Origin of the sequence: Enterovirga sp. (assembly GCF_035325185.1) — a bacterium.
GTDB lineage: Bacteria > Pseudomonadota > Alphaproteobacteria > Rhizobiales > Beijerinckiaceae > Enterovirga.
Window position 1 is genome coordinate 63,789 of sequence record NZ_DAOLAJ010000002.1, and the last position, 45,929, is coordinate 109,717.

The 45,929-nt window shown below is 66.1% G+C and carries 43 protein-coding genes, 1 tRNA gene and 2 pseudogenes; 15 read left to right on the forward strand and 31 right to left on the reverse strand.

Features of this window, described 5'->3' with window-relative positions; genetic code table 11:
- From PKD06_RS00755 to PKD06_RS00780, 6 genes and pseudogenes are all read right to left on the reverse strand, one after another.
- Positions 1–344: pseudogene (locus PKD06_RS00755) on the reverse strand (lipase family protein); the annotation flags it as partial.
- Positions 345–358: 14 nt separating this feature from the next.
- Complete coding sequence (locus PKD06_RS00760) at positions 359–1,957, reverse strand: hypothetical protein (RefSeq protein WP_324376749.1); 1,599 nt, start codon at positions 1,955–1,957, stop codon at positions 359–361.
- Complete coding sequence (locus tag PKD06_RS00765; protein ID WP_324376751.1) at positions 1,954–3,291, reverse strand: hypothetical protein; 1,338 nt, start codon at positions 3,289–3,291, stop codon at positions 1,954–1,956. The genes PKD06_RS00760 and PKD06_RS00765 overlap by 4 nt, the downstream gene beginning before the upstream one ends.
- Before the next feature lie 6 nt (positions 3,292–3,297).
- A complete protein-coding gene (locus PKD06_RS00770) occupies positions 3,298–4,395 on the reverse strand; it encodes a serine protease (protein WP_324376753.1) in 1,098 nt (365 codons plus the stop codon).
- Between the two features lie 8 nt (positions 4,396–4,403).
- Positions 4,404–5,582 carry a serine protease gene (locus PKD06_RS00775; protein WP_324376755.1) on the reverse strand — a complete coding sequence of 393 codons (1,179 nt, stop codon included), beginning with the start codon at positions 5,580–5,582 and terminating at the stop codon, positions 4,404–4,406.
- Positions 5,583–5,738: 156 nt separating this feature from the next.
- A complete protein-coding gene (locus tag PKD06_RS00780) occupies positions 5,739–6,485 on the reverse strand; it encodes a hypothetical protein (RefSeq protein WP_324376757.1) in 747 nt (248 codons plus the stop codon).
- A gap of 278 nt (positions 6,486–6,763) precedes the next feature.
- Between PKD06_RS00780 and PKD06_RS00785 the strand changes: the two genes are divergently transcribed.
- Positions 6,764–7,333, forward strand: coding sequence for a hypothetical protein (locus tag PKD06_RS00785; RefSeq protein WP_324376759.1), 570 nt, complete (start codon positions 6,764–6,766; stop codon positions 7,331–7,333).
- 353 nt (positions 7,334–7,686) lie between these two features.
- Here the strand turns inward: PKD06_RS00785 and PKD06_RS00790 are convergent, their stop codons facing one another.
- Complete coding sequence (locus tag PKD06_RS00790; protein WP_324376761.1) at positions 7,687–9,957, reverse strand: glycosyltransferase; 2,271 nt, start codon at positions 9,955–9,957, stop codon at positions 7,687–7,689.
- Positions 9,958–11,102: 1,145 nt separating this feature from the next.
- Between PKD06_RS00790 and PKD06_RS00795 the strand changes: the two genes are divergently transcribed.
- From PKD06_RS00795 to PKD06_RS00810, 4 genes are all read left to right on the forward strand, one after another.
- Positions 11,103–11,570 carry a hypothetical protein gene (locus tag PKD06_RS00795; protein ID WP_324376763.1) on the forward strand — a complete coding sequence of 156 codons (468 nt, stop codon included), beginning with the start codon at positions 11,103–11,105 and terminating at the stop codon, positions 11,568–11,570.
- Between the two features lie 125 nt (positions 11,571–11,695).
- The gene (locus PKD06_RS00800) at positions 11,696–12,679 is read left to right on the forward strand and encodes a LysR family transcriptional regulator (protein WP_324376764.1); all 984 of its coding nucleotides are present in this window, start codon (positions 11,696–11,698) and stop codon (positions 12,677–12,679) included.
- 221 nt (positions 12,680–12,900) lie between these two features.
- Positions 12,901–14,301, forward strand: coding sequence for an aspartate ammonia-lyase (locus tag PKD06_RS00805; RefSeq protein WP_324376766.1), 1,401 nt, complete (start codon positions 12,901–12,903; stop codon positions 14,299–14,301).
- Positions 14,302–14,312: 11 nt separating this feature from the next.
- Positions 14,313–15,668, forward strand: coding sequence for an MFS transporter (locus PKD06_RS00810; RefSeq protein WP_324376768.1), 1,356 nt, complete (start codon positions 14,313–14,315; stop codon positions 15,666–15,668).
- 147 nt (positions 15,669–15,815) lie between these two features.
- Here the strand turns inward: PKD06_RS00810 and msrA are convergent, their stop codons facing one another.
- The 3 genes from msrA to msrB are packed head-to-tail and all read right to left on the reverse strand — an operon-like array spanning position 15,816 to position 18,827.
- Positions 15,816–16,508: a peptide-methionine (S)-S-oxide reductase MsrA gene (msrA, locus tag PKD06_RS00815; protein WP_324376770.1), complete on the reverse strand. Its 693-nt coding sequence runs from the start codon at positions 16,506–16,508 to the stop codon at positions 15,816–15,818.
- A gap of 17 nt (positions 16,509–16,525) precedes the next feature.
- Positions 16,526–18,334 (reverse strand): cytochrome c biogenesis protein CcdA, encoded by a 1,809-nt coding sequence (locus tag PKD06_RS00820; RefSeq protein WP_324376772.1) that lies wholly within the window; start codon positions 18,332–18,334, stop codon positions 16,526–16,528.
- A gap of 7 nt (positions 18,335–18,341) precedes the next feature.
- A complete protein-coding gene (msrB, locus tag PKD06_RS00825) occupies positions 18,342–18,827 on the reverse strand; it encodes a peptide-methionine (R)-S-oxide reductase MsrB (protein ID WP_324376774.1) in 486 nt (161 codons plus the stop codon).
- 257 nt (positions 18,828–19,084) lie between these two features.
- Between msrB and PKD06_RS00830 the strand changes: the two genes are divergently transcribed.
- Both PKD06_RS00830 and PKD06_RS00835 read left to right on the forward strand, forming a co-directional pair.
- On the forward strand, positions 19,085–19,618 hold the full coding sequence (locus PKD06_RS00830) for a sigma-70 family RNA polymerase sigma factor (RefSeq protein WP_324376777.1): 534 nt from the start codon (positions 19,085–19,087) through the stop codon (positions 19,616–19,618).
- Positions 19,615–20,391, forward strand: a complete 777-nt coding sequence (locus PKD06_RS00835) for an anti-sigma factor (protein ID WP_324376779.1) — start codon at positions 19,615–19,617, stop codon at positions 20,389–20,391. Before PKD06_RS00830 ends, PKD06_RS00835 begins: the two co-directional genes overlap by 4 nt.
- Positions 20,392–20,530: 139 nt before the next feature.
- On the opposite strand, the pseudogene PKD06_RS00840 reads toward PKD06_RS00835, so the two are convergent.
- The 3 genes and pseudogenes from PKD06_RS00840 to PKD06_RS00850 all read right to left on the reverse strand — a co-directional run.
- Positions 20,531–20,677, reverse strand: a pseudogene (locus tag PKD06_RS00840) (quinolinate synthase NadA); the annotation flags it as partial.
- Between the two features lie 55 nt (positions 20,678–20,732).
- Complete coding sequence (locus PKD06_RS00845; protein WP_324376781.1) at positions 20,733–21,644, reverse strand: hypothetical protein; 912 nt, start codon at positions 21,642–21,644, stop codon at positions 20,733–20,735.
- Positions 21,645–21,925: 281 nt separating this feature from the next.
- Positions 21,926–22,930 (reverse strand): helix-turn-helix domain-containing protein, encoded by a 1,005-nt coding sequence (locus PKD06_RS00850; RefSeq protein ID WP_324376783.1) that lies wholly within the window; start codon positions 22,928–22,930, stop codon positions 21,926–21,928.
- A 416-nt stretch (positions 22,931–23,346) separates the two neighbouring features.
- On the opposite strand from PKD06_RS00850, the gene PKD06_RS00855 reads away from it, so the two are divergent.
- The 5 genes from PKD06_RS00855 (at position 23,347) to PKD06_RS00875 (ending at position 27,622) form a co-directional block, all read left to right on the forward strand.
- Positions 23,347–24,774: a DUF1254 domain-containing protein gene (locus PKD06_RS00855; protein WP_324376785.1), complete on the forward strand. Its 1,428-nt coding sequence runs from the start codon at positions 23,347–23,349 to the stop codon at positions 24,772–24,774.
- A 169-nt stretch (positions 24,775–24,943) separates the two neighbouring features.
- A complete protein-coding gene (locus PKD06_RS00860; RefSeq protein WP_324376787.1) occupies positions 24,944–25,171 on the forward strand; it encodes a hypothetical protein in 228 nt (75 codons plus the stop codon).
- Positions 25,172–25,319: 148 nt separating this feature from the next.
- Positions 25,320–26,426, forward strand: a complete 1,107-nt coding sequence (locus tag PKD06_RS00865) for an alpha/beta hydrolase (RefSeq protein WP_324376789.1) — start codon at positions 25,320–25,322, stop codon at positions 26,424–26,426.
- Positions 26,427–26,658: 232 nt separating this feature from the next.
- Complete coding sequence (locus PKD06_RS00870) at positions 26,659–27,117, forward strand: DUF2721 domain-containing protein (protein ID WP_324376791.1); 459 nt, start codon at positions 26,659–26,661, stop codon at positions 27,115–27,117.
- A 73-nt stretch (positions 27,118–27,190) separates the two neighbouring features.
- Positions 27,191–27,622, forward strand: coding sequence for a hypothetical protein (locus PKD06_RS00875; protein ID WP_324376793.1), 432 nt, complete (start codon positions 27,191–27,193; stop codon positions 27,620–27,622).
- A 72-nt stretch (positions 27,623–27,694) separates the two neighbouring features.
- On the opposite strand, the gene PKD06_RS00880 is transcribed toward PKD06_RS00875, so the two are convergent.
- The 5 genes from PKD06_RS00880 to PKD06_RS00900 form a co-directional block, all read right to left on the reverse strand.
- Positions 27,695–29,314: an outer membrane beta-barrel protein gene (locus PKD06_RS00880; protein ID WP_324376796.1), complete on the reverse strand. Its 1,620-nt coding sequence runs from the start codon at positions 29,312–29,314 to the stop codon at positions 27,695–27,697.
- 241 nt (positions 29,315–29,555) lie between these two features.
- The gene (locus PKD06_RS00885; protein ID WP_324376798.1) at positions 29,556–30,095 is read right to left on the reverse strand and encodes an HdeA/HdeB family chaperone; all 540 of its coding nucleotides are present in this window, start codon (positions 30,093–30,095) and stop codon (positions 29,556–29,558) included.
- Positions 30,096–30,170: 75 nt separating this feature from the next.
- Entirely contained in the window at positions 30,171–30,920 is a 750-nt protein-coding gene (locus PKD06_RS00890) for an outer membrane beta-barrel protein (RefSeq protein WP_324376800.1), read from the reverse strand.
- A 153-nt stretch (positions 30,921–31,073) separates the two neighbouring features.
- On the reverse strand, positions 31,074–32,210 hold the full coding sequence (locus PKD06_RS00895) for an AraC family transcriptional regulator ligand-binding domain-containing protein (RefSeq protein WP_324376802.1): 1,137 nt from the start codon (positions 32,208–32,210) through the stop codon (positions 31,074–31,076).
- Between the two features lie 663 nt (positions 32,211–32,873).
- A tRNA-Arg gene (locus PKD06_RS00900) sits at positions 32,874–32,950 on the reverse strand.
- A gap of 151 nt (positions 32,951–33,101) precedes the next feature.
- Between PKD06_RS00900 and PKD06_RS00905 the strand changes: the two genes are divergently transcribed.
- Positions 33,102–33,623, forward strand: a complete 522-nt coding sequence (locus tag PKD06_RS00905; protein WP_324376805.1) for a DedA family protein — start codon at positions 33,102–33,104, stop codon at positions 33,621–33,623.
- 100 nt (positions 33,624–33,723) lie between these two features.
- On the opposite strand, the gene PKD06_RS00910 is transcribed toward PKD06_RS00905, so the two are convergent.
- The 3 genes from PKD06_RS00910 to PKD06_RS00920 form a co-directional block, all read right to left on the reverse strand.
- Positions 33,724–34,125: a hypothetical protein gene (locus tag PKD06_RS00910; protein WP_324376808.1), complete on the reverse strand. Its 402-nt coding sequence runs from the start codon at positions 34,123–34,125 to the stop codon at positions 33,724–33,726.
- A gap of 50 nt (positions 34,126–34,175) precedes the next feature.
- The gene (locus PKD06_RS00915; RefSeq protein WP_324376810.1) at positions 34,176–34,550 is read right to left on the reverse strand and encodes a hypothetical protein; all 375 of its coding nucleotides are present in this window, start codon (positions 34,548–34,550) and stop codon (positions 34,176–34,178) included.
- Positions 34,551–34,669: 119 nt separating this feature from the next.
- Positions 34,670–35,275: a YidB family protein gene (locus PKD06_RS00920; RefSeq protein ID WP_324376812.1), complete on the reverse strand. Its 606-nt coding sequence runs from the start codon at positions 35,273–35,275 to the stop codon at positions 34,670–34,672.
- Between the two features lie 149 nt (positions 35,276–35,424).
- On the opposite strand from PKD06_RS00920, the gene PKD06_RS00925 reads away from it, so the two are divergent.
- Positions 35,425–36,291 (forward strand): C40 family peptidase, encoded by an 867-nt coding sequence (locus tag PKD06_RS00925; protein ID WP_324376814.1) that lies wholly within the window; start codon positions 35,425–35,427, stop codon positions 36,289–36,291.
- On the opposite strand, the gene PKD06_RS00930 is transcribed toward PKD06_RS00925, so the two are convergent.
- The 9 genes from PKD06_RS00930 to PKD06_RS00970 form a co-directional block, all read right to left on the reverse strand.
- Positions 36,288–37,247: a glyoxylate/hydroxypyruvate reductase A gene (locus PKD06_RS00930; RefSeq protein ID WP_324376815.1), complete on the reverse strand. Its 960-nt coding sequence runs from the start codon at positions 37,245–37,247 to the stop codon at positions 36,288–36,290. The two genes, PKD06_RS00925 and PKD06_RS00930, sit on opposite strands and share 4 nt — an antisense overlap.
- The gene (gene deoA, locus PKD06_RS00935) at positions 37,244–38,560 is read right to left on the reverse strand and encodes a thymidine phosphorylase (protein ID WP_324376819.1); all 1,317 of its coding nucleotides are present in this window, start codon (positions 38,558–38,560) and stop codon (positions 37,244–37,246) included. Before deoA ends, PKD06_RS00930 begins: the two co-directional genes overlap by 4 nt.
- 33 nt (positions 38,561–38,593) lie before the next feature.
- Positions 38,594–39,418, reverse strand: a complete 825-nt coding sequence (locus tag PKD06_RS00940) for an NAD(P)-dependent oxidoreductase (protein ID WP_324376820.1) — start codon at positions 39,416–39,418, stop codon at positions 38,594–38,596.
- Complete coding sequence (locus PKD06_RS00945) at positions 39,408–40,241, reverse strand: purine-nucleoside phosphorylase (protein ID WP_324376822.1); 834 nt, start codon at positions 40,239–40,241, stop codon at positions 39,408–39,410. Before PKD06_RS00945 ends, PKD06_RS00940 begins: the two co-directional genes overlap by 11 nt.
- A 5-nt stretch (positions 40,242–40,246) precedes the next feature.
- Positions 40,247–40,705, reverse strand: a complete 459-nt coding sequence (locus PKD06_RS00950; RefSeq protein ID WP_324376824.1) for a cytidine deaminase — start codon at positions 40,703–40,705, stop codon at positions 40,247–40,249.
- Positions 40,706–40,732: 27 nt separating this feature from the next.
- A complete protein-coding gene (locus tag PKD06_RS00955; protein WP_324376826.1) occupies positions 40,733–41,470 on the reverse strand; it encodes a hypothetical protein in 738 nt (245 codons plus the stop codon).
- Between the two features lie 154 nt (positions 41,471–41,624).
- Entirely contained in the window at positions 41,625–41,753 is a 129-nt protein-coding gene (locus tag PKD06_RS00960; protein WP_324376828.1) for an ABC transporter, read from the reverse strand.
- Between the two features lie 236 nt (positions 41,754–41,989).
- Positions 41,990–42,574 (reverse strand): protein-S-isoprenylcysteine O-methyltransferase, encoded by a 585-nt coding sequence (locus PKD06_RS00965; protein ID WP_324376830.1) that lies wholly within the window; start codon positions 42,572–42,574, stop codon positions 41,990–41,992.
- A 29-nt stretch (positions 42,575–42,603) separates the two neighbouring features.
- Positions 42,604–43,830 (reverse strand): hypothetical protein, encoded by a 1,227-nt coding sequence (locus tag PKD06_RS00970; protein ID WP_324376832.1) that lies wholly within the window; start codon positions 43,828–43,830, stop codon positions 42,604–42,606.
- A gap of 243 nt (positions 43,831–44,073) precedes the next feature.
- Between PKD06_RS00970 and PKD06_RS00975 the strand changes: the two genes are divergently transcribed.
- Positions 44,074–44,577, forward strand: a complete 504-nt coding sequence (locus tag PKD06_RS00975) for a L,D-transpeptidase (protein ID WP_324376834.1) — start codon at positions 44,074–44,076, stop codon at positions 44,575–44,577.
- 174 nt (positions 44,578–44,751) lie between these two features.
- Here PKD06_RS00975 and PKD06_RS00980 read toward each other — a convergent pair whose 3' ends face one another.
- Positions 44,752–45,540, reverse strand: coding sequence for an outer membrane protein (locus PKD06_RS00980; protein WP_324376836.1), 789 nt, complete (start codon positions 45,538–45,540; stop codon positions 44,752–44,754).
- Positions 45,541–45,929 lie beyond the last annotated feature (389 nt).

Sequence of the window (45,929 nt, forward strand, 5' to 3'; positions counted from 1 at the left end):
GCCTCGCGCCGGCCGAGCGAGAAATCGGTGATCCAGTTCATGAGGCTGAGCGGGTCCGTCCCGGCGAAAGCGAGGATCGTGGCCTCGCCCGTCGCGGCCAGCACGCCCCTGGTCCTCGGCATGGGCAGCGTGCTGCCGGAGGGCTCGCGCAGGCAGCGCACCTCGCGCAGGCCCCACAGGCTGCCGATCCGCTCGATCTTGTCGGGAAACCGCGTCTCGTAGGCGAGCTGGGACATCCAGGCCATGCTGCGGGCGGTGCCGATCGAGAACTCGCCTGCGGGATCGAACGCCGCGAAGGCGTCCTTGCGATATTGGTCCTCCGGCAGCTCGACCAGAATGCTCATCTGCAGGCTCCTCGTCAGCCGCCGAGATCCATCCAGACCTCGATGGTCCCGGACGGCGGCTTGGTCGGAAAATTGGTGAGGGCGAGCAGCCGGACATTCCGGCCGGGGAGGGCGGAGCGCAAGGCGGCCGCCGCCCGTTCGGACACGGCCCGGTCCTCCGGCCAGAAATAGCGCACCTCGGCCAGCCCCTTGGCGGTCGCGACCTGCTCGGCCGGCGGGGTCTGGATGCCGAGCTGGTGCAGGGCGGCCAGCACGGGAGCGGTGCCGGTCGCCGGGCCGGCATATTGCAGGAAGGCGGTCGTGCAATATTCGCGCGGGACGGAGACGGCCGCCCAGACCTGTCCGGCCCGGAACGCGCGCGTCTCGCTCGTGATCGTCACGATCGCGCCTGCGGGCACGAGCCCGTTCTGCGCGCTCATCGCGTAGGTGTCCGGGTTCGGCCAGTCGGTGCGCAGGCGGATGTCGGAGCGGTTGTCGAGGGCGACGCTCTCGCCGGGCTTCAATGCGGAGGGGTCGCGCTTGTCGGCGAGGCGGCTGTCGTCCTTGCTGCCGAGCCACAGGAACCCCTTGCAGTCGTCCCCCGGGCCGGCCTGGCGCGGGGGGCTCGTCCAAGCGGCCTTTTGCGGCTTTTTCTGCGAGGCGATGTCGAGGAGCGGGCCGGCCGGGGCGGGATCGAGGCGCAACCGGGCGAGCTCGTCCGGATTCGCATCCCCGACATCCTGGAGAAATCTCCTGAGGGGAGCGATGTCGTCGCGCTCGAGCGCGTCGATCGCGCGGCGCGCCTGCCGGCGGATGTTGTCGCGCTCCCGGGCGATGCCGATGGAGGCGATCTGCTGCTCCTGGAGCTCGAGCACCAGGAGCTTCTTCTGCTGCTCCTCGAAGAAGTAGATCGCGAGCGCCGCGCCGCCGAGCGCGAGGATCAGCAGTGTGACGAAAGCCCTCCTGACGTTGCGCCGGCGCCGCTCGGCGGAGCCGGCCGCGTCCTGGCTCGCCTCGACGAGCGCCCGGATGTCGGCGTCTTCCTCCACGTAGAGCGAGGCTTCCGTCAGCGCCTTGCCGGTCAGCAGATAGCCGTGCCTCGTCTCCGCGTCCTTCGTGGTGCGCCATTGCCGGGCGAGGGCCGCGAGGCGCAGGATCGAGCGCGCCCGCGCCTCCCGCTCGATGTCGCCGTCCGGGTCGGGCGCCGCCGCGGGAGGCGGCGGGGATCGGCGGATGAGCTTCTCGATGCCCCGCAGGATGCTCGTCGATCCGCGAGCGCGCATGGGGAGTATCAGATCGTCCGGCGCGATCGACGGAGGCTGCGGCAGCGATGTCTCGGTCCGCGGCCCCGGATCCGCCGTCCCGGCGAAGGGGGCGAGCTTCGGAAGCGGCGCGTCACGGGTCCGCTCGCCGCGATTCGCGAGGTCGCCCGCCCAGAAATAGAGGATGTTGCGCAAGGCGTCGCGCGAGGAGCCGGCCGGCGTCGCCGCGCCGGCCGCCGCGATCTCGTCGACGAATCCGGCGATCTCGGCCGCCGGGAGATCGCCCTGGACGCTGCCCGACAGCATCTTCTGATGACGGGCGACCAGCGCGTCCGCCGCTTCCGCCCCGGCCGTGGCGCGTTCCCCGCTCATAGCAGGAGGAATCCGCAATGCGGCGGCACGCGGGCCAGGAGGAGCTCGATCGGCCCCTTGAGGGTGAGGAGCCGGGTCAGGTCCGCGCGCAGCTTCTGGTCCACGTCGAGGAAGGCCGAGCGGGCGCATCGGCGGACCTCGTCGAAGGCGTCCCGGAGGTCGCCGGCATCGTCCGGCGTCGGCGGCGCGCGCCCCACGCCGGGATCGGTGCGCGCGAGATGCCGCAGGATCGCATCGCCCATCGGGGTGACGGCGCGCGCGACGGCGGAGGGGTCCAGGAGCGTGCGCAGATCGTTCAGGAGCGGGAGCAGGACGGGCTGGAGATCCGCGAGCGGCGGCGCGGCGGGCCGCGACAGGAGTTCCTCGACCGCATAGACGCGAAGGTCGGAGGCCTGCCAGAGGGCATGCTCCATGAGGCGGCGGCGCAGCGTGTCGCCGAGATCGATCGCGGCGTCGCGCGCCTCCACCAGCGCCGGGCTGGTCGGGTCGGTCGGAAAGAGCGCGCAGAAGCTGCGCCAGGGCAGGTCCCGCCAGAGGGCGAGCATGGCCTCGTCGATCAGCGGCGGCTCGCGGATCAGAAGAGCCCGCAGGCTCGCGCAGGCGAAGGCGGCTTCGTCGCCGTCCCCGGTGCCGAGCCGCCTTGCGGCATCGGCCGCTCCGTCCCGGCAGCGCTCGAAGGCGGCCGTCATGTCGGGCGGCAGGCCGAAGGTGTCGGCCGCCGCCGCCGCCGTCACGCCCTGGAGCAACGCCTGGATGGAGGCCGCCTCGCCCGCCAGGGGCCGGGCGGCGACGGGCGACAGCCAGCCGGACCCGAGCACCTGGAGCATGTGCAGCGCGTCGTGCAGCGCCTTCAGGGCTCCCAGCCGCTCGAGCGAGGAGGCCACGGCCTCGATGTCGCCCCTGTTCTCGCAGATCCCGCGGAACAGCGTCTCGTCCCCGAGAGACCCGCGGCCCGGGTTCTCGGGAAGAGCCTCCGCCAGGACGCCGAGCCCCTTCTCGACGGCGGCGATCTGGGGATCGAAGCCGCGCGGCGGACGCACCAGGGAGGGCACGGCATAGGTGATGCTGCGCCGCAGAGGAGCCGAGGACCATTTCTGCTCGATGAGCCGGAGCACGAAGGACAGCGCGTAATAGGGGTTCTCGCGCGACAGGACGTCGATGCAGGATTGGGTCAGCGAATCGAGCGTGAAGCGGTCCGGGAAGGTGTCGCCGCGGCCGCGATTTCCGGGATAGCGGCGCAAGGCCAGTTCGACATCCGCCGCGTCGCAGAACTGATAGGTCGCGGCCCTCAGCTTCTCGAGCTGGATCGGATCCGCGGCGAGCGTCCAGGCCATGCCGGCTCATCCGCCGAGGAGGGAGCCCGCGCCCCGCCGGAGGATGCTCGCGCGGATCAATCCGACCGGAACTCCCTGGTTGTAGGTCGCGAGCCCCATGGCCGGGTCTCCCAGATGGTGCAGGGCGAGAAGGTCCCAGCCCATGCCGAAGCAGGGGGAGCCCGACGAGCCCGGGGCCGTGTTGGTCTGGTAGCGCAGCCGCAGGCCGTCATGGACGGAGCCGATCACCGCATCCGTGTCGAGGGCGAACTGCAAGGGGGAGCCGTTCGGATGCTGGACGATGATCAGCGGGTCGTGCGGGCCCGAGGGGGGCGGCTCGGCGAGCTTCAGGAAGCCCCGTTCCGGCACGGACCCGGCGAGCGTCAGGAGCGCATAGTCCAGCTCGTCGGGCGCGGGCGGCGGCGTGTCGGGGGCCGCCGTCAGCTCCGCATCGCTGCACGGCCGCTCGTCGGCGACCGCCTCGACCCTCAGTACCGTGCCGGCATCGACGGAGCCGTCCGTCAGCCGGCGGTAGTCGAAGCGGCAGGCCACCCGCTCCGCGACCCCGCGGCTCCGCGCCTCGCGCATCACGTGCCAGTTGGTGAGGATCGCGGAGGGGCCCACAAGGAAGCCGGTGCCGAGCGGTGCGCCGTCCGCCTCCACGCGGCAGACTTGGCGCTTGATCGTCTCGAACCGCGCCAGCCAGATCTCGGCGTCGAAGGTCCCGAGCGCCGGCTTGACGTTGCGCTCGAGCCCGGGACCGTCGCTCTCGCCGCCGGCGGGCTCGCCGCCCTTCTGGAAAGCGAACTTGATCGGCTCGCGTGCCGCCGCGGCGGTGATCGCGGGATAGAGCCGGACGATGCAGGCCCGCAACTCGGTCTGGTAGGGGCGCTGCTGATAGACGACCCGCAGGAACCTGTCGGTGATCGCCTGCCGTTCCAGGGCCTCGATCAGGTTGCGCAAGGTCGGCTTCTTGGGCAGGCCCCGGCCGACGAATTCGTCGTAGAGGCGGTCGCCCGTTCCGAGATAGACATAGGCTTCGAGGTCCTCGAAGCTCAGGGCCTGCGACAGGAGACCGACGAGCGTCTCCGCATCGTTCGGCGACAAGGGTGTCGTCCCCGCCATCGGCATCCTCATGCGACCGGCACCGGGAGCAGGGGCGCCAGGCTCTCCTGCAACCGGGAGACGGCATGCGCCCAGTTCTGCTTTCGGTTCAGCCCCCCGAAATGCAGCCCGACGACCGTGAGTCCGCCGCCCGTGAGATCGGCCACGCACGATCCCGAACTGCCCCCGAGGGTCGAGGCGTCGTGCGCGAATATCCAGCCCCGCTCGTCGCCCGCGATCCCCGCCGGGCCCGACAGGACGGTCCCCGGCGACAGCCGCTTGACCTCGAACTCCGCGTTGAACACCGACGAGATCACCGCGGCCGTCTCGAAGCCGGAGGGCGGCACGCCCTCGAACATCCAGGTCATGGGCTTGCCCGGAAAGCCGACCGCGTAGAGGTCGCGGCCGGATCTCGGCTGCGCGGTATCGGCCGATATCACGACCGGATCGGGAAAGCGGTGGCCGGAATCGCTCGCCGGGTCGACCCGCAGGACGGCGGCGTCGAGATGGGCGAAGTTGATCGTCCCCGCGATCTGATCGGCTCCGGCGAAGGCGACCCCCGTCACCTTGAAGGCGGTCGCATCCCGCGCTCCGTCCTCCGCCACGAAGTCGATCCGGATGTCGCCGGGCCATTTGAGAACCCAGTCGCCCGGCGTGTTCTCGACCGCGATGGCTTCGAGCACGTGCCGGTTGGTCAGGACGAGCCCCTCAGCGAGCACGAAGCAGGTTCCCGCGAAGCCGGGGGCGACCGGGACGTCGACGCGGCCCACCGACCGGATCACCGACCGGATCCGGTCCTCGGCTCGGCCGAGCTGGCCTTTCCATTCGCCGATATCGGGCGCGGCGAGGTCGATGGTGCCGCCGCGGACGAACAGGCTGGGGCGCGTCCCGTCCGTCAGGATCACGGATTCGAGGCCGACATGCTCGGCGAAGGTGAAGGCGGAGGGCCGGGCGCCTTCGTTCAGCTTGGCGAGTCCCGAGCGGGCCCCCTCCTCGATGCGGCGCCTCACCTCGGGCCATTCGCCCGGCGGCAGGGCCGGCTTCGCCAGCGCCAGCGCCTCGCCGAGCCGCGCGACGCGCTCGCTCTCGGTCGAGCCCCGCGCTGCAGGCGCGCCTTCGAGGCCGCCGCGCTCCCGGCCCCGGACAGCGACCGAAACCGTCCCGGCCAGGGCTGTCGGATCGGCCGCCGCATCCCAATCGAGCCTCATCGGTTGCGCCCTCCGCGATGCCGGGCCGATTCCAGGCCGCCTCGCCCGGGCAGCGTCCTCAAGGTGACGATGCGCGCATCCGTCCCGGCAGCCGTTCCGGTCATGGCGTCGCTCCGTTTCCCCATCGGGCTTCCGGCCGGGGCGCCGGCTCCGGCCTCATGCCTGGAGACCCCGCTCGAAAAGCCGCGCCTCCCGCTCCCGCCGCTTCTGGAGGCCCGGCACGGTCGGCCACAGGCGCTTCATCGCGCGGATGTCGCCCGGCACGGCACGGAAATTCCCCGCGCTCATATGGCTCTTGATCGACCGCATCTCGGCATAGCGGTCGCCGGCCGTGCTGAAGGAGGGGCCGCGGTTGTAGGTGAGCGAGACGAGCGCGCCGAGGCAATCCGGGCCGATCTCGCCCGTTCGCGGCAGCGACCGCTCCACCAGGCCGACCCAGCGCGGCACAACCTTCCGGCGATGGACGCCGATCGCGGCCGGCCACGGCACGTCGACCGAGCCTGCGAGGCGGCGCGCCATGTTCTGGGCGGCCGTGCCGGTGACGCCGATGGCGGCGCCGAGGGCGGCGATCATCCCGTCCGGGATCGCCCCCCCGAAATCGGCCGCGAGCTGGGCTTTCGTGGCGTAGCCGACATCGTAGCCGATCCCGATCGTCACGCCCGAGGCGCCGCCGGGCCAGATCGGACCGCGGTATTTGCGCGTATAGACCTGCTCGCTGCTGACCTCGAACTCGACGATCAGGTCGAAAGCCGTATCGGAGATCGGCGTCGCGGAGGCCGCGCCTCCCGGCTGGGTCGTCTCGACGCCTCCCTCGTCGGGCGGGACCGGGAACGCCATTTCCTCGCGCGCGGCCCTGGCCGCATCCAGCTCGCTTTCGGTCAGCGTGAGATCGTCCGAATTCATCGCTCGCTCCTGCGGCTCGAACATCCGTCCCGGCTCGTTCGCGGCCGCCGGCGCTCGATGGCCGCCGGCGGCCGCGGGAGTCGCCGGGGAGGGCACCCCCTTGAGAAGAACTTGAGGAGTATGGAACAACAACTTGCGTTTGCGTCAAGCTCTATTTGGGGATTATCTTGATCGGGACGGCAAAAGCCGGGAGGGAGGGCGAGATGGCTGACGAACACGTTGACGCCGCACAGGAGGATTTCGATCCTGCGGCTCCTCGCGGCGGGACGGAAGCGCCGGTGGATCCCCGCGCTGCCGACCTGACGAATTACGGCGCGGACGGACGCGGCGACCTGCCGCCCGACGAGGGTGGGACCGAGGGAGCGAGTCCGTTCGGCAGTCCTGCGGTGCTTCCGATCGACATCGCCAAGGCTCATGCCTTCCTGGTCGCCTGCATGACGTCGCATCCCCGCGTCCGCTACGGCCTCGGGGCGAAGATCAAACCCGGACAACAGGTGCCGGGACGCGACTTCGTCGAGGTCGATTGCAGCGGGTTCGTGCGGGAGGCCATCCGTCGCTCGACCAGCCTCGGCGGCAGGTTTCCCGACGGCTCGGTCGTCCAGCACGACTGGGTGAAGGCCCAGGGCTTCAGGCCGGTCGACCGAAGCGCGGGCCGCCTCGATGACGGGGCCGTCAGGATCGCCTTCCTGAAGCCGGCGGATTCGCCGCAACGCATCGGCCATGTCGTGCTGCTTCACCGGGGCAGGACGCTGGAATCGCATGGGGGCGTCGGCCCCGACGAGAGACCTTGGACCGTTCAAGGGTGGCAGTCGAAGGCTTATGTCTACCTGCTGACGCCGGGAGACTGACGGAGGAAAATCGCGCTCGCCGCCTGTCCGACGGCGCGGGAGCCTCTGGATCTTGCCGCGCCCATTCAATGTCCCCGAGGGGACAGGGGCTCGCGTGCAGCTTCTCCGGCGTCGGCGGGAGCGTGACGGCGTCGCAGGCGGCGCTCACGCGGGCACGGGAAAAGGCGCGAGGGGAGAAACGCCCCATGGCTGCGGCATGGGCGTCGTCCCGGTTCGCTCTGTTCGACGAGGCTCCCGTCTACGGGAAGGCGTCTCGATCCGGCTCGAGAACCCCACGCTGCAGCCTCCCGCCGGTCCCTCGAGCCCGGATGGGGAAGGCGCGGCTCGAGGCTCAAATCGTGTCGGCCAACGTCCTATGGCAATTTTCTGGATACCATCTCCCTGAGCGCAAAAAGAGCATCCGTCTCATTGCCCAATGTACTACTGATTGATCCCGCGGGTAATATCAGCTGCGAAAGAGGGCTGCCGGGCTCCACCAGAGCCCAGATGGGACGGCCGCTGCCCAGATAATCGCTGATCTTCGATGGCAAATAAGGATTAGTACTTTTTGATCCAATGGTGACTGCATCGTTGACCAGAAGATAGTCCATGGCGCCAAACGAGGCCAGGCAGTCAAAATAAAGCAAGCTCCCATGAAACATAACCGTCGTCTCAAGGTTGAGGGCGGCTATCGTATCTCTCAGAACCTCCGGGTTAGGGGAGACAATATGAAGACTGACGGCGTCTCGAATGCTTGATGGTGCATTATAGAGAGCAAGAAGAACTTCCTTCAGGCCCCTGGTCGGATAAAATGTGCCGAAGAATCCGATATTCGTCTTGCTTCGATTCACGGCAATGCTCGGCTTGCCGAGGGCATAGTAACCTTCGGGCAGCGTGGGTTGCGGTAGGATCTTGGAGACCGACATGGCCCTTTGACGGACCTCGGCTGCCCACGGCTGCGAGAGCATATAGTTTCTTTGGTTCTCGTTGGTAAATATGATCTCATCCGCCATGGCGTAAGGAAGCAACTCCGCAAGCATGAATAGCTTAAGGTGCTTTCCGTTGGACAGGTGTTCCGATGGCACGTCGCCTATATGCTCCCGAATGCCTGTCGAGGTGATCCAGTCCTGAGAAATATCTCCTTGCCGCTCCTTGCCGTGAATATCGAGCAGCAACGGATCCGAAAATTCGGCGGTCCAGTGTATCTCCGGATGTTTCGCCTTTATAAGAGCGGAGGCAAAAAAGGACCCCGGCCACATCGCCCGGGAGAATATCTTCTTTTGTTTCCTCTGCTTGGAAATTTTTTGAAATATCTCTAAAGAGATATCAGCAAATTTCTGAAGGCCAGGTCCATTGTTAAAGGTGGCCGGCTCGCTGATTTCATGGTGCGAGGCGATTCGATTGCAGATCACTTCCTTTAGAGATGGATTCAAGTCTCGGACAGATGACATGTTATTTGAAATGACATGAACCGGCCATTCCAAGCTCAGCAACCTTTTCATCATGACCAGGGCGGAGGTATCATTATAAGGCGGGAAGCAATAGCTGATAACAACCGTGTCAGCTAAATGGTCATTTACGGCCTCGACAATCGCGGATGAGATCTTAAGATCGTGAGACGAGTCAAGAAAGTTACTATATTTATCTTTATAGTTCGACAAATATCTCGTGATAAATCCAATTTGACCTGCGTACCTGGATTTTATAAAGTCTGCTGCCGCAGGAGTAAGCGGATTTGAAATGCTCTGTTCCACTCCCTCTAGACGAGAAAGGACCTGGAGTCTTTCACTGACCGAGAATTCAAATTCGGTCTCCCGCCTAGATACGGAACCTGAGCGAATTTCTCTGTAATATATAGCTTCGCTGCTTTCCTCTGGAAAGAAGATGGATAAATTACAATTAAGTACTACTTGTGCCCAAAATATCACGTCCTCTCCACTGCGTAGCGCGCCATCAAAATCGAAGCGGAGAAGCGCCGATGTTGGAGCGAGCTTTGCACATGTCATAGAAAGTATTCCGCTAACGTTATTCAGCCGAGTAATTTCCATTGATTGATGGATCTGCCTTGCCCTCCTGGCTTGTAACGTGATGGCCGAGACTTTGCGTTCTGCTTCATCGAAGTCAACCACCTCAGACAGGACGATACGGTCGGGCTGGGCGTAATTGAGAAGTGTGCTGACGAAGGCAGGGGATATAAAATCATCGTCATCCAAAAATGTGCAATACGCAAAGGCCGCATGCTGCAAGCCGACGTTCCTTGCGATTGCGGCGCTCGCAACCTCGGATCTGATGAATGAGATTCTTAGATCTGGATTTAATGTCTTGTACTGATTGACAATATTCTCAGTTCCGTCCATCGGCCCGTTGGATACAACAATCACCTCAAACCGGCTTCGCGCTTCATTCTGAGATAAGATGCTATTGAGAGTGCGTGATATTCGTTCGTAGCCTTTATACGTTGGAATTATTATGGTAACACCATTAATTCTTTTCCTCAGGATTTTCCTCTCCCTTTCCTCGTCATTTGCTCCGATGCAATGAGAGTATTGGAACAGATCGAGAAATGACTCTTCCCGCCCCAATGCCCGCAGGTTCCGAGCGGCGGCGGCCAGGTTTCTTTTTAGGTCGGGAGATATGTTAGTCATTTTTGTATTCAGCTCCAGGAGTCTTCTTTTTTTGGCTTTTGGAGAGAGGTTTCGCTGTGGAGTTTTCACTGTCTGAAGTGGTTTGACGTTGCGGCGTAGCGCGATGCAAAATTTGACTTATCATTATCGGGCCGGGCTTGCTCGGACGAGGCCGATCTTCACCGTCTGCCGCGCCGGCCCGATGTTGCGCGCAGCCAGGGTTATGAACCCCGGCAACCGGGCGAAGGCGGGCTCGGTGGCGAGGTGAACCTTCGACTTGCGGCTGCCCGACCGGGCGACGTTCTGTCACAGCGGCTGTCACGGCTACTTTTCGCGGACAATGTGAGAGACGAACGTCAGGGCTTGCTGAGTGGACCTCATTCCGCTCTGAAATGGCGTGTGATGACGGCCCGAATACCGGCAATCCCGGCAGTATTGGCTGTAATCGTAGGCCGGGCATATTGTACTTTATCATATGGCGTCGTACCGGCGACTCTCCAAGAGCAAAGCAAATCATAGCATAATTGATGCCGATATGGGGTCCCGCAATCCGAGGCAGGCATCCGCGATGCCAACTCGCCTTGGATTGTGCAAGCGTAGCCCCGTTGGAGCGAGCTGCAAAGTTTGAAATCGACAACGGCGCCCAAACGTTCCGGCGTGCTCCCCCCCCCTTGGCCGAAGGCTTCCTAGCGGCTCGCCAAGGCCGGGAATTCGGTCGCCCCATCACAGTCCTGGACCTCGTCATCGCTGCCAGCCACCGCACCATGGGCCGCAAGCCGGCGCGAGATTTCTGGCGAAGGCTAGTCTGATGAGAATGTGCTTAGATCAAATGCAGAAGGCTTCCAGCCGGGCGGAAGAGCCCTCGCATCTTCCGAAGTGTGAGATCTGCAGTCGACAGCGGTAAGTTTTTGCGTTCCGTCAGGCGCCAAGCGCACGACGTTGATTATGATGGTAACCTCAGGAAACATAGAAAAAGATGCGAGTTCTCGAGGAGACATACTTATCCCATCTGTTCACCTCTCTGGGCCATTCGCAATTTCGGGGTCAATGCCAAGCAGTTGCCCTCCTGTCAACTGGCCTGTGCCGGGGGGCACAGCGATCGCTTGAAGGCGCTGTCTCTAGCAGGCTGCTATGGACTGGGATTCCCCGAAGGTTCAGTTTGGGGGATGATTCGCAAGAGCTACCCTTCCGACGTCTCGGACGAGGAATGGGCGCTGGCGGCGTCGTATCTTGCGCTTCTGCCGGAAGGGCCCGGGCAGCGGGAGCATTCGCTGCGGGAGGTGTTCGACGGCCTGCGCCATGTCGTGAAGACGGGGGGCGCCATGACGCTGGATGCCCGGCGACCTGCCGCCTTGGCCTACCCGCAGGCGCGGCGCTGGCTGGCATCGGGGTGCTTCGAGGCGCCAGACGTCACTGGATCTCAGCTTGTTGCGCAGATGGGTCAGGACGGCCGTTTGATAGATCGGTCAGTCGATCTGGCCGTCGGTGCCGATAAGGTTGCATCGTCGCTTCTTGAAGGGCATCCGCGTGCCGGGCGGGATTTCACGGCTGCGCGACACCGTCGCGGACGGCTCCGCATTCACTCGGCCCTCCGCTGCATCACGTCCGAGTCAGCCGGACGGAAAGCAGACTGAGCCCCGCGTAAGCAAAACCGGGGGATCAAAGCTCGTAGCGGATAGATGGGGGCATTCATCGACAATAAGATGGCCATATGGACACTCGTAAGCTCTTGCCGACTCGAGCTTCACCGACCAGAGCGATGCGGCCCCTCCCGGACCTGAAAACACTGCAAATCGTGGCCACCGTAGTGGAAACGGGCAGCATGCACGACGCGGCCCAGCGCTTTCAGATCACGCAATCCGCCGTATCCCAAGCCGTGAGACGGGCCGAGGAGGCCGCGGGCACGAGGCTTCTGGATCGAAGCCGCCGGCCGCTCGTGCCCACGCGGGCCGGGCGCATCCTTGCGAGCCGTATCCTCGATCTCAACCGCGATTACGAGGCCTTGCTGGGTTCGTTGAGAGCTGCCGCAACCTTGCCCGAGCGGATCGATCTGCGCCTTGGCCTTGTGGACTCCTATGCCGGCACCGTGGGCGCCTATCTCGTCAAGGAACTCATGACCGGCACGACGGCTCTGAGCCTCTCCGTCTGGTCCGGGCTCTCCGCGTCTCATGCGGAGGCGCTGCTGCGGCGAATGATCGACGCGGCAATTACCTGCGACAGGATGGACGACCTGGAGGATATTGAGCGCTTCCCGTTCTATCGGGAACCCTATGTGCTGGTCGTGCCCCGCGACCTGCGAGCGAAGCTCGAGGGTCGGGACTTGCCGGAGATCCTCGAGCGCCACCGTCTCGTCAGGCACAGCGCCCGCTCCTATGTCGGCGGTCAGGTCGAGCGGCATCTGAGCCGCTCGGGCCTGCGCCCGCCGCGGGCCTTTGAATTCGACACGTCGGATAGCCTGATTGCCATGGTCGCCACGGGCATGGGAGTGGCCATCACCACACCTCTATGCATGTTGCAGGGAATTGCTCACGCAGCCCATGTCGAGGTGCTGCCGCTGCCCGGCCCGGGGTTTTCCCGTGAGCTGCTCCTCGTCATTCGCCGGGGCGATCTGTCGAATCTGGCCCCGCGCATCGCCGAGCTTGCACGCTCGACCATCGTCGCGCAGGCCATGCCGCGCCTTCGGACGCTCATTCCATGGTTCACCTTGAGGGCCACCGCGGCGCCGACCGGGACCCCCTCGTAATTTATGGACTTGCCGCCGTGCAGGCGGCCCGCCTGGCCGCGACCGTCTCGTCCAGGCGACGATATCCGGCCTCGATTCCTCGCCCGCGACCGGCATCATTAGTCCCGCTAACAATGCAATTAAGTCTAAGTAATTAAAATCGAAATACGTTGTATCAAGCGCCATGATGCTGCCTTCTCCGCCGCGCGAGCAAAATGCTCGAGAGGGTGGAGACAGGACGCATGACAAGAAATCGTGTTGAACGGGACAGCCTTGGCGAGGCAGAATTACCCGAGAGCGCTCTATACGGGATCAACACCTATCGATCCCTGGCCAATTTTGCGATCTCGGGTCGCCCGATCGCGACATGGAAGGAGTTCATCTCCGCCATTGCAACCGTGAAGCAGGCCGCGGCGGGCGCGAACCTGGACCTCGGCGGACTGACGCCGGATCAGGCAGCCGCCATTTCCGCCGCCTGCGAGGACATCCGGACCGGGAAGCACGATGCGCATTTCCTCGTCGACATGTTCGAGGGATCGGGCGGCACGTCGACCAATATGAACGTCAACGAGGTGATCGCAAATATCGTGGCGCTCGCCGCCGGCAAATCCGCCGGCGACTATTCGTATGTTCATCCAAATGATCACGTCAATCTCTGTCAGTCGACCAACGACGTCATCCCGACGGCCCTCAAGATCGCAGTCTATAGAGCTTCGGCGACGACACCCGGGGCGCTGAGGCAGCTCGCTCGGGCCCTTTCGGAGAAAGCCACGCAATACGCGACGCTGCTGCGCCTCGGCCGCACCTGCCTGCAGGACGCCCAGCCGATGACGCTGGGACAGGCGTTCGGCGGCTATGCGGCCGCCGTCGCGCGGCATGCCGATCAGCTGGAGGACCTGCGCGGCCACTTCCTGACGGTTCCCTTGGGGGGAACGGCGATCGGGACGGGCTTCGGCGCAAGGCCGGGCTACACGGCCGCCGTCTGCCGGCACCTCTCCGCGCTCGTCGGCGCCGAGGTGAAGCCGGCCGGCAACGCCTTCGACGCCATGCAGAACATGGATGTCTTCGCCCGGTTCTCGGCGGAGCTGCGCAATACGTCCAACACGCTCTGGAAGATCGCGAACGACCTGATCATCCTGTCCTCGGGCCCGGCGGGCGGCCTTGCGGAAATCACGCTGCCGTCGGTGCAGGCCGGCTCCTCGATCATGCCGGGGAAGATCAATCCGGTCATCCCGATCGCAGTGTGCCAGGTGGCCCTCGCCATCACCGGCAACGACACGGCTGTCGCGCTGGCCTGCCAGCAGGGACTTCTCGAAATCAACCATTACGAGCTTCTCGTCTGCGACCGGGTGCTCGAGAGCGTTCGACTGCTCGACAATTCGGCCCGGATCTTCGCGGAGCGCTGCATCCGCGACCTGGTCGCGAACGAGGAAACGTCACGCCAGCACCTGCTGTCGTCCAGCGCCCTGGCCACGGCCCTCGTGCCGGCGCTCGGATACGCGAAAGTCTCCGCCATCGTCCGCGCGGCTGCCGCCGGGCAGCGGCCCTTTCTCGAGGTCGCCGTCGAGGGCGGCTTTCTCTCGCAAGAGGAGATCCAGCCGATTCTTCATCGCGCCGCCCATGGCGCCGAAGCCAGCAACTGAAGGAGGGAACCGTGACGACAACAGCAACCGCGCGGCAGGTTCCCTTCGAGGAAGTGGGCTTCCGCAAATTTCACATCCACCTCGGCCTGAGCGGCTGCGGAGGACAGTTCGCTGACGGATTCGAGCTTGGAATCATCGGCATCGCCGTCGCGATCGCCGCCGGACCCTTGCAACTCTCCGCCTTGCAGATGGGCCTCCTGGGAGCCGCCGCCCTCTGCGGGCTTTTCGTCGGCGCTCTCGTGACCGGCGTGATCGCCGATCGCGTCGGGCGCCGGACCATATTCGGCTACGACATGCTTCTCGCCGCGATCATATCGGGAGCGCAGTATTTCGCGACCGAAGCCTGGCATCTGCTCGTGTTGCGCCTGATGCTCGGATTCATCCTTGGGGCCGACTACGTCGTCAGCAAGTCGCTGGTCACCGAGCTTTCGCCGATGAGGCATCGCGGCCGGCTCCTCAGCCTCATGGCGATCGCCTGGGCCGCAGGCTACACGGCCGCCTATCTGGCGGGGTTCGTGATCCGCGATACGGGTCCGGATGCGTGGCGCCATATGCTGGCCCTCAGCGCCGTTCCCGCCCTTTGCATTTTCGCCTTGCGCCTGGGCATCCCCGAATCCCCGCTTTGGCTCGTCAAGAAAGGCAGGGCCGAGGAGGCGAGGCGAATCATCACGCAGAAGCTCGGCCTCGACGTCGCCCTGCCCGCCGTCATCTCCGAGCAGCGCAAGAAGGGCGGCGAATGGGCCGAGCTGTTCTCGCGCAAATGGCGTGCCCGGACCGCGGTGGGCGGCATCTTCTACGTCTGCCAGGTCATTCCCTATTTCGCTCTTGGAACATTTCTGCCGAAAATTCTCGAATCCCTCCACGTCTCCGACAAGTTCACCGGCAGTCTCGTCTATAACGGGTTCCTCATGCTGGGTGCGGTCATCGGGATGATCGTGATCGACAGGATTCCGCGCCGGGTCTTCCTGATCACGACATTCTATATCGGGGCCGCATTGCTGGCTGTGCTGGCTGCCAACGTGATGGGGTCGACAGGCGTCGTGATCGTGTTCGCGCTCTTTGCCCTGACGCTGTCGGCGGCGGCCAACCTGGAGTTCATCTATCCGCCTGAACTGTTCCCGACCCATCTGCGCGCCTCCGGCGTCGGGTTGGCGACCGCAACGAGCCGCTTCGGCTCCGCGCTCAGCACCTTCCTCCTGCCCGTGGTGGTTCAGCATCACGGGGTCGGAACCGCCCTTGGCGCCTGCGTCGTCGTGATGATCGTCGGAGGGGTCGTCTGCCAGATCTGGGCGCCGGAAACCCGCAACGTTCCCCTCGATGCGGTCGGGGAGGACGACAAGCCTCGAGCGGTTTCGGCCGCCGCGTAAGCCACGCGGGCGGCCGATGAGGAGGCTCGGCCGGGAAGGCCGGGCCTCCCTGTATTTCAGCCATGGAGCCTGTCGGCTTGATCAGGGGCGTCTTGCAGCGCCCATGGGGCCGGATATCCAGCGCCCTCTGCCGTCCGCGGCGCAGGGCTATGGGGATTTGCGAGCGGCCGCGACCAGAACCGGCTCCTGTCGGAAATCCTGCGGGAAGAGCCGCTTCAGATTGTCGATCTTCGGCAGGTCATTGAAGACGATGTACGGATAGGTCGGATTGCGGGTCAGGAAATCCTGATGATAGTCCTCGGCCGGGAAGAATTCCCGATCCGGCTCAATTTTGGTCACGATGGCCGCGCTGAAGACGCGGGCCTTGTTGAGCTGCGCGATATAGGCCTTGGCGAGCTTGGCCTGTTCCTCGCTCCGCGGAAAGATCGCCGAGCGGTATTGGGGTCCGCGATCGGGCCCCTGGCGGTTGAGCTGGGTCGGGTCGTGCGCCACCGAGAAATAGATCTGGAGGATGCGTCCGTAGCTGATCTTGCGGGGATCGAAGGTCACCTCGACCGCCTCGGCATGCCCGGTGCGGCCGCTGCCGACGGTCTCGTAGCGGGCGCTCGACCTGTCGCCGCCCGCGTAGCCCGAGACCGCATTGGTGACGCCGTCGACGCGCTGGAACACGCCTTGGACGCCCCAGAAGCAGCCTCCGGCCAGCACCGCCACCTCGCTCGCGCCGGCCGGCGCCGCATCGGCCGTGGGCGGGGGGATCGCGATCCCTTCCTGTGCCTGCGCGAAGTGTCCCGCGAGCGCGAGGAACGCGGCGCTGGCGATCGATATGAAGAGCGGTTTCATCGGCTTTCTCCCAGGTCTCAGCCGAAGGTGAAGGCGTAGGCGTCCACGCCCGGAGCAAGGAAGCGGATTTCGAAGGTGCGGTCGGCGATCGCCCCCTTCTGCCGGACGAGCTGGTAGAGCCGCTGGCCCGTGAGGACGCCTTCGCCCTTTTCGTTCACGTCCATGCCATGCGCCTCTCCCGGCGCGGCGCCGTCGATCGTGATGCGGAAGGGAATGGGCTCGCCGGCGGCCGCGCCGAGAACGAGGTGCAGGTCGCGCGCGTGGAAGCGGAAGACGAGGCCGCCCTCGGCGGCGTTCAGGCGGGCATGCTGCTTCGTCACCGTCCAGTCGCCGACGAGGCCCCATTCGTTGAGCCGTGGCTCGCCGGCCGCATAGACGTGCGAGGCGTCGGAGACGATGCCGCCCGGCGAGACGAAGTTCTCGGCTCGCTCGAAGCCGATATAGGCTTCGGGCGACAGCACCTCCCTGACGTTGGAAGCCGCCTCGGCGCCGGTGGCCTTCACATCGACCGTCCCGGTCGCGACGCTGGGGCTGCCGCTCTCCGCGAGCAGTTGCTGGATGACGCGCTCGGATTCTTCATAGCCGCCTTCGCCGAAATGGTGGTGCCGGATGCGTCCTTGCGCATCCACGAAGTAATGGGCCGGCCAATAGCGGTTCTTGAAGGCGCGCCAGATGGCGTAGCCGTTGTCGACGGCGATCGGATAGGCGATATTCAGGCCGGCCGCCGCCTGTCTGACATTCCCGAGGTCGCGCTCGAAGGCGAATTCCGGCGCATGGACGCCGATGACGACCAATCCCTGGTCCTTGTACTTCTCGGCCCAGGCGCGGACATAGGGAATGGCGCGCAGGCAGTTGATGCAGGAATAGGTCCAGAAATCGATCAGCACCACCTTGCCCTTCAGCCCTTCAGCCGTCAGGGGCGGTGAGTTGAGCCAGTCCGTGGCGCCTTCGAGCGAGGGCAGCGCGCCCTCGACGGGCAGAGCAGCGGCTTCCGATGCGCCCTTTCCGGCCATCATGGCCGGATTGCCGCTCATCATGGCGGGGTTTGCGCTCATCATGGCCGGATTGCCGTCGCCGCCTGCCATCATGGCCGGGCCGGGCGGGGGCGTCGGGCTCAGCCGGTCGATCAGGCCCTGCTCCAGCGTGCTCGTGCCGGCCAGAGACAGGCGCGTGAGGGGGCCGGTATCGAGGCCGAGAGCGATCGCGCCGACCGCGGCCAGCACGAGCGCGCCGAGTCCGCGCCGGGCCCATTCGCCGATGCCGAGCGTGCTTTTCATCGCCGCGAAGACACGCCCGCCGACGAGCAATGCCAGCGCCAGCGACGTCGCGGCGCCGGCCGCATAGGCGAGCAGCAGAAGGCTCGTTCCGATCGTCGCGCCGTTGAGGGCGGCCCCGGTGAGGATGAGGCCCAGGACCGGCCCGGCGCAGGGCGCCCAGAGCAGGCCCGTCGCGACGCCGAGCAGAACGGAGGCGGCGATTCCGCTCGGGTCCCCCTCCGCGGATTGCGACAGCCGCCCGCCGAGCGAGACGAGCGGGGCCGTCAGGCGCTCGGCCAGGCGCGGCACGAGGAGGGCGAGGCCGAACAGCCCCAGCAATACCATCGCCGCAGCCCGGCCGTATTGGTTGGCCGCCACCGCCCAGCCGCCGGCGACGGCCGCGAGCGTCGCGACCAGCGCGAAGCTCGCCGCCATGCCGGCGAGCATCGGAAGGCCCGCACGCAGGAAGGGCTGCCCCGCGCGCGCGAAGACGAAGGGAAGAACCGGCAGGATGCACGGGCTCGCGATGGTCAGCACGCCGCCGAGGAAGGCGAGGGCGAAGAGCAGCATGTCGGCCTCAGGCGGGAAGCGGCTTGAAGGTCATCGCCACCCCGTTCATGCAATAGCGAAGGCCGGTTGGCTTCGGCCCGTCATCGAAGACATGGCCGAGATGGCCGCCGCAGCGGGCACAATGGACGGCTTTGCGGACCATGCCATAGGACATGTCGCGCGTCTCGCCGACTGCCCCGGCCAGCGGGGCCCAGAAGCTCGGCCAGCCGGTGCCGCTCTCGAACTTGGCGGAGGAGGAGAACAGCTCGTTGTCGCAGCCGGCGCAGGAGAAGGAGCCTCGCCGATGCTCGTCGTTGAGCGGGCTCGAATAGGGCCGCTCCGTCCCCTCCCGCCGCAGCACGGCATATTGCTGCGGCGTCAGGCGCCGGCGCCATTCGTCGTCGCTGTAGGAGACGGCGTAGACTTCCGCGGCCCCGGCCTCGTTGTCCGGCCGGAGCCAGACGGCTGCGAGCCCGGCGACCCCTGACAGCATCAGAACGCGTCGCGTCAGCATGGCAGATCCTCCGTCAGCGGCCAAAGCCGCCCTTGAACGCTCGTCGGAAGACGCACGCCGTGGCGCCTTATTCCATCCGGCTTCGAAAATTTCAGAGGCCCGGGACCCTCCGCAATCTACCGGATTTCGTATGATTCCTGCCCAAATCTCCCTCATGGCGTGGAATAATCGAGGCCCGCCGGTGTCTGGACCCTCGCGGGGGCTTTCGGACGACGCACGTCGCGAGGCGGTCCGCCGAGCCGGCCGGCCAGGGAAGGATGGATATGAGCACCGACATGGTGCGCTCGATCGAGCCCGTCATCCCGGCCCTGCGCCGCTATGCGCGGGCGCTGCTGCGCGATCGCTCCGCCGCCGATGATCTCGTCCAGGACTGCCTGGAGCGGGCCGTGAGCCGCTGGCATCAGCGACGCAACGAGGACGATGTCCGCCCCTGGATCTTCGCCATCCTGCACAATCTCGCCATGACGCGATTGCGCCGTGCCTCGCAGCGGCCGGTCCATGTCCCGCTCGACGATGTGGGCGGGACGCCCCTTGCCCTGGGCGCTCCCCAGGAGGATCGCCTCCGCTACCGGGATCTGCTGGCCGGCCTGTCCAAGCTGAGCGAGGACCAGCGGACCGTGCTGCTGCTGGTGACGGTCGAGGAGCTTTCCTATGCCGACGCGGCGCGCGTCCTGGGCGTCCCGATCGGGACCGTCATGTCCCGCCTGTCCCGCGCGCGAGAGCGGCTGTTCAGGTTGATGTCGGCCGATCCCGCCGCCGAATCCCGTCCGACCCTTCGGAGCGTGAAATGACTCCCCGCCCGATCACCGAAGACGATCTCAACCGCTTCGTCGACGGCGACCTCGATGGCGAGCGCCGCGGGGACGTCGTCGCCTATCTCGACAAGCATCCCGATGTCGCGCGGCGCATCGCGGGCTATGCCGGGCAGGGCGAGCTTCTCCGGGCGCTGTACGGCCCGGTCGCGGACGAGCCGTTGCCGCCGGAACTGAACCTGTCGCGCATGATCGAGGACAGGAGGCGGAGGCCGGGGCCCGCGCGATGGCTTCTGGCCGCGGCGGCGGCGATCCTGGTCTGCCTCGGCGGCGTCGGCGGCTGGACCCTGCGCGACAGGGGAGTGTTTGCCGCGAAGGGGGACGCGATCGCCCGCGAGGCCAGCGCCAGCTACGTGGTCTATGCCCATGACCGGATGCGGCCGGTCGAGATTCGCGCCGACGATCGGGAGACGCTCGCCGCCTGGATGAGGCAAAGCATCGGCCGGCCCGTCATGATTCCGAATCTCGGCGCGTCGGGCTATCGGTTCATGGGCGGACGTGTCGTTCCGACGAGCGGGGGCGCGGCAGCGCTTCTCATGTATGACGACGACCGCGGCTTGCGGCTCGTCGTCATGGCGCGTCCGATGGCGGGGACGAAGGACATGCCGATGTCTCCCCATCGGGAGGAGGGCGTCAGCGGCTATGTCTGGGCCGATGACGGCCTGGCCTACAGCCTGGTCGGGGCCGCCCCCCCGGAAAGGCTCCACCCATTGGCCGACGAGGTGCGCCGACAGATCCAAAGCGGCGCGTAGAGCATAATCCCGAAAAGTGGAGTCCGATTTTCGGAAAAGATCCTGCTCAAACAAAAGGCTAAGGTCTGTTGTCACGTGAACCCTGCGAGCCCTCCGGGATCCCCTTTCGGCGCCTTCGGCGCGCCGGGTATGACAGTTGGACCACCGCGTTCCGCTCGCGCTTGAGGCGCAGGATCGCCTCCGCGTCCTCCGCGAAAGCCGGCCATTCGAAGGGCGGAATGACGCGCGAGACGCGGGCCTAGAGGTCGGCCGCGGGAGGCCGCTCAGCAGACGCGAAGGAGGCCAATTTATGCTCCGAATAAGAATAAGATATCTTATACTTATTCGGAGCATAAGAGCCGTCAAGAGCGGGCGAGCGGCAGCTTCGATCCGACGACGGCGCGCTCGGCGAGAACGGATTGGCGGAAGCGGAAGAGCTTGGCGGGGCGTCCGCCGGTCTCGGCGCTGATGGTGCCGGTTTCCTCGACCAGTTCCTGCTGCTCGATCAGCCGGCGGAAGTTCTGCTTGTGCAGCGGATGCCCTGCCAGCGCCTCGACGGTGCGCTGAAGCTGGAGCAGCGTGAAGGCGGGCGGCATCAGCTCGAAGACGACCGGCCGGTATTTGATCTTGGCCCGCAGCCGCGCGATCGCGGTCGCGAGGATGCGCCGATGGTCGCCCGCCATCCGGCGCCCGGGAACCGCCGCCTCGGCACCGGCTTCCGGGATCAGCCCGGCCTCATAGAGAAGCTCGTAGCGCTGGAGCACGAAATCCTCGTTCCAGGTTTCCTCGTCGAGCCCGAAGGCGATGGCCGCGCGGAGCCGGCGCGCCTGCCGCAAGGGAGCCGTTTCGGCACCCTCGGCCCAGGCCGCGAGGCGAGGTGCGATGAACGAGCCGACGAAAGCCGGCACGCCCTGGCGATGGTCCTCCCAGGGGAAATATTCGTACCAGCCGTGCCATTGCGCGTCGCGCGCGCTCGCCGCCTCCCGCGTGAGGCCGAGATAGCTGATCGAGATCATGCGCGTACCGTCGGCGGCGCGGTCGCGATCGGCGAAGGTGTAGAGCTGCTCGACATAGCCGACGGGATGGCCCGTCTGCTCTTCGACCCAGGCGCGCAGGCCCGATTGCAGCGAGCGATGGCCGAGTTCGAAAGGGCCGGACGGCAGCCTGTCCCCGCCCCGGACGGTCAAGACGCGCGGCTCGGCACCGGTCGCCGCCGCCAGCACCGCGATCAAGTCGACCGCAACCGCGCCTTCCTCGATTCCGACCGACGACACCCGCTTCTCCCAGGCCGCCAGGACGCGCGGCGGCATTGCGCGAACCTGTCAGGAGCACGCCAGGGGATCAACACGACGAGAGTTCTACGCTCCCCTTTTCGCTGCCCGCCGGTCTGCCGCACGGCCTTGCGTCATGCTCCCCTCCCGATTGGCCGGCAGGGCGCCATCCGATCGAGGCGGTGACCTTGTTCGAGTAGGAAGCACTTTGGGCCGCTCGGGGAGCCGCGTCACATGGAGGCGGTTGTGCGATGCGGTGCCGTCCGTTCCCTGATTGACCAGCCTCAGTCTTGCTGGCGTGATTGCTGGCGAAAATGCCGGGGCGTCACGCCAGCCATGCGGCGGAAGGCACGGGTGAAGTGCGCATGATCGGTATATCCGGATGCGAATGCGACCTCGATAACCTTGGCATCGGTGTCGCGCAGCAGCTTTCTGGCATTCTCGAACCGCGCAGCGCTGACAAGGTCCGAATAGCTGAGGCCGAAGAGAGACAGCCTGCGTTGAAAGCTTCGAGCGCTGAGGCCGGCCATATCCGCGACTTCATCGAGAGTGGGAAGCCCCTCGTCCAGATAGGCAGGCAACATCAGCCTGACCAATTCGGCGATTTCATACCCGGAAGGGCCATCCCCGTCGGCGTTCGACGGAGCCGGAAGTTCGGTTGGAGGGGCGGGGAGACTCAGGTGCGAGACAGGTACATCGATCCAGGAGGCATGCTGGCCCGACAGGAAACGGGAATGGGGCCAGAGCGATTGCGTTTCGAGCGCCGGCGCGTAGCGGGCTTCAAAGGCGATCGTTGCCGGGCTCCAGTGCGGACCGACGAAATGTCGGACGATGTGGATGGTGAAGACCAGCTGGAGCCATTGCGAATGCTCGAGATGCGGGAGTCCCTCGGCTCCGATCAGCCTGCTGCAAATCCGAATCTGATCGCCGCAGGGCTCGAGCCACATGCTCAAGCTCGTGTTCTCGGTCGAGGACCATTTGCAGGTTTGCCGGAGCGCGGTGAACAGCGTCGGGGAATGGCTGACCAAGACACGAAGCCTCTCGCTCAAATGGGAAAACTGCAACTGACGGGCGGCCTGAAATCCAAAGTCGACAACACCTTGCGAGCGCCGCGCCGCTTCAGCGAAGCTGATCGCTGGCAAAATCGGAATATAGTGATGAGCTTTCTCTTCCAGGGATACCGGAAGACGGAATTTCTTTAAGATAGGATCTGGAGAAGATCCAGCATCTTTAAGAATTCCGACAAATGGAATAAGAAACTGACATCGCGTCAGCGGGATGCCACTCATTTCAAGATTCCTCGAGCACAACGATCGTCTCTCAGGCAGCACCCTCAAGATAGCAAGTGTATTCCTCCCCGGCGGCATCGCCAGAAAAACCTGCATTTTGCTGTTGGCATATCGCAATCTGGCAACGCGGCAAATACATGCCGGCAGCATGGAGAAGCGCTGTGAGCGGGATCGACTTTCGGCGGCTCACGGCAAGACGACCGCGAGGCCCGGCCATCCGGCCGAGGCTGGCTCGCGGAGCCGCCACATTTGGCGTCAAATGGCAAGATTCGACTCGATCGAGGGTGCCATACCCCAACCGGCAGGCGCCGAAGGCGGCGACCTCGACAAAGGTCAGGCGGCCGGGCACATTGCATCACTCTGCGAGGCATTTGTCCGCGGGTCGATGGTTCCGAGCGCTCCATGGAGATGCGGTCATGAAGATCACTCGTCGGTCCGTTGCAGTGGGTGGGATGGGCTTGCTTGCCGCGACGGCAGCGAGCCGCGCGGCTCTCGCGGAAGGGTCGTTCCTCGGTGTCGAGGAGGGGCTGGAGGAATTCTGGCTCGCGACCGACGCCTATATCTACGGCTACCCGCTCGTGACCATGGAAATGACCCGGCGGGCCCTGACCAACGTCGCGGCGCCCGAGGGCACCAAGGCGCCGATGGGGCAGCTCATCAAGATGCGCGAGTATCCCAATTCGTCCTTCCGTGACGTGACCGCGCCCAACGCCGATACCCTCTACACGACATCCTTCTTCGATGTCGGCAAGGAGCCGTGGGTTCTCAGCATTCCCGACATGAAGGACCGTTATTTCCTGATGCCGATGCTGGACGGCTGGACCAACGTCTTCCAGGTGCCGGGAAAGAGGACCACCGGCACCGGCGCCCAGACCTATGCGATCACGGGGCCCGGCTGGAAGGGCACCCTGCCGGCCGGCGTCAAGGAATACAAGTCGCCGACCAGCATGGTCTGGCTCCTCGGCCGCATCTACTGCACCGGCACGCCCGAGGACTACGCGGCGGTGCACAAGCTGCAGGACGAGTTCAAGCTCGTTCCGCTGAGCGCCTATGGCAAGCCCTACACGCCGCCTCCGGGCAAGGTCGATCCGTCCTTCGACATGAAGACGCCGGTTCGCGAGCAGGTCAACCGCATGGATGCGGTGGAGTATTTCACGCTGCTCTGCGACTTGATGAAGACCAATCCGCCTGCCGAGGTGGATGCGCCCTATCTCGCCAGGTTCGCCCGCCTCGGCATCGTCCCCGGGCAATCCTTCGATGCGAGCAAGCTGAAGGCTGATTTCGTGAAGCGGATCCCGCATGTCGGGTTCGACCGGATCATGCTTCAGTTCAAGATCAACAAGGCGGTCAGGAACGAGAACGGCTGGGCCTTCACGACGAAGACCGGCATCTACGGCACGGACTATCTGATGCGCGGCCTCATCACCGCTATCGGGCTCGGCGCCAATCGTCCGCAGGACGCCGTCTACCCGACCTCGAGGGCGGATGCCGAGCACCGCAAATATAGCGGTGCGCATAAATACGTCATGAATTTCCCCAAGGGACATCTGCCGCCGGTGGAAGGGTTCTGGTCGCTGACGATGTACGACAGCGAGTATTTCTTCGTGAAGAACCCGATCGACCGGTACTCGGTCAGCCCGAGGCAAAATCTGCAGTCGAACCCCGACGGATCGACGGATCTCTACATCCAGAAGGACTCCCCCGGCAAGGACAAGGAATCCAACTGGCTTCCCGCCCCCTCCGGCGACTTCATCCTGATGTTGCGGATGTATTGGCCGAACGAGACGGACCCGTCGATCATCAACGACACCTGGGCCCCGCCGGCTGTCAGGAAAGTCTCCTGACGAGGGTCGCGGCCGGTCCCTGACTCGTGAATGGGGTTCACCCTGGTCCCCAGCCCCGATCATGCACGGCCTTGCGAGGCGACGATCCGTTCGGCCGCCTCGCGAGGATGTCGAAGCAAGCAGAGCCGCCGCGACCGGCGCTCTGCTATTTTCATGGGAGCGACGATCTATGACGACAGCGAGTTTGAACGCTTGGGCCTTGGCCGCGGGCGTGGTCGTCCTGGCGGCAATCGTCGCGCCGATCGAGGCGAGCGCCGTCGTTTGTGCCCGGGGAGTTGTGCGAGCCGGATGCGCCGGCCCGAACGGAGCCGTCGTCGCGCGGCGGCCGGCCCCGAAAGCCGTTGTGGTCACGCCGGTCCGTTGCGCGATCGTCAACGGCCGCAAGGTATGCCGCTGACCTGCGGCGAGGAAGCGTCGACGGCGGCTCGATGGAGCCGCTGTCCGGCAGGGATCATGAAATGCGTATCTTGGGGACCGCGTTCGGTACGAGGCTCGCGCAGCGTCTGCTTGTTCTCCTCTCATGCATGAGGGCCGGTCCGGCCTGCATGCTGGTGTTCCTGCTCGCCGCCTGCGCCTCCCGGCCGGAGGTGGGCTTCCTCGCGCCGGTTCCGGCGCTCAACGACGGGTCCACGGCGCATACGATCCTGGTCGCCACGACGCGCCGGAGGGATGAACGGCCCGGCACCTTGTTCAACGGCGAACGGTCCCAGGACCTCGATTTCGCGCGGATCGCGGTCTCCGTTCCGCCGAACCACCAGGAGGGCGAGATCGAATGGCCTTCGACGCCGCCGGGCGATCCGCAAACGAATTTCGTCGTGCGCCAGGCGGGCTATCTCAAGGGAGAGAGAGCCTTCGTCCAGGCACTGAACGCGCAACTGGCGTCCCGGCCGAAGGGGCAGCGCCGGGTATTCCTCTTCATCCATGGCTACAACACCATGTTCGCGGAGGGGCTCTATCGGTTTACGCAGGTCGTCCATGACGCCAAGGCGCCGGCGGTTCCCGTCCTTTTCACCTGGGCGTCTCGCGGTGAACTCTCCCAATATGTCTATGACAACAACAGCGCGACGGCGGCGCGGGATGATCTCGAGCGGCTGATCCGGCTGATCTTCGCCGCCGATGTCGACCAAGTGAACATCCTGGCGCATTCGATGGGGAACTGGGTGACGGTCGAGGCTCTTCGCCAGATCAAGATCTCCGGCAGGTTGCCGCGAAATGCGTCGAAGCTCGGCGAGATCATCCTCGCGGCGCCGGACATCGATATCGACGTGTTCAAGGCGCAGATGCGCCGGTTCGGCAAGCCGAAGAAGAGCTTCCTCATCGTGCTGTCGAAGGACGACAAGGCCCTCGGCCTGTCGAGCTTCCTGGCGGGAGGGGAGACGCGGCTCGGCGACGATGCGAACACGGCCGAGCTGGCGGCGTTGGGCGCGACGGTGATCGACATGACCCAGGTCGAAGGGCTGTCGGCGATCGATCACGACAAATTCGCCCGGCTCGCCGCAATTGCCCCGCAACTGCGCCATGTCCTCGAACGCGGGACGATCTCCCGGCAGTTCTCGGAACGGGCGCACGAGGCGACCGCCAATTCGCTCGAAGCCATCGTCCAGTTGCCGATCAAGATCATTTCGGCTCCGCTCCAAATCGGCGGACATTGAGAAGCGCCCGTTCGCGGGGAACGCAACGGCGACCCGGAGGGCAGCCCATCGCGACCGGGTCCAACGGGAGCGCCGATCCGCGACGATCGGCTGCGCCGGTCGGCCTGCTTTGCCTTCCGGCCGGGAGCATGGAGAATGCGGCTGCTGGCGCTCCGAGGCAGGCGCATGCCGTCACGCTCGAGGAAGCAATGCCGCAGGGACACGATTGAGCAGCGTAGCGAGCGAGGCAAGGATGGACGCGCCGGGCATTCTGAGCGAGATCACGACCAATACCTCGGCGGAGGAATTGGGACGGCTGATGGTGCGCGCGACCGCGCCGGTCTTCCTGCTGAGCGCGGTCGCCTCCTTCATCAGCGTGCTGTCGGGGCGCCTGACCCGCATCGTCGATCGCATCCGGTCGATCAACCGGATCCTCGAGGACGATACCGCGAGGCTGTTCCTCAAGGAGGATCTCCCGCGCCTCCAGCACCGATCGCGGCTGGTCCGCAAGTCGATCATGCTGGCGCTTCTCTCCGGCGTCGCGACCACGTTCATCGTGGTCTTCATGTTCTCCGGCGCTTTCATCGGGATTGCGCATGCGTGGGGCGCGGCGATGCTTTTCACGGCCGCGCAGGTCCTGTTCGCTGCGTCACTCGTCTACTTCGCCCTCGAGTTACGCGTCGGGTTCACCGATTACGACAATTACGAATAGCCGATGCGATGCCGAAAGCGCATTCCCTGCATGGGAAAGCATGGGTCGGAGCGGTTCAGGCGAGGGGTATCACATGATTTGGACGAACGACTGGCTCCTGGGCCTGCCGTTGCTCGTTTCCACAACCGTCATACATGTAACGGCATTCATGATCGTGACGAAGACTTTAATCCCGGAGATCAAGCCTTCGGCCAGGAAAATGGTGACCTTCAATGTTTCCGTTGCGATTCTCGCATTGTTCGCTGCGGTCCTCCATGGTGTCGAAGCATTCCTGTGGGCGCTGCTCTATGTGTATGTGGGTGCCCTGTCCAATCTTTCCGATGCAACTCTCTATTCGCTGGGAGCGATCACGAGCTATGGCCACGCGCCGGAGCTCCTCCGCCCCGATTGGCGGCTCGGCGGCGCCATTGAAGCTGTCAACGGACTCATTCTGTTCGGCCTGACGACCGCCTTCTTTTTCGCGGCGATCCAGAATGCCTGGCCGGACAACTCGAAGGCGCATTAGCGGCGCCCCCGTCGAACGCCGGCCGCGGAAGCTCGCCGGCGTTTCGTCGTCATAGGACTCCGCGCGGCCGGGTCAGAACTTCACGCCGAGCCCCGTTACGGGGCCGTGCATGACGGCGTTCAGGCCGGAGCGATGGAGGCCGCTGCCTTGCTCATAATCGGCGTAGAGTGCGCGGTAGCCGATCATGCTCGTCCAGTCGAGGCCCGCGAACCGGAAGTCGTGCGTATAGGCTGCCTCTGCCTGCCACGAGAACTTGCTGCCCGCGCCGAAGCCGCCGACATCGCCCTTCACATAGAAGGCATTGGTCGCATCGATCTGCTGGCGCAGGCGCAGGCCGACGAGCGGATCGACCCACGACATCGTGCCCGACTTCGCAATCGCGCGATACCCGATCTGCGTGTAGCCGAGGTTGGCGAGGCTGGCCGCGCTCACGGTGTCGAGCGAGAGATTGACGCCGACATTCCAATAGCGCACGCCCGCGACCGCATCGATCGCCGTGAAGGCTTCGGGCGCGCCCGCATAGCCCCAGCGCGCCAGCTCGAACGTGCTCCCGCCTTCGAGAATGGCGATGTTCAATTTCGTGTGCGCCTTTGCGGCGAGCCCGAGGGTGGCGTCGGCGATCGGGTTGCGCAGCACCATCGACGAGCCGGCGAACCGGATCTGCGCCCCGACGAATTCGCCGTAGAACGACAGCGGCCCGTTGCGGATCTCCGTCTTGGCCGCGATTTCGAGCGGGAAACTGCTCGCCTTCGTCAGGATGTCGACGAAGCTCGCATCGACATTGGTCGCCTGGCCTTTCGCCGTCGACGAGCCGTTCAAGCCGGTCGCCCAGGTATAAGGGATGAACGACATCTCCCAATCGCCGAACCGGACGCGGTCCGACGCGGCCGGCATAGCCGGTGCGAAGGCGGAAGCCTGCGAGCCCTCCGCAGAGGGATCGCCGAACCGGTAATTGAGGCCCATGCGCACGCTGCTGCCGTTGAACCGTGTGCTCGTCGTAAAGGCCGTCCCGAGTCCCCGTCCGGTCAGGGGATCGGTATGCGTCAGGGACCCGGATGTCCGCATCGATCCGAGGTCGTAATAGAGATATTCGAGCTTCGCGCTCAGATTCGGCGCGATCGCCATTTCGGCACCCGCGCCGAGGGTCCAGCCCGTCAATTGCCGGGAGCCCGAGGCACGCGCGGTGTCGGAGGTGAGGGCCGACGGGTCGAGCGACTGGATCATCGTCGTGCCGACGCTGGCGTTGCCATAGGCGAGGCCGCCGGTCACGTAGCCGAGGATGGTCGGGGTGATGGCGTAGCCGAGGCGTCCGCGGACCGTTCCGAAGGTCCGAAGATGCCGGCGGACATCGGCCATCGTGAGAGCCGCCGCGCCTGCGCCGCCCTCCGGCACGATCGAGTTGTAGCCTCCCCGGCCGGCGATGCCTCCGCCCTGGATATCCGCCTCGACGCCGAGAACGACAGGGCCAGTCTGCCAGTCGTAGCCGATCTGCCCGCCGCCGAAGAAGCCTTCGAGGCCGGTGCGGACGCCCCCGGTCGCGCCGCGGGCCGAGGCTGCCGACCAGTCCTGGAGGATGGTCGTGTCGTAGAGAGGGGAGCCGGCAATCCCGGCCCCCCTCGAGCCTTCCCAGGCATAGCCGTAGTTGAAGCCCATATGGAGGCCCTGCCAGGTGAAGGTCGGCGGGGCCGCCACGAGCGCTGGCGCCGTCCGTGCCGGCAGGTCCGCCGCATGCGCCGGAGCATATCCGCATGCAAGGACTGCGAAAAATGCAATCAGTCCCTGCGGCCTGTTGACGGAATTCATGACGCGCCCCGCGAGAGTCTCAGGCAATTCACCCTGCCTGGAGGAACACCACATTTGGCCTGCAACACGCTATCTTTTTCCGCAGGAAGGGAGGCTCACGCGAACAGGCGGGCCGAACGCGATCGCCCGATTAGCGCCAGATCTCCTTGACGGCGGCCATGAGGCTTTCACCCTTGTGGCCTTTGCAATAGGCGACGATCTTCTCCGAGTTGCGGCGGGTATAGCGCGGATCGACGTTGGTCAGGTTCTTGGTGGACATGAACCAGCCGCCCATCCAGGACGCGACGAGGAGGTGCTCCTCGCCCTTGGTCTTGAGAAACTGGCCGCAGGTGATCTGGGCCGCGTTGATCGCCGTCGGGCCGCCTTGCTGCGTCTGGGCATTGTCCATGGCGGCTTGCAGACCGGCCATGATGTTCGCGCTCGGATTGGCCACGCACCACCCCCCGACATTCGCGACGTTCCGGCGATAGCCCTCGAGGTTGATCACCGTATTTCCGAGCCGCTGGTTGAACCAGCCGCTCATCCATGCCGCGGTGGTCTGCGCGGCGATCGGATCCATGGCGTTGTAATCCGCGCAGCTCAGCTTCGCCATGTCGAACGTGACCTGAGCCTGAGCCGGCGCGCAGAAGGAGGCCGCTCCGAGGAGCGCAAGCAAGATCGTTTTTTTCACTGTGAGGTTCTCCGGATGGAAATGAGACGAGGCGGCAAGGCCCGGCAGGGGCCCGACCACGGATGACGTGGAGGATCAGTATCGTGCGACGGTCGGAGCCGGCGCACTGAAGAAATGATAGGACAGAGTCGCGCGGACGGCGTTTTCGGTCAGACGCGCATTGCCGCCAGGGTTAAAGCCCCAGGGTCCGGTATTGTTGTTCGTGCCGTAATCGCTGTAGCGATACTCGATTCCTGCCGACCAGTTCTGCTGGAAAGCATATTTGATGCCGCCGCCCACGGTCCAGCCGGTGCGCGATGAAGACCCGGCGCCTCCCCAATTGTAGTTCCACTGGCCATTGTAACCGACCCCGGGGCGCGCCCCGAACGCCGCGCCGCCGGTCGCGTAGAAGAGCACGCGGTCGACGGCATAGCCGAGCGTGCCGCGTATCGAGCCGCGCAACGAGCCTGCCGCCACCGTCGTGCCTTCGAGGTCGCCTTCGAGACCGACGACCATCGCGCCCATCTGGTAGTAGCCGCCGACATGGCCGCCGCCGATGAAGCCGCTCTTGTTGTTGGCGCCGTTGTTCCGCCCGTAGAGCAGGGCGGAGGCGACGACCGGGGCTGCCGGCGCGAGAAGATAGCCATACCCGTTATAGTTGCCGTTGTTCGAGATCTGATCCCAGGCGGCGCCGGCCTGCAGGCCGACGTAGAAGCCTGTCCAGGTGAATGCGGGCGGCTGCGGCAGAAATGCAGGCGGGCCGCTGCGAACCGGGAGATCGGCAGCCATGGCGGCCGTACCGAGCAATACGCCACCGAGCGCGGCGGCCGTGGAGAGAAGTTTCATTGATGTGCCCCTGATTCCTGCGCGACCTGATGCCGCCATCACCTGTGCCGCAGCCATCGCATGCTGCCGCACCGGTGCCCCTGACCTCGACGGACTCGGAATTGACGGATTGCGACATGCCGTTGCTCGGAGCGACTCTGTTGCAGAATGACATCAGGGATCGCCCCGGTGCTTCTCCGCCATTCGAGAGCCGATTTCGCCGGCCCGCGTTCTGCGCGAAGCTCGTCCGGTTCTCAGTGCGGGGATATCGAGAACCCGCTGCGCGTTGCGCCACACGCTAGGAGTCAAGCCGAATTTCTGACGGAATGCCCGCGTGAACGCGCTCGCGTCAGAATAATGAAGGCTGGCCGCAATCTCCATTAAGGTCAGGTTGGTCGTTCGCAGCATTTTTTGTGCAGCCTCGAATCGTGCGTGCTGGACGAGATCATGCAATGTTACGTTGTCCTCAGCCAACCGCCGAGCTATTGTCCGAGGATGAACGCCGAACATCTGAGCAATTGTGGCGGTGCTAACGTGTTTTTGGCGGATCAGTCCGGGCAGGATTCGCCTGATTTGCTCAGCCATCGAGCGCTCCGCGAGAGCTCCGTCCCGCGCAAGGAGGTATTGAAGAAAGCGATAAAGTATCGGGTCCGAATTCTTGGGCGGCAGCTCAAGGATAGAGAAGTGGAAATCGATCGCAGCCTCACAAGCATTGAACTTTATCGGCGTGCCGGAAAAGTAATGCTGGAAGAGAGCCGGATCCGCCGGAATCCTCCGCGGCAGACGGATCTCGATCGGGGTAAAACCTTGGACCGCTCGTCGCAGGATACCGAAGCCAATGGCGATGGCTGCGTCGCAGATCTGATCGATGCAGCATACGTCAGGAGCTGTGACGGAGTAAGACAGCGTGATGACGCCGGCCTCCAGCGCCAACCCGACGACGGCTCCGCTATCGACCCTGTTCATGGATGCGACGAGAGCTTCCAGGCCGGCTTGCGCCGTGGGCGCGTACTGCATCAGAAAGCCGGGCAGGCCCAGATCGGGAGGTGCCATGCCGACGAGCAGACCAAAATGCTCGCAACTCGATTGACTCACCGCGAGCCGGAACAATTCGTCGATTGTGGCATAAGGAACGAGTGCTTCAGGATCGTTGAAGATCGACGCCGATAAACCGACTTCACGCAGGGTCGATTCGAGGTTGAGTTCCAGTGATTTGAACACCGATGGAATCGCGCCGACATTTCCGATGCGAAGAGTGGCCGACGTTGCCGTCCTGGGAGTTTTTCTTGGTATTTCCAAAGCTTCGGCCATGAAAAACTCGGCTTTCCTTCACCGGTCGAGACACAAGCTGTTCCACGCCTTGTTCAATCGAAATCGTGGATCAGCCGTCCCGGAGCGAAGCGCCGCCCGCCGGAGCGGCCGTCGCCCATGCTGCTCCCACCGAGGCACGGCACGAAATTCTCATGGCTGTTTCCCTTTCCCCCTCTCTAGGATCCGAAGGGTGCATTAGCGGCAGTTGGCAGGTAACCTGCATTATAGCCGCAGAAAATCGGCGCCTCTTGCCATAAGACGACAAAAGACCGGCAATTATGGAGGAGGTGCTCTGCGAGGTGGTGTAGGAGCATCGACCCTTGGAAGGGCCTGCAGGGGGGCGGGAGGCTATTAATGCGTCAGGTTGAGAGGGCAAACATGGATATCGTTGGCTGGCGTTTCATGTTTTCGATCGATCAACTTCTTTCGCGTCCGGGTAAACCCGTTGACGATCGGCGCATTGTATGCATGCTCTCCTCGGTCGCACCTTCGGCTTGTGCATGATGGTGCGGGCGGGCGGAGAGGTTGCCGCCGCCCCGCTCATGCTCCCCTGCGAGGCTGGAGGGTGTGATTCCGGTGGGCAGGGCCGGTACAAGCGACTGTGAAACATTGGGACGAGGACTCGTCCCACCTTGCTGTAAGCTCTTTGAAACGCCAAGCTTTTGGCCTCCCGGAAGGGAATCGAACCCCTGACCCCAGGTTTAGGAAACCTGTGCTCTATCCTGCTGAGCTACCGGGAGGTGGCTGGCATGTCGCCTGTATGGGCCGAGGCGGCGTCGGGTTCAAGTGCATCCCGATCCGCGCGCGAGACCGCGCCGGCGCGGAAGGGGGCCTCTTGACCACGCTTGCGCCCTCATGGTGCGGCAGACACGCGATCCCCGGGGCCCGACCATGAATTTCGACCAATATGCCCAGCCGGTGCTGGATTTCATCCGCCAGAACCAGGGCTGGGGTCCCTTCATCGTGGCGGCGCTCGCCTTCGGCGAATCCCTCGCCGTTCTCTCGCTCCTGATCCCCGCCACGGTGATCCTGTTCGGGATCGGGGCGCTCATTGGCGGGGCGGGGCTTCAGTTCTGGCCGATCTGGATCGGCGCGGTGATCGGAGCCTTCCTCGGCGACTGGGTGAGCTACGAGGTGGCGCGCTATGTCGGACCCGCCATCCAGCATTCCTGGCCGCTCAACAAGCGGCCGGACCTGATGGAGAAGACCGAGGCGCTGACGCGCCGATACGGCGCCTGGGGCGTCTTCATCGGCCGGTTCTTCGGACCTTTGCGGGCGCTCGTGCCGCTCGTCGCCGGGGTCTTCCTGATGCCGCGCCCGATCTTCCAACTCGCCAATCTCGCTTCCGCCCTCGTCTGGGCGACCGGCATCCTCGCCCCGGGGGCGGGGCTGCTCGGGTGGCTGAACAGGTAGAGGATGCCGGGGAAGCGGATTCCGGTTTTCCGACAGCAGCGGCCCGCAACGGCTCGGGAGCAGCCCTCGTGCCGGATGCCGTGCGTCGGATTTCAACCATTCAGGAGGCGAGGCGGTTCGGAGGCAGGGTTGGGGGGACGTCGTCCTCCTCGTGGCAGCGGATGGCGAGGCCCAGATTGCGCCACGCCTTCCGGCGCCGGTCGAAGAGATAGAGATAGGCGAGGTCCGTCGGCTGCCCGTTGATGAGGACCTGATGATTATAGGTGTCGATGGGCCGGATCTCCGCCTCCTCGACGATCGTGCGCACGGCGCGCCGGTCCTTGCACGGCGCGCAGTAATATTGCGTCTCGGTGCCCGCGGGCAGATGGCGCAAAGCCTCCTCCGCCTCGGGCCGCGGCATCCAGGCGCAAGTCTGCGCGAGGGCCGGCGTCGCCGCCAGCGCAGAGAGGCCCGCTGCCGCCCAAATGGCCGCCCGGGCGGCCTCCCTTGCCGTCGCTCTCAATCGCCACACCTCCGGGGACCGGTTGTCGGTCCTCCGTGCCGCGTGCGCGCTTATTTGTCCACGAGCGAGGCGGGCAGCGTCTTGTCGTTGTCGATGTCGTCGAGGCATTTCACCAGCCGGCCGAGATTCGTCCAGGTCTTGCTGCCCTTCTGCTGCACGAAGAGATAGGCGAGGTCGACGCCCCGGCCGTTGAGCTGGACCTGATAGTAATCCGTGTCCACCTGCTTGGACTCGGCCGTCGCGACAGTGATCTTGCTGGCTTTCTTGTCGCTGCAAGGCCGACAGAATTCCTGCACGTTCGATCCGACCCCCAGATAGGTCAGCGCCTTTTCCGCCACGGGCTTGGAATTCCATGAGCATTGATCGGCAAGGGCCGGCGTCGCCGCGATCACGAGACAACCGAGGATCAGGCTCACGCGTGTCATGAATGGCGTCTCCGAGGGAGCGCTCCGCCCCCGGGATGGGGAGAGGGCGCGCGCACATAATCCCCCCATTGTTTCCGTCCGACGACGTCGGACGGAAACGGCCCGTCTCGCCTCCGCCCTCACCAGTGGGAGCGGTCCTTCGGATCCGGGAGGGTGCCGCCGGGCGTCAGCTTGTCGACGACCTCCGGCAGCACGCCGGAGAGCTGCTGAAGCAGCGTGTCCTTCGGAATGCCGGTCGCCTTCGACAATTGCTCGAGCATTTCAGGCCCGATCGCCTTGCCGAGATCCTGGGGAGGGACCTCCTTGTTGTCGCCGTCGCCGATCCACGAATCGACCTTGTCCCCGTGGCCGCCGGAGCGGAGCGAGCCCAGGATCGAATCGAGGCTCGGGAGCCCCGCGAGGATGCCGCTCTCGATCTTGCCGCCGGGGGCCGGGGCGGGGGAGGGCGCCTCCTGCGACGAGGAGCCGCCGAAGAGCGAGCCGAGGCTCGGAAGTCCGGCGAGGATGCCGCTTTCGATCTTGCCGGACGGCGCGGGCGGGGGCGCCGAGCCGGCATGGGAATCGCCGGCCGGGGCGCTGGACCTGCCGAAATAGGAGGTGGCCATCTTGGCCGCGAGCAGCATCAGGAGGGCCTTGGTGAGCGGCGAGGTTCCGCTGCTGCTTTCCTTGCCGCTGTCCTTGCCGCCACCCGTGACGCTGCCGATGACGTCGTCGAGAAGTCCCATCTTCGTATCTCCTGCCCTATCCCTCGCGGGCGAGACATGGTGCCTCGCCGCGCTCCGTTCCAGATCGCGAGACGACGACATCCGGCCGGACCGCGCAAGCCCTGTTGACCGCGGGCTGCGGCGCCGACATGAGGCGGCAGGAGATGGAGATGGCGGAATTCGACAAGCGCGTGACCGCGGCCCGGCCGGATCTGGCCGATGAACTCCTGCGCGGCCGGATCGCCGCGGAGCGCTACGCCGCCGCCCGGACGGCGCGCGTCGCCGCCCCCTCCGCTCCCCTGCGCCGCGAGCCGAGGCCCGATGCGCCGCTCGATACCGAGGCGCTGATGGGGGAGGCTGTGCGCGTCTTCGAGGAACACGAGGGCTATGCCTGGGTCCAGCTCGAAGGGGATGGCTATGTCGGCTACCTGCCGGACGCGGTCCTCGCGCCCGATGCTCCCGCGCCGACGCACTGGGTCCGGGCGCTGCGCACCTTCGTCTATCCGGGCCCGGACCTGAAGCTGCCGCCGCTGGCCTTCCTGAGTCTCGGGGCGGGCGTGGCCACCTCCGGCGAGGCCGTGCGCGGCTATCTTCCGCTCGCAGGGGGCGGCTTCGCCTGGGCCGCCCATCTGGCGCCTGCGGCCGAGGTGGAGCCTGATCCCGTCGCGGTCGCCGAGCGTCTGGCCGGGACGCCCTATCTGTGGGGCGGCAAGACGAGCCTCGGCATCGATTGCTCGGGCCTCGTCCAGCTTTCCCTCGCCGCCGCCGGCATCGCGGCCCCGCGCGACAGCGACCAGCAGGAGGCGGCGTTGGGCGAGGAGATCGCCTGCGGCCCCGGCTTCGGCGGGCTTCGCCGCGGCGATCTCGTCTTCTGGCGCGGCCATGTCGGCATGATGACGGACGGGAGCCGCCTGCTCCATGCCAACGGCCATCACATGGCCGTCGCCGCCGAGCCCCTGGCCGAGGCCGCGGCGCGGATCGAGAGAGCCGGGGGAGGCCCCGTGACCCGCATCCGCCGCCTGCTTGGCGCGGCTTAATATCCCCGGCCCGGATCGACCGCATTGACGAAGGCTTCGCCCGCCTCGTGGCGGCGGATCTGGCCGGCAATGGCGGAGGCGATGGCGTCGGGATCGCTCATGGCCGCGTTGTGCGGCGTGACCTGCACCGCCGGATGGCTCCACAGGAGCGAAGAGGCGGGCAAGGGCTCCGTCTCGAAGACGTCGAGCGTCGCCGCCTTCAGCGTGCCCTCGCGGAGCGCGGCCAGGATGTCCGCCTCGACCTGAAGGCCGCCCCGGCCGGCATTGATCAGGATCGGGCCGCCGAGCCGCCCGTCGCGGGCGAGCCGCCCGAACAAGCCCGCATTCAGGACGCCGCGGGTCTCGGGCGTCAGCGGCAGGAGCACGACCAGAATGTCGGTGCGGGAGAGGAAGGCGTCGAGTTCCGCCTCCCCGGCATAGGTCGCGATGCCGTCGAGACGGCGCCTGCTCCGGCTCCAGCCCGCGACGTCGAAGCCCATGACCTTGAGCTTGCAGGCCGCGTCCCCGCCGAGCACGCCGAGCCCCATGATGCCGACGCGCACCTCGCGGGCGGCCGGCTGGTCGTCGTCGTCCTCCCAGATCCCGCGCGCCTGGCGCTGCGCATAGGTCCAGCCCTTGCGCAGATGCATCAGGCAATGGAGCACGACATATTCGCTCATGCGCTCGGTCAGGTCCCGGTCGACCACGCGCAGGATGGGAGCCGAGGGCAGGCCGGGATCGCCGACGAGGTGGTCGACCCCGGCCCCGAGGGAGAAGATGGCTTCGAGATTCGGCAGGCCGGCGAGGCTTCCCGGCCGGTGCTTCCAGGCCGCGGCATAGCGGATCGAGGCCGGGTCGAAGCTGTCCTCGCCCGTCACGATCGCGCGGTCCGGCAGCAGCCGGCGAAACCTGTCGAGCCAGGGCGTAGGGTCCCAATCGGTGATGGCGAGGAGAAGGGCGTCGGGGCGTTCCGTCATCCGGCGTCGATCCGTTTTCCGATGAGAGGGCGTGCAGGGGGAGGCTCGGCGCCGAGCCGGTAGGCGGCCCGCACGGCGACGGCCGCCGCCTCGGCCTCGGCCTCGGAACGGGCATGGACGAGGGCGAGGGGAGAATCGGCCTCGAGGCGCGTGCCGGTGCCGGCGAGATCCGTCAGGCCGACCGCGTGGTCGATGGAATCGCCCGCGCGGACCCGGCCGCCGCCCAGGGCCACGACAACCATGCCGATCGCGCGCGTGTCGATGGTCGCGACGATCCCGGGCCGCCCGGCCGGGACGGGGCGCAGGACCGGCGCCCTCCGCAGATGCGTTTCGGATTTCTCGACGAGATCCGTGGGGCCGCCCAGGGCCGCGACCATGCGCCCGAAGCGCTCGGCCGCCGCCCCCGATTCGAAGGCAGCCTCGATCCGGGCCCGGCCCTCCGCCTCGTCCCGCGCGAGGCCGCCGAGCGCCAGCATCGCGCCGCCGAGGGTGACGGTGACCGCGTGGAAGCGCGGCTCGCGCCTCCGCCCGGTCAGGTAGTCGAGCACATAGGCGGTCTCGAGCCCGTTTCCGGCGGCGGAGGCGAGGGGCTCGTCCATGTCGGTCAGGTAGGCGAGCGTCCGCAGCCCCGCCCCGGCGGCGACCGCCGTGATCCGCTCGGCCAGGGCCTGCGCCTCGTCCGGGCCGGCGAGGAAGGCGCCGGAGCCGGCCTTGACGTCCATGACGAGCGCGTCGAGCCCCGCCGCGAGCTTCTTCGAGAGGATCGAGGCCGTGATGAGGTCGAGGGATTCGACGGTCCCCGTCACGTCCCGAATGGCGTAGAGGCGGCGGTCGGCGGGGGCGAGATCCGGCGTCTGGCCGATGATGGCGCAGCCCGTCTCGCGGACGGCCCGCCGAAAGCGGTCGAGAGACGGCTGCGAGGCGTAGCCCGGGATCGAATCGAGCTTGTCGAGCGTGCCGCCCGTATGGCCGAGGCCCCGGCCTGCGATCATCGGAACGAAGCCGCCGCAGGCCGCGACGGCGGGGGCGAGGGCGAGGCTCACCGCGTCCCCGACCCCTCCGGTCGAATGCTTGTCCAGCACCGGGCCCGGCAGGTCCCAGTCCAGCACGGCGCCGGAGCGCGTCATGGCGGAGGTCAGGGCCACGCATTCGGCGAGCGACAGGCCGCGCAGGCAGATTGCCATGGCGAGGGCGGCCGCCTGCCCCTCGCCGACGCTGCCGTCGGCGAGGCCCTCGACGAAGGCTGCGATCTCGGCCGGGGCGAGGGCGCGCCCGTCCCGCTTCGCCCGAATCGTCTCCTGCGGCAGGAACATGGGAAAGGCCGCCGCCTCAGGAGCAGAGGCGGCTCACGCCCGCGTCCAGCCCATCTTGACGTAGGCGCCGCCCTGATGCGCCTCGATCACCGGATCGCCGCTCGTCTTGTCGCCGACCGTCCCGGCATAGCCGTCGGCCGAATCCTCCGGCTGCCAGCCGATCAGGTCGCGGGCATCGCCTTCCCACCAGGTCATGCGGCTGTTGTGGGAGGCGCCCCAGATGACGCAGCAGCCGACCTGCGGCGCCAGCACGGCCCGCTCGCAGAGCCGCACGAGATCGCCGTAGGAGAGCCAGGTCGCGAGCATGCGCGCATCGACGGGCTCAGGGAAGCACGATCCGATCCGCACCAGCACGCTCTCGACGCCGTGCTTGTGCCAATAGAGGCGCCCCATCATCTCGCCCCAGACCTTGGAGGCGCCGTAATAGCTGTCGGGCCGGTAGGGGCTGTCCGGGTCGATCGTGGTCGAGCGGGTGTGGAAGCCGATCGTGTGGTTGGACGAGGCGAAGACGACGCGCGCGCCTGCCGCCCGCGCCGCCTCGTAGATATTGTAGAGCCCCTGGACATTGGGGCCGAAGACCTCGTCGAAGGGCCTCTCGACCGACGTGCCGCCGAAATGCAGGATCGCGCCGCAGCCCTTGGCCAGCCGGGCGATCGCGGCGCGGTCGAGGAGATCGGCGGCCTCGAAGGTCGCGCCCGCAGGCACCTCGTCCGGGAAGGGCGCGATGTCGGTGAGCCTGAGCTGCCAGCCCTTCGCGGCGAGTTCGCGCGCCAGCACGCGGCCGAGGGCGCCGGAGGCGCCGGTGAGGAGGACGGGCGCGGCCGGCCGGGTCTCGCCGCTCGTGTCTTCAGACATCATCCAATCCTGCCAGGAAGGTGGCGAGCAGGCGCCGCAGGGTCGGAGCGGACCCGGCGGCGAGCGATCGCGTATCGGTATGCGTATGGGCGGCCTGGGACAACTGGACACCCGCGGCCATGTTCGTCACCAGCGATATCACCGCCACGCGCAGACCGTAATAGCGCGCGAGAATCACTTCCGGGACGGTGGACATCCCGACGACGTCGGCGCCGAGCAGCCGCGCCATGCGCACCTCGGCGGGCGTCTCGAAGCTCGGCCCCGAGAACCACATATAGACGCCCTCGTGCAGCGTGACGCCGCAGGCGGCCGCGGCGAGCTTCAGCTTCCGGCGCAGCCGCTCGTCATAGGCGTGGTCCATCGGGACGAAGCGCCGGTCTCCGGCATCGCCGATGAGGGGATTCAGGCCCGAATAATTGATGTGGTCGCCGACCAGGACATGGCTTCCGGGCCGGTAGTCGAGCTTCACCGAGCCCGAGGCGTTGGTGAGGATGAGGGGAGGCGCGCCCAGCGCCGCCGCGACCCCGATCGGGACCCGCATGGCCGCCGCGTCGCCCGTCTCGTAGTAATGGGCCCGGCCCTGGAAGATCAGGACGCGCTTGCGCTCGATCTGCCCGGCGATGATCCGGCCCGCATGGCCCGAGACGTCCGAGCGGGGGAAATGGGGCACCTCCGCATAGGGGAGGGCGATCGCGTCCGTCATTCCCTCGGCGATGCGCCCGAGGCCGGTGCCGAGGACGAAGGCGCAGTCGAACCGGCCCGAAATGCCGCTTCGCGCGAGCCGGGTCAGAGCCTCGGCGATCTTTTCGTCATGAGGCGTCGTCATGAGGTTCAGGGGCGCAAGTCGCGGGCGGCGAAGGAATGCGGGAGAAGATCGGCCGCTTCGACGGTCCGGCCGATTCCCCCCGGGCCCGCGCAATGGACCAGCGCGCCCGGCAGGGCGAACTCGACGATGCGCTGGCGGCAGGCGCCGCAGGGCGCAAGCCCCGCCTGCGCCTCCCCGCCGAGGATCAGGATCGCCCGCAGCCGCCGGCCTCCGCCGGCGACCATGGCCGCGATCGCGCCGGCCTCGGCGCAGGTCCCGACAGGATAGGAGGCGTTCTCGACGTTGCAGCCCGCGAAGATCCGCCCGTCTTCGTCGAGGATGGCGGCGCCGACGGGGAACTGCGAATAGGGCGCATAGGCGTTGGCGCGGGCCTCGGCGGCGGCGGCGAGCAGGTCACCGAGGCAGGGATCACCGAGGAACGGGGCGCCGGGCTCCGCGGAAGCGCGGGGAGGCCGCGCCGCCATCGGGATGCTTCGGGCGCGGAGCCGCGCTCAGAGAGAGTTCGGCGGGATGCTCGACCGGCCGCCGTTGAGCCGGCGCAGGGCCGCGATGTAGTTCGGCGGCGTCTGGAGCGTGGAGGTGTCCGAGCGCAGGCCCATGTAGCGGGCGATGTCCCCGACGAAGGAGTTGCAATTATAGACCGTCGCGCTCCAGAGCGGCGTCGAGCGCTGCATCTGGCGGATCTTGGCGACGACCTTGTTGTAGTCGGCCTCGTTCATGGTGACGCGATAGCGATTCGAGATGTACTCGTCCTCGAGATCGCCGTCGCTCGGCCCGGTCTCGGACGGCACCGGCACCAGATGGCCGATCATCCACGGCACGGAGCTTTCCCCGGCCGGATGCAGGCCCGCGACCTCCCGCGAGATGATTCGGCCGCGGCTGTCGAGCCGGCCGAAGGCGGCATAGGTATGCCCGTAGCTCAGCGCATAGCGGGAGCGGAACTCGATGAAATAGGCGCCCGGAGCGGCGGCGACCGCCCTTCCGTGCCGTCCGCGGGGATGGCTGGCATAGGCTGCCGCGGACGTCAGGGGAGCCGCATCCTGGGGAGAGGCCAGCGGATCGACGAAGCGCTCCGGCACCCCGGAGGCGGCGCCTGCCCGTGCGGACTGGTAGGTCGACGGGTAGCGGTCGTCGGCATGGGCCGCCTGGGGGCTCAGGGCCGCGGCAAGGGAAAAAACGACGAGGGACAGGAATCCCTGGAGGGCATGCTTGCCCTGGAACTTGCGCATCTGACGCTCCGCAGCCGATGGGCCCGATGCTGGCCGTGATGCCACTCGCCCTGGCGGACGGTCCGGCCGGCCATCTAGGTACGCAACACGATGAAGCAACAAATCGGAAAACAATATGGTGGGAGGGCTGCGAGCAGCCCTCCCACCTTGGGCATCAGCCCTTGGTAACGATCGCAGCCGGAGCCGGCGGCGGCGGCGGCGCCTTGCCCTTGCCCTTGCCGAGGCAAGCGCCAGCGCTGAGGACGATGCCGGCAACCGCGGCGATCGCGAGAGCCTTCTTCATGGGAAACCCCCTTCTTGGTAAACGGGACGACACCTGGTGTTTCGCTGGTACGCAGCACTGGTATCGCGATGAAAGCTATAGGCGGCGACGCGATAGGCTCTAGTGCGAAAAAGCCACAGTGGGGCTCGGGCTTGGGGTCTTCGGGCGGAATGCAGGCGGCAACTGGCATTCAGGGTAAATGGCTGCTGCACCTGTTGCGTAAAAACGTAGCAAAAAAGCGACATTCTTCCCCGGCTTCAGTAGACCCAAGGAATCAGCCGCGCCGTCCTCGCCGAGTAGGCGCGGTACTCCTCGCCGAAGGCGTCGAGCATCATCCGTTCCTCGCGGCCGATCCTGAAGGCGTAGAGGGTTCCGAATCCGGCGAGGCCCGCGAGGCCCGCCACCCAGTTCGGCAGGAGCAGGGCCTGGGCGACCGCCCAGAGCCAGAAGGCCGTGTACATCGGATGGCGCACCCGCGCGTAGACGCCGCTCTGGATGAGCCGGTGATTCTCGCGCACCTGGAGCGAGACGGACCAGTTGCGGCCGAGCGCCTGGTGGGTCAGCCGGAACATCACGAGGGAGCCGATCGCGGCGAGCAGCCCGAGCCAGGCGAGAGCCGGCAGGAAGGGCCTTTCGGCCGCGGCCGGAAACCCCGTCGCGACGTAGAGGAAGGGAATCAGCCCGAGCCCCGACAGCGAGATCGTCAGGAGGATCGTCTCGCGCAGGTCGCGGGAATTGAGGGAGACGGGCGTGCGGCCGGAGCGGCGCTCGTGCGGCAGCCGGTTCACGTACCAGAGCACCGCCAGCAGGCAGAAGACGATCTTGGCGAGGAGAGGCGTCATAGGGGGGTCCGTCTCGCTTGGCGCGCGTCTCAGGGCAGCCTGTCCAGCCCCGGCCGCGCGGCATAGGGCGGGGGGAGGCGGCGGACCAGGGAGCCGTCCGCGGCGACGCAATCGGCCGCCCCCTCCGGCGCCCGCGCCAGGACCTCCAGGGGACGCGGCCCGCAGACGAGCATGAAGTAGTCGTAGATCGTCCGCAGGTCGTTGGCGCTGACGAACTGGTTGTGGACGCGCAGCAGGTTCATCCTGATTCGCCGGTAATAGCCGGGATCGAGCATCCTGCGGATCGAGACGAGCCGCACGAGCGGCCCGCGCAGGCCGGCGCCGAGGCCGCGCACGGGGTGGAACTTGTGGAAGTTCATCACATCCGCATAGGCTTGGTAATCCACCCAGGCGAGGCCCTCCGCGGCGCCGACGCGCCCGAGCCTGTCGCGCAGCGCGCGGGCGGCCCGGTGCAGGCCGAGCTTGGGGATGGAGGAGCCGACCGTCGCGAGGCTCACCGTCGCCCCCGATCTGCCGAGCGCCGGGTCCAGGGCCAGCGCCCGGTCGGCGATCTCGACGGCGAGGACGGCGCCGAGGCTGTGGCCGAGAAGGAGGACCTCGTCGACGTCCTCCCGCCTCGCCGCCTCGACCACCTGCGCGGCGAGGCGGCCGAGCCGGGCGGCGAGGACCGGATCGGGATCGCGGATCTGCTCTCGGGCGAAGATCCAGTCGTCCAGGAGATGGTCGAGCCGCAGGCCGCGGCGCGCCCATTGCAGGAGACCCGCGAAGACCGCGAGTCCAGCGAGGATGCCGATCGAGATCCCGCCGGCGAGCCCCGCCGCGACGCGGCCGGCGAGAAGGGCCGCCGCCGCGAGGAGCGCCAGGAGAACAATCGGGTACAGGAGGAACAGCGCGTAGCGCCAATTGTGGCGCATATAGCGGGCGAAGGCTCCCCCTTGCGCGAAATCGGCGAGGGCGAGGAGGCCGCTTGCGAGGCGCCGGGGCGCCGGCAGCCGGTCCAGCCGCGCCATCACATCCTCCCAGCGCAGCCATCTCACCTCGGTCTCGACCGACCAGTCGGGACCCGAGGTCGTGACGTGCCAGGTCGCGACGTCCTCCTCGAGGGCCAGGGGACCGGCTTCCGCGGCCAGCCCCCAGCTCGTGCGGAAGCGCACGAGCTCGCGCGTGAAGCGGCGATGAGCCGTCTGCGCCGACATCGGATCGTAGCCGGCGATATGGAACACGAGGCGTCGCGCGACGGGGTCGGTCATCGGCATCGGGGCTGTCGAGGCGACGTCCTTCACCATATCGGGACGGAATGTCCAGAGCGGTGGAACGGACCGGCCGGCTCGGCCGTTCTGCCCATGCTCAAGCTTGATCCAGGAAGGAGCGCGGCGTGGCGATCCTGCAACGGATGGGCGGGAACGGTCCGGGAGAAGGCCGTCGCCCTTGCGTGGCAGGTGCTCACGAAATTAGGCCGCAACATTCTTGGGTTGGCCTGACAGGTGATCAGGGGGAATTTGGACATGCGTAACGCTGTTGCCGCCGCGGCCATGCTGACGGGGCTGCTCGCCACGGGCGCCGAGGCACGGGAGGTCGTGCGATTCGATTCATCCTACGAGCCGGGCACGATCGTCGTGCGCAGCTCGGAGAGGAAGCTGTATCTCGTGACCGATTACGGCTCCGCCGTGCGCTATCCAGTGGCGGTGGGCCGCCTCGGCAAGCAATGGTCCGGCACCGCCTTCGTCGCGGGCAAATACGTCAATCCCGCATGGTCTCCCCCCGACGAGATCAAGCGCGACAAGCCGAGCCTGCCCAGGGTCATTCCCGGCGGCTCGAAATCCAATCCGATGGGCACCCGCGCGCTGGTCCTGGATCGCGGTCAATACGCGATCCACGGCACCAACAATCCGAAGTCGATCGGCACCTTCGCCTCCTATGGCTGCGTGCGGATGTTCAACGCCGATATCCAGGACCTCTACGATCGGGTCGGGGTCGGGACGACGGTCGTCGTGACGCGCTGATCCGAAGCGCCCTAAGCAGAGACGAAAACGCGCGGCCCTCGGGCCGCGCGTTTTTTTGCCTGAGGCGGACAATAAAAAACGGCACGCCGCCAGAAGCGGACGCGCCGTTTTCATGTCTTGACGACCTCGCGCGAAGAGTGAGCGCTCTTCGCGCGAGGCTGTTCCAGCGGAGGCCTACCAGGAGCTGAACTTGTAGTTGATGCCGCCGCGAACCGTCTGGTACGAGAGGTTCCGGTCGCGGGTGCTGACGGTGTAGGCGGTCGGCGCCCCGTTATAGAACTCCGTCGCGTCGATCTGCTTGCCCTTGCCCAGGTCGATATATTGGTACTCGAGCTTCGCGGACCAGTTCGGCGTGATGGCGTATTCGACACCGGCGCCGACGGCGTAGCCGGCCTTCGTCGTGTTCCTCGACACGTTCGCAAAATAGAGATTGCGATCGTTGTAGTCGAAGCCGGACTTCACGTCGCCATAGGCGAGACCGCCCGTGGCGTAGACCAGCCAGCGGTCGAAGGAATAGCCGAGGCGGGCGCGGAGCGTGCCGAAATAATCGAGCTGGGACCGGCCGGTATAGAGATAACCCGAGGAGGGAGAAAGGAACGAGTTCCGGCTGTTCTGGATGGACGAGCCCTGGAAGTCGGCCTCCAGGCCGTAGACCAGCGCGCCGCTCTGGAAGTTGTAGCCGATCTGGCCGCCGCCGAAGCCGCCTTCGAGCTTCCGGCTCGGGACGGAGTCGAAGAGGTGGAAGGCGCCGTTATAGGTCTCGACATAGTTGCGGTCGGACTTGTCGCCCCAGGCATAGCCGCCGTTCACACCGGCATAGAAGCCGGTCCAGGTGAAGACGGGAACCGCCACGTAGGGAACCGGGGCCGGAGGCGCGGAGCGCATCGGCAGGTCGGCAGCGAGGGCTCCCGAAGCGGAAGCGGCGGCCGCAAGGGCCGCAAGGGAAACCAGAACTCTTTTCATAAAGGAACTCCTTAGCGTTGGATCGCCAACACCCACCAGGCTCTTAAAGCCGAATATGGTTGACGTGGCAATGGTCAAACTGTGCTGCGGCAGGCTAGAAACAATCTTGATGCGAGCTGTTGCCTCAATGTGACAGGCTTGTAGAGGCGCAATCCTCGAAGCAGAGTGGATGAATTCTGCATCATAACGAGTGATGCTCTACAAACGCTTAAAAGAACGGAGACGCTTGGCTCCGTCTTCATAAGGTTACCATTTCGTGACGATTGCCCCAGCGCCGCAGGGTTCCCCGGGCATCCGCGTGGACTTCACAGACGATTGAGGCGGCAAAAAGACTTGGTCGGAGTGGCAGGATTTGAACCTGCGACCCCCACGTCCCGAACGTGGTGCGC

Coding starts and splice junctions, on each gene's coding strand:
- PKD06_RS00760 (WP_324376749.1), bottom strand. CDS start 1,957: ATGAGCGGGGAACGCGCCACGGCCGGGGCGGAAGCGGCGGACGCGCTG.
- PKD06_RS00765 (WP_324376751.1), bottom strand. CDS start 3,291: ATGGCCTGGACGCTCGCCGCGGATCCGATCCAGCTCGAGAAGCTGAGG.
- PKD06_RS00770 (WP_324376753.1), bottom strand. CDS start 4,395: ATGGCGGGGACGACACCCTTGTCGCCGAACGATGCGGAGACGCTCGTC.
- PKD06_RS00775 (WP_324376755.1), bottom strand. CDS start 5,582: ATGAGGCTCGATTGGGATGCGGCGGCCGATCCGACAGCCCTGGCCGGG.
- PKD06_RS00780 (WP_324376757.1), bottom strand. CDS start 6,485: ATGAATTCGGACGATCTCACGCTGACCGAAAGCGAGCTGGATGCGGCC.
- PKD06_RS00790 (WP_324376761.1), bottom strand. CDS start 9,957: ATGACTAACATATCTCCCGACCTAAAAAGAAACCTGGCCGCCGCCGCT.
- PKD06_RS00795 (WP_324376763.1), top strand. CDS start 11,103: ATGATTCGCAAGAGCTACCCTTCCGACGTCTCGGACGAGGAATGGGCG.
- PKD06_RS00800 (WP_324376764.1), top strand. CDS start 11,696: ATGCGGCCCCTCCCGGACCTGAAAACACTGCAAATCGTGGCCACCGTA.
- PKD06_RS00805 (WP_324376766.1), top strand. CDS start 12,901: ATGACAAGAAATCGTGTTGAACGGGACAGCCTTGGCGAGGCAGAATTA.
- msrA (WP_324376770.1), bottom strand. CDS start 16,508: ATGAAACCGCTCTTCATATCGATCGCCAGCGCCGCGTTCCTCGCGCTC.
- PKD06_RS00820 (WP_324376772.1), bottom strand. CDS start 18,334: ATGCTGCTCTTCGCCCTCGCCTTCCTCGGCGGCGTGCTGACCATCGCG.
- msrB (WP_324376774.1), bottom strand. CDS start 18,827: ATGCTGACGCGACGCGTTCTGATGCTGTCAGGGGTCGCCGGGCTCGCA.
- PKD06_RS00830 (WP_324376777.1), top strand. CDS start 19,085: ATGGATATGAGCACCGACATGGTGCGCTCGATCGAGCCCGTCATCCCG.
- PKD06_RS00835 (WP_324376779.1), top strand. CDS start 19,615: ATGACTCCCCGCCCGATCACCGAAGACGATCTCAACCGCTTCGTCGAC.
- PKD06_RS00850 (WP_324376783.1), bottom strand. CDS start 22,930: ATGAGTGGCATCCCGCTGACGCGATGTCAGTTTCTTATTCCATTTGTC.
- PKD06_RS00855 (WP_324376785.1), top strand. CDS start 23,347: ATGAAGATCACTCGTCGGTCCGTTGCAGTGGGTGGGATGGGCTTGCTT.
- PKD06_RS00860 (WP_324376787.1), top strand. CDS start 24,944: ATGACGACAGCGAGTTTGAACGCTTGGGCCTTGGCCGCGGGCGTGGTC.
- PKD06_RS00865 (WP_324376789.1), top strand. CDS start 25,320: ATGCTGGTGTTCCTGCTCGCCGCCTGCGCCTCCCGGCCGGAGGTGGGC.
- PKD06_RS00870 (WP_324376791.1), top strand. CDS start 26,659: ATGGACGCGCCGGGCATTCTGAGCGAGATCACGACCAATACCTCGGCG.
- PKD06_RS00875 (WP_324376793.1), top strand. CDS start 27,191: ATGATTTGGACGAACGACTGGCTCCTGGGCCTGCCGTTGCTCGTTTCC.
- PKD06_RS00890 (WP_324376800.1), bottom strand. CDS start 30,920: ATGAAACTTCTCTCCACGGCCGCCGCGCTCGGTGGCGTATTGCTCGGT.
- PKD06_RS00895 (WP_324376802.1), bottom strand. CDS start 32,210: ATGGCCGAAGCTTTGGAAATACCAAGAAAAACTCCCAGGACGGCAACG.
- PKD06_RS00905 (WP_324376805.1), top strand. CDS start 33,102: ATGAATTTCGACCAATATGCCCAGCCGGTGCTGGATTTCATCCGCCAG.
- PKD06_RS00915 (WP_324376810.1), bottom strand. CDS start 34,550: ATGACACGCGTGAGCCTGATCCTCGGTTGTCTCGTGATCGCGGCGACG.
- PKD06_RS00920 (WP_324376812.1), bottom strand. CDS start 35,275: ATGGGACTTCTCGACGACGTCATCGGCAGCGTCACGGGTGGCGGCAAG.
- PKD06_RS00925 (WP_324376814.1), top strand. CDS start 35,425: ATGGCGGAATTCGACAAGCGCGTGACCGCGGCCCGGCCGGATCTGGCC.
- PKD06_RS00930 (WP_324376815.1), bottom strand. CDS start 37,247: ATGACGGAACGCCCCGACGCCCTTCTCCTCGCCATCACCGATTGGGAC.
- deoA (WP_324376819.1), bottom strand. CDS start 38,560: ATGTTCCTGCCGCAGGAGACGATTCGGGCGAAGCGGGACGGGCGCGCC.
- PKD06_RS00940 (WP_324376820.1), bottom strand. CDS start 39,418: ATGATGTCTGAAGACACGAGCGGCGAGACCCGGCCGGCCGCGCCCGTC.
- PKD06_RS00945 (WP_324376822.1), bottom strand. CDS start 40,241: ATGACGACGCCTCATGACGAAAAGATCGCCGAGGCTCTGACCCGGCTC.
- PKD06_RS00950 (WP_324376824.1), bottom strand. CDS start 40,705: ATGGCGGCGCGGCCTCCCCGCGCTTCCGCGGAGCCCGGCGCCCCGTTC.
- PKD06_RS00955 (WP_324376826.1), bottom strand. CDS start 41,470: ATGCGCAAGTTCCAGGGCAAGCATGCCCTCCAGGGATTCCTGTCCCTC.
- PKD06_RS00960 (WP_324376828.1), bottom strand. CDS start 41,753: ATGAAGAAGGCTCTCGCGATCGCCGCGGTTGCCGGCATCGTCCTCAGC.
- PKD06_RS00965 (WP_324376830.1), bottom strand. CDS start 42,574: ATGACGCCTCTCCTCGCCAAGATCGTCTTCTGCCTGCTGGCGGTGCTC.
- PKD06_RS00970 (WP_324376832.1), bottom strand. CDS start 43,830: ATGCCGATGACCGACCCCGTCGCGCGACGCCTCGTGTTCCATATCGCC.
- PKD06_RS00980 (WP_324376836.1), bottom strand. CDS start 45,540: ATGAAAAGAGTTCTGGTTTCCCTTGCGGCCCTTGCGGCCGCCGCTTCC.